This is a genomic window from Corynebacterium ciconiae DSM 44920 (assembly GCF_030440575.1).
GTDB classification, from domain to species: Bacteria; Actinomycetota; Actinomycetes; order Mycobacteriales; family Mycobacteriaceae; genus Corynebacterium; species Corynebacterium ciconiae.
Window position 1 is genome coordinate 805,422 of record NZ_CP047189.1, and the last position, 57,671, is coordinate 863,092.

Genomic DNA, 57,671 nt, shown 5'->3' on the forward strand with positions numbered 1-57,671 from the left:
CTTCACCGGTGCGTTCCGTCGTCCGCGTGAAGCTAACTGGATCATCGGCTCCGTGCTGATGCTCCTTTCCATCGCCGAGGGCTTCTTCGGTTACTCCCTTCCGGATGACCTCCTCTCTGGTGTGGGTCTGCGCATTATGTCCGCCATCGTGGTGGGGCTGCCGATCATCGGTACCTGGATGCACTGGCTGATCTTCGGCGGGGATTTCCCCTCCGACATCATGCTGGACCGCTTCTACATCGCCCACGTGCTGATCCTGCCAGGCATCATCTTGGCCCTGATCGGTGCACACCTCGCGATCGTGTGGTTCCAGAAGCACACTCAGTTCCCCGGTGCTGGCCGCACCGAGAACAACGTGGTGGGCGTCCGCATCCTCCCGGTGTTCGCTCTGAAGGCGTCCGCCTTCGGCATCATCACCGCTGGTGTGCTCGCGCTGATGGCCGGTATTACCACCATCAACGCAATCTGGAACATTGGTCCTTATAACCCGGCTCAGGTCTCCGCTGGTTCCCAGCCGGATATCTACATGCTGTGGACTGACGGTGCGGCTCGTGTCATGCCGGCGTGGGAGCTCTACATTGGCAACCACACCATCCCGGCAGTGTTCTGGGTGGCCGTGATGCTGGGCATCCTCGTGGTACTTCTCTTCGCCTACCCGTGGATCGAGAAGAAGATCACCGGCGACGATGAGCACCACAATCTGCTGCAGCGCCCCCGCGACGTGCCGGTGCGCACCGGTATCGGTGTGATGGCACTGGTCTTCTACGGACTGCTCACTGTCTCCGGTGGTAACGACCTCTTCGCTTATCACTTCGATATCTCTCTGAATGCGATGACGTGGGTGGGTCGTATTGGCCTGATCCTGCTTCCGCCGATCTCCTACTTCATTACCTATCGCATCTGCGTTGGCCTCCAGCGTGCTGACCGCGAGGTGCTGGAGCACGGTATCGAAACCGGTGTGATCGTGCGCCTGCCGCACGGCGAATACGTAGAGGTTCACCAGCCCATCGGCCCGGTGGACGAGCACGGACACCAGATCCCGCTCGAATACGCCGGTGCCAAGGTGCCGACCCAGCCGAACCACCTCGGCTTCGGCGGCCACCCCGGCCGCGGCCTGTGGAAGGCCGACAGCGAAGACGTGGCCCGTCGCGCTGCCGACATCGAGCATGCCAACGAAGAGGAAGAGCGCGTCATGCTCGAAAACCTCAACGAGGCCAACCGCCGCGCCGACAAGGATGCCGGCCGCGAGTAACCTCGCACCCGAAGTACACATTCAGTACTGAGACTGCTGCGTCATAGAGTCAAGGGCCCTCACCGTGACGGTGAGGGCCCTTCTCCTATATCAAGCACCGGCGTATCACGCACCGCATAGTGTCTAAGCCTATATTCGGGGCGCAACGATGAACCAACCTGAGCACAGCGGTGGAGGTCTGGCACTCTGCGCGCAACCACCCACAGGCCCAATGTACGCACGCACCACGGGAACTGAGAGGCGCCCGCGCAGGCTAGTAAGAGGCCGCTCAGGGGCCGTGGCGGCGATTAGACTGCGTTCGCGCGCACCTCTGCGGCAGCCACTGGGCTACGAGTGGACGGGCTAAACAATGATCCAATGCGGTGCGCCTGGTGTGCCTGCGTGGTCGAAGGGGGAGCGTCTCGATGGCTGGCTGGGGGAGAAGCCGCCGGGTGGATAACAATCGTCCACGTACTTCAGGCACGATCGTGCGGTTACCTACTCAGGGAGGCGTTGTCTGGTGCGTGCTATGAGTTCTCTCAGATAACATTTCGGCCACGGTTAGGCCCCTCAGAAACGAGGTGTGTGGAAGGTCACAAAATCCCGTTCTGGCCCGGTGTTGGAAGTTGGGTATCGCCCACTGTCAGTGCTGGATGTAGTAAAAATATGTACAAAAGCGCAGGTTATATGCATGTAAATTGATGGGCGGCGCCCACGGCTTGTGTAGGGCTCCAGTGTCACTACTTGGTCACCGGATGGTCACAACTCGATAACAGTGGCGCGATTTTGCTGAAAGCTGGACAAGTATCGTTGCCGTTTCGTAACCTAAACGAGACTTCGCGGGACGAAGCAGAGAGTAAGAAAAACGATCTGGTCGCCACCGACGAATATCTACCGAAAAGAATAAGCCAGACCTAATCCGGCACACGCTCTGATCAATCCGCTCAGTGGGGTGCCGCCGGAGCCGGGGAACCACCTAACAATCTGGGGTGAAATTCTCGCAAGAGCGCTCGAGTGTCGAGTGCGGCGCGAGGATGGGAGGCCTTCCGGATGCCTAGCCCGTCAGCTAACCCGGCCGGTTCAAACAAGGAAGACGTGGAAAAGTTTCAAATGGGTAATCACAATCGTCGTAGCGCAAGCCGTATCGTTCGTAACGCAGCAGCCGCCACCGCTGTTGCCGCCGGTGCCTCCGCCGCACTGGCCACCCCGGCCCAGGCCCTCGACATCAACGTGCCGGTTGTCGGCAACGTGTCCATCCCCGAGGTTCCGGCAGTGCCCGGGGTTCCCTCCGAGATCAACAACATTGTTGACCCCGGCCAGCTGTCCGCTCAGCTTCCGGTTGAGGTTCCCGGCCAGGCTCAGCTGAGCCAGACCATCGCTCCGGCTTCCTCCAACTCCGTTGGTCAGCAGATCGTGAGCGTCGCTCGCTCCAAGACCGGTGCTCCCTACGCTTGGGGCGCTTCCGGCCCGAACGCCTTCGACTGCTCCGGTTTCACCTCTTGGGTCTACTCCCAGGTGGGCAAGTCCATCCCGCGTACCTCCCAGCAGCAGGCCGCTGCCGGCACCAAGGTTCCGCTGTCCCAGATCCAGCCCGGTGACATCGTGGCTTACTACGGTGGCGCATCCCACGTGGGCATCTATGTGGGCAACGGCACCATCATCGACGCCCTCAACTCCGGCACCCCGGTGGGCGAGCGTCCGCTCGACTTCATGCCGATCCACTCCGTGGTTCGTTTCTAAGAAGCGCCCGACTGTTTCGGCCGAAAGCTAGCACCGCAGACCAGTACGTGGTCTGCGGTGTTGTCGTTGCTGGGGGCTTGCTCTAGCCGCGAGGGTGTGGGTATCCGAGGTGGCGTCGATAAGTGCACTACCCCCGATTCTCACGGGGTGGGGTGGCGGCTCGCGCTGGCACAGCTAATAACTTTCACCACTGTTATTCACTCTAAGCCTCACTAACCACAGTCGAGTTGGCATCAGCAAATTTTGCGCTAAACTAACCCGTTAACTGGGCGTTTGTTGGCCGCTTAGCGCGCCAATGATAACGCTACACGGCGGCCACTCCGCCGCCCTCGCTTTCACCGACCTTGCCGTAGCATCAGCGCCGGCACATTCGATCACGCATTTGGAGAAGATGTGAAGCTCACCAAGCTCGGGCTCATTACCTGCGCCCTAGCCCTTACCACTAGCGGCATCGCTGCTCCTCTGGCCAGCGCTGACCCCGCCGAGATGGATAGCCTGATTAAGGAGATGGACTCCGTCTCCCACGAGGCTACTGCCAAGAGCGAAGAGGTCAAGCAGCTTTCTATCGACATCGATAAGAGCAACGAAGAGGCCGCTCGTCTCACCGATGAGTTCAAGCGCGCCTCAGCTGCTGCGCAGGCCGCTGCAGATAATGCCGAGAGCATTCGCGCGGACGTCAATCAGGTAGCCAAGGCGCGTTATCGTGGTGCGAGCCTCGATCCGCTCTCCGGTATTTCTTCGGCGCACAACCCGCAGGATGCGATCGATCGCACCGCCTATATGAGCGCCCTGAGTCAGCGTAACCAGCGCATCATCGATGAGCTGCAAGAGTCTTTGCGTCAAGCCGCGCAAGAACACGAGCGCGCCGCCGCGGCGAAAGCCGTCGCCGATTTCCGTCTCGGCGATCTCAAGGCGCAGCGAGCCAAGCTCGAGCGTGAGCAGGATGAGCTGAACAAGCGTACCGCTGATCTCGAAGCCCGTATTGACGCCCTAGAGCCCACCCTGCGTGAGGCGTGGCAGAACAAAAACGGCCCCATCGAAGGATTCAATCTCGACGGCATCACTAGCTCCAATCCGGGCGGGATGAATGCTGTGAACGCCGCGATGAGCAAGCTCGGCGCGCCCTACGGGTGGGGTGCTACCGGCCCCGATGCCTTCGACTGCTCTGGGCTCATGGTGTGGTCCTACGCGCAGCAGGGCAAGTCCATCCCGCGTACCTCGCAGGCTCAGATGGCCGGCGGCACCCCCGTGTCGCGCGATCAGCTGCAGCCGGGAGACATCGTAGGTTACTACCCGGGTGCAACCCACGTGGGCATGTACATCGGTGACGGCAAGCTGGTTCACGCCTCCGATTACGGCATTCCGGTACAGGTTGTGTCTGTGGATTCGATGCCCTTCTACGGCGCTCGCCGTTACTAGTCCTAGCAGCTAGACTGCCACCACCGCCGCGTTCGCCAGATACCAACGCGGCGGTGGTGTCGTATCTGCAGCCGCGAGAAACGGTGGCATCTGTGTGTTCTGATCTAGGTCTGGTGGGGTAGCGATCGGTAGAATGTGGTGACTATGGGCCGCACGCTGCTTGTTACTAATGATTTTCCGCCTACGGTCGGGGGGATTCAGTCCTATCTTCGTGATTTCGTGTCCTATCTTGACCCCTCGGAGATTGTGGTGTTGGCCTCCACCCAGGACGCTGAGGCTGCTGCGGAGTGGGATTCTCAGGTGGAGTACACGGTGGTGCGCTGGCCGCGCAAGGTCATGCTGCCCACCCCTCAGTTGCGGGCAGAGATGGTCCGGCTGATTGCCCGCTACGATATCGAGACCGTGTGGTTCGGGGCAGCCGCGCCCTTGGCGGTGCTTGGCTCCGCGGCGCGGGCGGCTGGGGCGCGTCAGGTAGTGGCCACCACGCATGGTCATGAGGTGGGGTGGTCGATGATTCCGGGCGCCCGGCAGGTGTTGCGCCGCATTGGCCAGTCTGCGGATGTGGTCACCTACATTTCCGAGTACACCTTGGGCAGGATTCGTCCCGCCTTGGGAAGTCACCCGCGTTATGAGGCCCTACCCTCGGGGGTGGATCCAACGCTGTTTCGTCCTCTCAGCAATGAATGCCGGTCCGCGGTGCGCGCCCGTTTTGGTTTCGGCGAGGAGCCGTTGATCATCTGCATTTCCCGCTTGGTTCCGCGCAAAGGCCAAGATCAATTGATTCGCGCCATGCCAAGAATCCTTGCCCGCCACCCCGAGGCACGGTTGGTGCTAGTGGGCACCGGCTCGTATGAGAAGAAGCTGCGCGCGCTTATCGACGCTCACCTGCACACCAACGATCGCATTCACCTCATGGGGCAACTGGACTTTTCGGACATGCGTCAGCTTCTCGCTGCCAGCGATGTCTTTGCCATGCCGGCTCGCACCCGCGGCAAGGGACTCGACGTTGAGGGGCTTGGCATTGTCTATCTGGAAGCCCAGGCATGCGGGGTGCCGGTGGTGGCGGGGGCATCGGGTGGTGCCCCTGAGACCGTGACGGAGGAGACTGGGATCGTGGTTGATGGTCGGGACGGCGACAGTCTGGTGCGGGCGCTGACGCGGCTGCTTGATGATGCCGCTCTGCGCAGCACAATGGGGGCGCGCGGCCGGAGTCACGTGGTGCAGAACTGGACGTGGTCGATCATGGCGGCGCGGTTACAGCGTATTCTGTCCTCGTCCGGCGATTAGATTGGCGCAGTCTAGCGCATATATACTGGGTGAGTTTTAACGTCTAGAGACGGGACCTGTAGAGCCTCTATTATGTCTGCCACCCACTCCATCGGTTTCGATATCGGCGGTACCAACCTTCGCGGCGCGGTCGTGACGCCCGAGGGGCGCATCATCGATTCGACGCAGGTTCCCACCCCGTCCACCCCACGTGGACTCGACGAGGCGATTGCGTATGTGGTCAGCTCTTTGCGCTCTCGACACGAGGTTGGCGCGGTGGGACTTGCTGTCGCGGGCTTTATCGATCCCGAGTGCGAGACGGTGCGCTTTGCCCCGCATCTGCCGTGGCGCGATAAGAACGTGCGGACAGACATCGAAGGGCTCATCGACCTGCCGGTGGTGCTGGAGCATGACGCCAATGCAGCCGCGTGGGGTGAGTATCGTTTCGGGGCCGCTCGTGACGCCCAGACGTGGGTGCTCTTCGCTATCGGTACGGGCATTGGGGCCACGCTCATGCACGACGGCGAGATTTACCGGGGTGCTTTCGGCACGGCTCCTGAGTTTGGCCACATCACTGTGGTGCCAGATGGGCGCCGCTGCCCCTGCGGTAAACGGGGCTGCTTGGAGCGGTATTGCTCCGGTACGGCATTGCCGGATTTCGCCAAAGAGATCATCGGCTCTGGGGAATTTGAGGATTCAAGCTTTGTGCGCCGATTCCGCTCGCAGGCGGATGAGCTGACCGGCCGGCGCATCATGCAAGCCGCCTGCAATGGGGATCCGGCTGCGCTGAAGGTAGTGGAACACTTCAGCCACTGGCTGGGGGAGGGACTGGCCATGGTGGCCGATATCTTAGACCCCGAGCTCATCGTGGTCGGCGGTGGCGTGGCCAAGGATTCGCCTCTCTACCTAGAGGCCGCGAAGCAGCGCTTCGCGCAGCGTATCGTTGGTGCGGGTCATCGCCCGCTCGCCGACATCAAGACGGTGGAGCTGGGTTCGGATGCAGGAATGATCGGTGCCGCTGATCGGGCCCGTACCCGCTTTCTCACCCCGGTGGAGTGATACTTTGCCCACCCGCTGTTGTGTAGAGGCTGAAACCTCGGGACGCGGTGGCTTGTATCTACTAACCTATAGTTAACGGTCCTCGTGGAGGACAGATCACGCATTCACCGGCGCCGAGCCCTGACGTGCCTACGAGCGAGGCACACCACCTGCGGCGCCCCATCTGCTAGGGAAGTCGCACATGAATAACAAGTGGTACTGGGTGTTTAAGCACATTCTCATTGGACCCTTCCTGCGGGTGTATAACCGCCCGGAGATCGAGGGCAAGGAGAATATTCCCGCTAGCGGTTCTGCGATTGTTGCTTCCAGCCACCAGTCCGTGATGGACTCCTTCTTCTTCCCGCTGCTGTGCGATCGCCAGCTGACCTTCCTCGCCAAGAACGAGTACTTCACTGGCACCGGCATCGTGGGCAAGATTCAACGGTGGTTCTTCACCTCGCTGCGGCAGGTGCCCATCGACCGCACTTCTGAGGATGCTGCGGCCAATGCCACCGCTGCGGCCCGGAAGGTGTTCGACCGCGGCGATCTGCTCGGCATTTATCCGGAGGGCACCCGTTCGCCAGATGGCCGGATCTATCGGGGAAAAACGGGCATGGCCCGCACTGCCCTCGAATGCCAGCAGCCCATCGTGCCGGTGGTGATGATCAACTCGCGCAAAGCCAATCCCATTGGTTCGTGGATTGTGCGTCCCGCAAAGGTGTGGATGAAGGTTGCCCCGCCCATTGACCCGATTGCTTTCGTTCGTGAGCGCGGGCTCGAGCCCGATAGCCACGAGGCTGCCCGGGCGCTGACGGATCACATCACGGCACTGTTCTCGGAGATGTCTGGATATCCCTACGTGGATCTCTATGCGGCGGACGTAAAAAATGCGCTCGCAGCGGGCGAGGGGTATCCCGAGGGGGCGGAGCTTCCCCTGAACTGGGAAGGCTAAAGCCTATTCGCTTAGGCTATCCTGAGGCAAGGTTTTTTAACTTTTTTCAGCGGCGTCGATAGGGTTATGAAGGTCCTTTAAGGTCCCCCTTCGGTGCCGCTTATGCGTGCGCAGCCGAGGTGGTGCCGGCAGCTGAGCGTCGATAAGCGCGCTCGATGACCATCTTGGCGCGAAGGAGAAAGTGAAAGGGCGCATGACGCACAACAAGCCTGCAGCGCGGTATAACGCCGCCGATGTGGAACACAGCGTGGAAGCGGATGGCGCCGGCCACGGGAAGGTTCACGTGCAGGAACATAAGGTCGTGACCGAGCGCCTCAAGTGGCCCGATGCAGCGAAGGGGCTGTCCATCGTGGGGGTGGCGCTGCTGCACGTCTGCCTCGAGGTGCCGCACGGCATGGACACGTGGCTGGCCGGGCTCAACCATCTGCTCGACCCGCTTCGTATGCCCCTGTTCTTTTTGGTGTCGGGTTACTTCTCCGTGAAGGTACTGCGCTTTTCCCTACGCGAGGTGCTGAGCAAGCGCATCTGGTTTTTCTTCCTGCCCTATCTGGTGTGGATGCCCATCTACCTGTTCATCAAGGAATTCGAGATGGTGCGCTTTGCTGATTTCACCCACCGCGGCGCGGGCTGGGTGGCCATGAGCGTGCTCAGCGGCGAAGGCATGTACTGGTTCCTCTACTGCCTGGCAGTGTTTTGCCTCTTTGCGTGGGCTACCCGCTCGCTGAGCAATCCAGTGGCGGTGGCGCTGTCCTTGACCCCGCTGCTGCTGCAGCTCACCCCCGTCAGCGCATCCATCGTGCTGCACTTCGGGCAGTATCTCCCCATTTACATGATCGGGCTGCGCTACCGCTCAGCGATCACGTGGCTTGCCCGCAGCTGCACCCGATCGGGCTTCATTGTCACCTATGTGCTCAGCGGGCTCGCCGCCTATACCGCGCACCACTGGTGGCAGGAGTCGCTGCGCGGAACCGCCCTCGCGGGCCTGCCCGGCCGCGGCGAAGGCAGGTGGGGATGGAGTTCCGATTTCTTCGACCTCATCGAGGGGCTTGTGTGGCGGCTATGGCTGCTGCCCACGGCCGTGCTGCTGGCAGTGGCACTTGCGAGCGTGCCCTTGGTCTTCTCCGCCTTGGCTTTCGTGGGGCGCCACACCTTGGTGGTCTATATTGGCCACCCTATCGCGCTATCCGTGCTCTTCGGCATGCTGCTGCGCTACCGCGAGGGGGTGCTCATCGAGCCGGGCAATGGGGTGTGGGCGAGCCCCTCGCTGTGGGTGATCGGTGTGTTTATCGTGGTGATGATCGCCTGCTACGGCTTTTACCTGCTGTCGCGGGTTCCGGTGATCGGCTGGACTCTGGCGCCGCCGGCCATCGATCACCTGTTGCCTGGCGCTGCTCAGAGAAGCGCTGCAACCTCGCACCAGCACAACACCAGCTCTGCCACGCCCACTTCAAGCGCGCCGAAGCGCCCTTAGTCGAGTGAGTATTATTGCCCGCCGCTGGGAGAGTTGTACCCCCGCTCAGCACGGGGTGGGGCTGTGTGCTTAGACTGAAATAACATTTCGAGTACGTCCGTCCCCTGGTGCGCTGTGCGCGGTGGCTCTCCCGCCGCACCGGCCACAGGTGGCCACGCTCGCGCCGGGGCAACACACGTTTCCGGGGCGTAGAAAGCAAGCAGACAACACCGTGCGATTCTTCTACGACACCGAGTTTATTGAGGATGGGACCACCATCGAGCTGGTATCTATCGGGATAGTGGCCGAGGATGGCCGCGAATACTACGCGGTGTCGAGCGAATTTGATCCGCGCTCGGCCAATGAGTGGGTGCGTGCGCATGTACTCGACAAGCTGCCGGAGCGAGGCAGCAGGGAGTGGAAAACCCGCGCCACCATCCGCCAGGAGGTCTTCGACTTCCTCACCCATGACGGCACTCGTCCCGAGCTCTGGGCGTGGGTGGGCGCTTACGATCACATTGTGCTCGCTCAGTTGTGGGGCGATATGCGCGGACTGCCGCCGCAGCTGCCGCGCTTTACGCGCGAGCTCAAGCAGTATTGGGAGATGGCCGGCAAGCCTCAGCTTCCCGCAGTACCCAGCGCAGTGCACGATGCGCTTGTCGACGCCCGCCATAACCGGGCCAAGTTTCTCATCTGTGCCAACGCTTTGCCGCTGGGCCTTGATGGGGCGGCCCAGTCGCTCCCGCGCCGCAAGTAGAATCCGCCGTCATAGCCCCGGGGTGGGCAGGGGGAGGGGAGAATAGTTCGGTGTGCTAAGAATAAACGTGTGAGTTGGAGTGTAGATATATCAGAATCCGAGCTGCCCGATCTTCCCCCGTTGCCTGCGGGAATTCGGGAGCGTTTCGACGATGTCGTGGCGCGCCCGGCCAAGCAGCAACCCTCGTGGGATGAGAAGGAAGCCCTCGCGGTACGCAAGATCCTGGAGTCGGTGCCGCCTGTGGTGTTGCCGCCGGAAATACACGTGCTGAAGAATCAGCTGCGTGAGGTGGCGCTCGGGAACGCATTCCTGCTGCAAGGTGGCGATTGCGCCGAGACTTTTGAGGCCAATACCGAGCCGCACATCAAGGCCAATGTGAAAACTCTGCTGCAGATGGCAGTGGTGCTCACCTATGGTGCCTCCACTCCGGTGGTGAAGATGGCTCGTATCGCAGGCCAGTACGCCAAGCCCCGTTCCCAAGACTTGGACGCTAACGGTCTGCCCAATTACCGCGGGGACATTGTCAACGCCGTGGAGGCCACCCCTGAGGCGCGCCGACATGACCCGGCCCGCATGATTCGCGCCTATGCGAACTCCTCGGCTGCGATGAACCTGGTGCGTGCGCTGACCACCTCTGGCACGGCGGATCTCTACCGCCTGACCGAGTGGAACCGTGAGTTCGTGGCCCAGTCTCCGGCCGGTGCCCGCTATGAGGCTCTCGCCCGCGAGATCGAGCGCGGTCTGAGCTTCATGCAGGCCTGTGGGGTCTCGGATGAGTCGCTGCGCCACGCCAACATCTTCTGCTCGCACGAAGCCCTCCTGGTGGATTACGAGCGCGCCATGCTGCGCCTCGGCCAGGATGAGAACGGCGAGACCGGATTGTACGATCTCTCCGCCCATCAGCTGTGGATCGGCGAACGCACCCGCGGTATCGACGACTTCCACGTGAACTTCGCCGCGTTGATCTCCAACCCAGTGGGTATCAAGCTGGGCCCAGGCACCAGCCCCGAGGAGGCAGTGGCCTACGCCGAGAAGTTGGACCCGAACAAGGAACCGGGCCGGCTGACGATGGTGGCCCGCATGGGACACGACAAGGTACGTACCGTACTGCCCGGGATCGTGCGGGCCGTGGAGGCCGCCGGCCACAAGGTGGTGTGGCAGACCGACCCCATGCACGGCAACACCCACACCTCCTCCAATGGCTACAAGACCCGCCACTTCGACAAGGTGCTGGACGAGGTCCAGGGCTTCTTCGAGGTGCACCGGGCCCTCGGCACCCACGCCGGCGGCATCCACGTGGAGCTCACCGGCGAGAACGTCACAGAGTGCCTGGGCGGTGCCGAAGACATCACCGATATTGATCTGCCGGGCCGCTACGAGTCCGCCTGCGACCCGCGCCTCAACACCCAGCAGTCCTTGGAGCTGTCCTTCCTCGTCGCCGAGATGCTGCGTAACCAGTAGCCTTCTCGCGATAGACTGCACCACACAACGGCCCGCCATCCCCAGCGCAATAATGGGGGAGGCGGGCCGTTGCTGTGCGTGCAGCCGGCGGTGGCGCGCACCGAACCTAGGGGTGCTAGGCGTGGACTGTGCTAGAAGCCGGAGAGCTCGATGGTGATGTCGCCGCGGGACGAGTCTCTCGTCAGGCCGGGCAGCGGGTTTTGCGCCAGTACGCGGTCCTTTTTGTCCAAGCCGGAGGCGTCGACAGCGAACCCAGCCTCGGTGAGCTGCTTCACCGCATCAGAGACGCGCTTGCCAAGGACACTGGGCACCTTCACCTTGTTGGCTACCTCGAGACTCACGCTGGCATTGTTCGGATCCACGCCGGAGCCTTCGGACGGGCTCACGCCCGCCACCTCGTCCACCACCGAGCCGGTGTGGGACACATAGCTGGCGTCGGCCACACTGATCCCCGCCTCAGCGAGTTTCTCCTTCGCCTTGTCGAGGCTCAGCCCAGTGACCTTAGGGACCTCGATGGCATTGGAGACAACGAGGATCACCGAATCGCCGCGGCTGAGCGCAGTGCCGGAGTCCGGGATGGTAGATACCGCATCGCCGGGATCCACCCCCTCGTCATATTCGCTGCGCACCTCGGAGACGGTGAGACCAGCGCGTTCAAGGGCGCTGCGGGCAGAATCCTCGCTGTCGCCCCGCACATCGGGCACCTCTACGGGCGCGGGGCCCTTAGACAAGATCACCGACACCGTCGAACCCACCTTTACCTCGGTACCAGGGGAGGGGGAGGCGTCTAGCACCTTGCCGGCTGGGACAGTGTCATCGTAGGCGGCCTCGCCGAGAGACCATTCGAGGGTGCGATCGTGAACAGCCGCCTCGTACTTTATTGGGTCGTGGTCCTGCGGGATGCTGGGAACGGTGGGCTTGCCACGGGAGAGGAGCACCACCACGTCATGGCCGCGGGGTACTCTCTCGCCAAAAGGGGGCTGGGTATTTACCGCCTGTCCGGCCTCGATGTCGTCGTCATAAACCTCTTCGGTGCGCACGGAAAAGCCCGCGGTCTCCACTGCTGCCACAGCCTGCTGCTGGTCCATGCCGAGTACTTCCGGAATATCGCCATAGCGGCCGGAGCCGAACCACCAGCCGCCCACGGCCACGGCTGCGGTGGCCAGCGCGATGACAACCAGCCAGACCCAGAACCCGATGCCGCGGCGATTGCCCGCCGGCCGGGGCGTAGAGGAGGTCCGTGCAGGGCTGGGCGCGGGCGCTTGGTGTGTCTCCGAGCCGTCGTAGGCGGTGGGCTGAGCCGCGCCCTGAGGGCCGCCAGCCGCGCCTAGCCCTCCGAGGGGATCGGCGGTGCCCACGAAGGGGCCGCCGGAGCTATCGGGAGGCACCGCGCCGAAGGTGCGGGTTTCCTGAGTGGTCGGCTGAGGCGCTGCCGCGCCGGGGGAATCAGGGAAAAGGCCCTCGCGCGGCTCGCCGCCTCGGTTGGCGGCATCCGCCGGTTCATTGGGGCCGGGGCGCATCGCAGGGCTGACCACGGTGGTGGCCCGGTGGGCCGCGCCGTGGCGGGGCACAGGCACGGAGAAGTCCGGTAGGTGCAGGCTGCGGGCGGCTTCATCGACGGCGTCGAGAAACTCTTGGGCGTCGGCGTAGCGGTCTGCGGGATTGCGGGCGCAGGCGCGGGCCACCATGTCATCAAACTCCGGCGGCACGCCGTCGATGCGCGTCGATGGCGGCGGCACATCGGACTGTAGCCGCGCATAGGCGTGGGCCATGGGGTTGTCCCCGGTGAAGGGGGTGTCGCCGGTGAGTAGCTCGAAGAGCACAATGCCGGCGGAGTACACATCAGAGGCGGGGCCCACCGAGGAGCCGTCGACCTGCTCGGGGGAGAGATAGGAGACAGTGCCGATGATCTGATCGGAGGTGTGGTGGGAGTTCGCGGCAGCGCGCACAAGGCCGAAATCGGCGAGTTTGACCTGATGGTTGCCGTTGATGAGCACGTTGTCTGGCTTGACGTCGCGGTGCACCATGCCTTCACGGTGAGCCACGGCCAGCGCGGTGAGCACACTACGCATCACGGCGGTGGCCGCGTGCGGTGGCATCGGGCCGCGCTCTGAAAGCAGCTCGCGCAGGGTTCCGCCGGTGATGAGCTCCATGATGAGGAATACGTGGTCGCCGGAGGAGTTGGTGTCATAGACGTTCACCAAGCTCGGGTGCGAAAGCTGCGCCATCGAGCGCGCTTCGCGGCGGAAACGCTCCCTCGCCACGGGATCATCCATGAGTCGATCGTCGAGGACTTTCGCTGCCACGGGGCGCCCAAGGCGCAGGTCAAGGCAACGGTACACAGAGGACATTCCGCCCCGAGCGATGAGAGTTTCCACCCGGTAGCGCTGATCGAGAAGTGTGCCGACCGCCAGTTGAGTCATGCTGAATAGTATGCCTGCATTAACCACGTTAAGCTAACCGTTACCGTCAACTCTGTAATAGATTGGGTGCCGTGAGTTCCATTCCAGTGTCCAAGGATGTTTTAAGCCCCGACGAGCCCTTGTTGGCTATTCCCGATGTAGCCGAGCGCATGGGTGTAGTGGTGACGAAGGTGCACCACCTCATCCGTGATCATCAGCTGCTTGTGGTGCAGCGCGATGAGGTGAAGTATGTGCCGGAGCGCTTCCTCAACGAGGACGGTTCGCTCAACCGTTTCGTCCCTGGGGTGATTGCATTGCTCTCCGACGGCCACTACACCGACGCAGAGATCCTCGAGTACCTCTTTACTGCGGATGATTCTCTGCCCGGCCGGCCTGTGGACGCCCTGCACGGACACCTCGCCCGCGAGGTTATGCGCCGCGCCCAGGCCATGGCGCTTTAGCCGCAGCGCGCTTGTCGACGCCGCGTCGCCGTCACACACCCTCAACCCGAGAAGTTCACCCTAGGCCCCAGTTCCAGCTGTCTGGCGCTGGGGCTGTTCTCGTTCTGCCTCGGAGAAGATGTAGCCGGTGGCGAAGTAGGCGGCGATCGTGGCTGGGACCATCCACACAGGGTTGTAGAGCTGGTGGTTGCCGCTGCCGGTAAAGGCCAGCCCGATGATGATGGACAGCAGGGTGGTGGCCTTGATGACCTTCATCGAGGGACGGAAGGTGCCGATAACGTTGAGCAAACTGGTGTAATACCAGGGCAGGGTCACAGCATTGAACACCACGGCGCAGCCATAGGCCACGGTGATGCCGATAAGGTTGCGTCGATCGTCTTGGCGATAGAACCACCAGGCCGCCGCGATGCCGATGAGCATGATGACACCGCAGATAGGACGGGTGATCGCCAGCGCGGTGTTATAAGAGAAGTCATCGGTGATGAACAGGATCACGGGGGTGATGAGATCCGCGATCAGCGAGGGCAGTGCTAGCGGGTTAATCACCTTGGAATTGCCCGAGATCTGCGAGACCCAGCCCCAGTTCGACCCAGACGCAGCGGTGATCGCGACCATGACGATCGCGAACTCCACCACCATCCACGCACCTGTTATGACAAACGCCGCTACGGAGCGGAGCGTGGCGGCGAGGGATGTGCGCCGTTCGAGGAGGGCGGCAAGGTGGCGGGAGCCCATCCACACGAGGAAGGGAAGCGCCAAGGCGGCGGTGGCCTTGAGAGAAACCGCAATCGAGATCAACGCAACGGCAGAGACAAAGCGGCGACGCAGTGCGCACAGCAGGCCGACGCTCACCAGCCCCACCATCAGGGACTCGTTGTGCATCCCGCCCACCAAGTGCAGCACCATCACGGGGTTGGCAACACCGAGCCACAGGGCAAGGGCCGGGGAGCCGCCCAGGTTGTGCGCGATCTTCGGAGTGGACCATGCGATGGCGATGAAGCCGATAATGGAGACCACTTTGTACAGCAGCACCCCCAGCGTGACATTATCGCCCACGACGCTCGTGATGCCCTCGCCGATCCACAGGTGCAGCGGCCCGTAGGGGGTGGTGGTATTGCGCCAGTCGTGGCTTACTTCCAGCAGGAAGGGGCCGGGATTAACCGCGGCACCTTGGGTATAGGGATCGAAGCCATCGCGAAGCATGGCACCTTGCATGAGATAGCTGTAGACATCGCGAGAAAGAATCGGCGCGGCCAGCAGTAGTGGTGCGACCCAGGTGATGAGACAGGTGCGAATGTCGGCGGCTTTGCGCGAGTCATCGAGCCGAGGATTCCACATCACCTGCCTGCCCAGCAGGATCCAAGCGGCCACAATGCCCATGATGCCCAGCCACACAATGGTGTTGGACACCCCGGCGCCGTGGCCGTAGCTCATAAAGTCCAGCCCGAGTGCCTCGAGCACTCCACCGCGGTTGCGAATGGCGCCGCCGCCATAGGATCCCACGATAATCAGCACAGCGGCGACGAGGCCGACCCAGCGTGCATGCGCCCACCTCATGGTCACTACATCCTCCGCGCGGTCGCGCGCTCCGCAAGCTCGCCGAGAATGCCCTCGACGCTCGGCACAGCGCTGATTGCGCTGAGTGCCTGATTCTTCAACTCCGTGATGTGTGCTTCTACCTCATCCACGGCCCCCGATTCGGCGATGATATCCGCCAACTCGCGAATCTCGGCGGGGCTATCTACGTGGCCGAGGCCTTCGCGCAAGCGTGCTGCGCGCTCAGGGGCGCGGGCATCAAGAATCTTGAGGGTGCGTGCCACCAGCACCGTGCGCTTTCCTTCTCGGAGGTCATCGCCTGCTGGCTTGCCCGTGATGGCTGGATCGCCGAAGACTCCCAACACGTCATCGCGCAGCTGGAAAGCAATGCCCACGTCGTGGCCGTATGCCCGGTAGGCGGCGATGGTGCGCTCATCGGCACCGGCAATAGCCGCCCCCAAGTGCAGAGGACGTTCGATGGTGTAGGCGGCCGTCTTATAGCGATTAACGCGCATGGGGGCCTCGACCCCCTCGACGCCCTTGGACTCAATGGTGATATCGAGGATCTGTCCGCCGATCACCTCGTGGCGCATCGCCCGCCACGGCTCGCGGATCCGGCGCAGCGCCGCGTCCGACAATCCCGAGTCCATCACCATGTCATCGGCGTAGACCAATGCCATATCGCCCACCAAGATGGCCACCGACTCGCCGAAATGACGGGCATCGCCAGAGAAACCATGCTCGCGGTGATAGGCCTCCACCCGTCGGTGCACGGTGGGGAATCCGCGCCGGGTATCCGAGGAATCAATGATGTCATCGTGGATCAAAGCGCAGGCTTGAATGAACTCCAAGGCCGACAGGGCAGTGGTGACAGCCTCGATGTTCTCGCTGCACTCGGGGGTGTGGGCCCCCATGAAGCCGGTCCAGCCAAACAACGGGCGCATGCGCTTACCGCCGCCGAGAACGAAATCCTCCAACACTGCGGTGCCGAGGTGGACGTGTTCGTCCATTGCGAGGGAGTCATGATTACGCTGCGCGCAATAGCTCACTAGATGTTCACGCACGACCGGCGGTACGGCCTGAATGGGGTCAGTGAACAGCTCCATGTGTGTCGACATCACGGTCTCTCCAGATCGATAGGGTGCGGGGGCCGGCACGGCCCCAACCGGCGGCAAGGAGGGCCTAGGTTGTATCTATGTTGACTCTAGCGTGTACCCCAGACACGCGGTGCGTGCGCCCCAGCGCGGCAGTCCGCCCGGTGGAATCCATGCGCGTCCGGTAACAGTGATTTCGCCCAAAAATGAACCGCTCTGTTCACTTTTGGGGGCAATTCACGCACAAAGCGGTTTGTCTGTGCTTTAATGCACCACCATGTCCACTACACAGCCGCAGCACCGTTCGGTTATCGACGCCATCACCGCCCCGCGCGATTCCCGCGTGGCCTTCTCGGTGGAATTTATGCCCCCGCGCGACGACGCAGCCGAGCAGCGCATGTGGGATGCGGCGAGCACCTTCCACGACCTTGGGGCGGCGTTTGCCTCGGTCACCTATGGGGCGGGCGGAACCACCCGCGAGCGCACCGGCCGCATCGCGCGCCGGCTGTCTCAACACCCCCTGACTACCTTGGTACATCTCACACTGGTGGAACACTCTGCCGCACAGCTGGAATCCATCCTGAAGGACTATGCCTCCCTGGGCTTGACGAACCTTCTGGCCCTACGCGGCGATCCACCGGGGGACCCGCTCGGGGAGTGGGTTCCCACCGAAGGTGGGCTCAACTACGCCATCGATCTCATCCGGCTCACGAAATCAATCGAGGAATGCCGCGACTTCACCATCGGTGTCGCGAGCTTCCCCGAAGGGCATTACCGCGCCGAGAACCTTGAGGCCGACACCCACTGGACTTTGGAAAAGCTTCGCGCCGGGGCTGAATTCTCCATCACGCAGATGTTCTTTGACGTCGAGCATTTTCTGCGGCTCCGTGATCGACTTGCCGCCGCGGATCCGGTGCATGGGGTGAAGCCGGTCATTCCTGGGCTGATGCCGATTACGAGCCTGCGTTCCGCGCGTCGCCAGGTCGAGCTTTCTGGCTCCTCTTTGCCCTCCTCACTTGAGCGGCGCCTGCGTTCGGCGAAGACCGATGAGCACGTTCGGGCCGTGGGTATCGAGGTAACGTCTGAAATGGCCGAGAGGCTTATCGACGAAGGTGTGGAGGATCTGCACTTCATGACGATGAACTTTGCCCGTGCCACCCAAGAGGTTTTGCACAACTTGGGCATGGCGCCCAAATGGCAGGCTGCCGCCTAGCCTGCGGCGCCGGTGTCGCGAGGCAGGTAGAGCACCGCAAAGGGGCGAGAGTCGCCGAGGAAGCGGAAATCGCGCAGGAGGTCCTCAAAGCCGAGGGAACGGTAGAGGCTAAAGGCGCGGTTATTTTCCCCGGCGGTTTCTGGGGTCGAGAGGAGAATGTGCGTGGGGGCGGCGTCGATAAGCGCTGTGATGAGGCGACGGCCGATGCCGCGGCCCTGATAGGCGGGGTCGACGTGGATCTCGGAGAGTTCGAAATAGTCGGCGAGAATATCGAGCTGGGGGCTCTGTGGCCCATAGCTCTGGCGAACACCGTGATAAACCTGATTAAACCACCACTGGGTGGTGTTGCTGCGGAATCCATAGGCCACTCCCACAACGGCACGGTCGCGCACTGCGGCGAAGGCATGAAAATCGCGATTGCGGGAGTTGTGCCTCCACGCGGAAATCCGGGAGTCGGACATGGCGGGGTCGTAGCCCATCGCGCGGATATAGATGTCCACCAAATGCGGCGCGAGCATACAAAATTCGACTGTGTTGAGCTCGCGTATTTCCTCCACGGTCATACCTACTAATCCAACCATTTTTCGCAGACGTGCGTAGGTGGAATCAGTCGAACAGTAAACTCGCACACGTGTTCGAACATATCGGATGGGGTGTCCCCTGGGCGGCCTAGTGTCACAGATGAACGTACACAGCAGACGCACATATTTAAGGAGCTAGCTATGGCCACCCCGATCGTATCTTCCACCGTTTCTCCTCTTCGTCCCCGCCCTCCGCACAAGGTTCGCCTTTTTCAGAGCGGGGTGGATAATTATGAAGCCGCTCAGCAGGCGCTGCAGGATGGCAAGCTGCTCGACGCACTCGAGTACGGCTACCGGGCGGCATTGCGCCTGGCGGGCGCGAGGGTAGCCGATAGTCCTGTGGGGAAGAGGCGGCGTCTGCCACGCTCGGCGTGGGATCAATTACGGCTAGTGGACAAGAGGGGAGCGGAGTATGCGGACCTCTTTGAAGGCTTCTCCCGGGTGCGACAGCGTGCACTTAATGGTCTTGATCGGCACATTTCTCCAGCCCGTGTTGGTACCCTGATGCGGCTGGTAGAGTCCTTTCTAGACGAAGTCGATGAGCAGCTACATCCCACCTCTACGGCAGCCTAGGCAGCTCGATCGCCTCCACCGCCCCGCGGCGCTTGTCGCACAGGGGTGGTAGTGGCTCAGTGGGGGTGGAGATATCGCGGCGAGAGTGTGGGCGGAACAATTCTCGTCGGTGGCTCGTTGTAGTAGTTTGAAGACCCCATCACCGCAGGCGCTCTGCCGATAGAGCCCAGCCACACACCCGCCCGGGAGGAACAGTGTCGCTTTCAGAGCAGGAGCAAAAGCTTCTCCGTGAGATTGAGCAGTCACTACTTGCAGATGATCCCAAGTTTGGCTCCTCGATTGAGGAGGAGTCCGGTTTCGGTGGTGGTTCGGGGGCTCTGAGCCTACGCGGAATCGCCGTTGGTGTGATCGGCCTTCTTGTCCTAGTTGGTGGTATTGCCCTGAGTCAGACCAACCTGTGGTTCATTGCACTCAGTGTCGTGGGCTTTCTCATTATGTTCGGTGCCGGGCTGTGGATGCTGCGCGGCGGCGATGATCCTACCGCTGCTCCCGCAGGGCCCAAGCTGCGCACCGTCGGCAGCTCCCGCCCCTCGGCGGCCCCAAGTCGGGATAGCAGCTCGATGGAAGATCGATTCCGACGTCGTTTCGGTGATCGCTAAACCGTAGCCCTTTCCGCTTAAGGAGCTCACACAGCTTCTACTTCAAATACTGCGCGCGCCCTCTGAGGGTGCGCGCTTTTTTCTGCGCCTTGAACCGAGCCTCGCCTGGGTTGCGGCCGTGGGGGAGGGATTGGGGCGCGCGGGGTTGTCTTTGGTCTGTCCGCAATTCCCCACTTTCTCCCACCGCGATCCCCCACTACGCCCCACCTGTGAGGGTGGGGGAGTGTGGGGCGAGGAGATATCGCAGTTGAAAAGCGGAAAGGTAGCTGTGGTGAGTGTGGGGATGGTGGGAAAAGGGCGCACTCTAGTCGTCTCCAGTGCGCCAGTGTGGCGAAAAAATCCAGCTTCTCTTGGCCCGTCTCCCACTGTCTCCCACCGAAAAATATGCCTGTGAACTGTGCATTTAGGAAAGCGAAAAAGAATTACGCGCCGCTAACTGTCAAAAGTGGGGGAAAGTGGGGTATTGTGGGGCCTAGGTCAGCCGGCCGGCCCTGATGTGGCTGCTCGGCGGGCAGGAAATTGGATATCGAAGGCATACGAGATGCGCACCTGAGTGCCGCGTTGACTACGCATCCCGCATCACTGGGTTTCGAGGTGACTGACACGCTAAAAGGAGGCCAATTAACCCATGTTTCTTGGCACCTACACCCCGAAGCTCGATGACAAGGGGCGCTTGACGCTGCCGGCAAAGTTCCGCGAGGAGCTAGCGGGCGGCCTCATGGTCACGAAAGGCCAGGACCACAGCTTGGCGGTGTATCCCCGAGAGGAGTTCGCTGCCCGAGCACGGAAGGCGGCGGCGGTGTCTCGCACCAATCCCAAGGCGAGGGCGTTTATTCGCAACCTCGCTGCGAGTGCGGACGAGCAACGCCCCGATGGCCACGGCAGGATCACCCTGTCTGCAGCGCATCGCGAGTACGCGGCCTTGAAAAAGGAGTGCGTGGTGATCGGCTCGGTCGACTTCCTAGAGATCTGGGACGCCGAGGCGTGGGCTGCGTACCAAGCCGAAACGGAGGATTCTTTCGCTGAGGCGGAGGATGACGTCTTGGACGGCTTCATTTAGCACAGGCTCGCTGCCGATACGCCCATGCGCGGTGTGTGTAGACCTCCGGCTGAGGTTGAAGTTCTGGTGTACTTCCCCGATACCAGAATGTTCCCTCGGACGGAGCTCTATATGCACCGCCGACGTATCCGGTGAGAGCACACATCTATTTACCTGCACGACTCACAGCGAGAGGGGGTGCGATCGCACACCATGACGGCACAGCACACACAACAGGAACGTGACGTGGATACACACAGCGCCCAGGCCCAGGATCTAGCGGCCAATCATGGTCATGTCCCTGTGCTGCGCGATCGTGTCACCGAGCTGCTGGCCCCGGCGATCGAGGCAATCGAACATCCTGTGATCGTGGATGCCACTCTCGGCGCCGGTGGTCACACCGAACACTTTCTTTCGAGTTTCCCTCATTGTTTCGTTATCGGCGTGGATCGCGACGCGCGCTCTCTAGCGGAGGCGACCGAGCGCTTGGAGCGCTTCGGCGCGCGTTTCTGCCCGATTCACGCGCGTTTTGATGATCTCGGCGCTGAGATCGATAACTCCACGGCCCCGGCCGCTATCCGTGCTCAGCAGCACGGAATAGCCGGTGCCTTGGCTGATCTCGGGGTCTCGTCCATGCAGCTTGATCAGATTGATCGGGGCTTCGCCTACAAGGTGGACGCCCCGCTGGACATGCGCATGGATAATACCCAGCGGCTCACAGCAGCAGATGTGCTCAATACCTACACCCACGGCGATCTCGCGCGCATTCTCAAAACCTATGGTGATGAGCGTTTCGCGGGCAAGATTGCCAGCGCCATCGTGCGAGAGCGTGAGAAAGAGCCCTTCGACTCCTCCGCCCGCCTCGTGGAATTGCTATACGACGTCATCCCCGCGGCCACCCGTCGCACCGGAGGGCATCCAGCCAAGCGCACCTTCCAGGCCCTGCGCGTGGAAGTCAATGCCGAGCTGGAGGCGCTGAGCAACCTCATCCCGGTGTTGGCCGGGAGACTAGCCCCGCGGGGACGGATGGTGTTCATGAGCTATCAGTCCCTGGAAGACAAGATCGTCAAACAGGCGCTTGCAGAGCTCACTACCTCTACAACGCCACCGGGGTTGCCCATGGATCTCCCGGGAACCGCGCCCTCGTTCCGTTTACTCACCCGAGGAGCGGAGAAGGCGTCCCAAGAAGAGATCGAGGTCAATCCTCGCGCAGCATCGGTGCGGGTGCGTGCCGCGGAAAAAGTATCGGAAGAAAGGCTCTAACACATGACCCTCACTGCAGGAACTCCTGTGCGGCGTCCCCGCCGTGCGGCGCAGGACGGCTCGAGCCAGCGAGGCCACGATGCTTATCGGCCGTCTCCGCGGTTTTCCGATTCTTCTCACCGTTCGCGCGACTACAGCACGAGCACCTTGTCGAGCGTAGATACCCTCGAACGGGAGCCGCGCTCTGCTGAGCGGAACTCGCTGAGCACTCGCTATGGTCACCGAGCTACCACGCTGCGCCCCCAGGCCCCGGCCGCCCCGAAACCGCGGCGGAAGTTTCAGCGCAAGCTGGGCAGTCAACAGGTTGTCTCGGTGCGTGGTCGTCGGGTGGAATCCCCGCGGCCTGACCAAGCCGTGGTGCGCACGCTCGTGTTCTTCCTCGTGCTCAGTGTGCTGGGCGTGGTGGGAACGATGTCATTGTCTGGGCTCAACACAGAGCAAACCTTCACCATTCAGCGGCTGTCGCAGCAGGATGCCCAGCTGGGTAATCAGCTCGAGACCCTGCGCCGCGATGTGGAGCAGTCCCGCGCTGTTGCCGACGCTGCCGCAGTGGCTGCCGACCACAAAATGGTCATTCCTGGGCAGCCGGGTGCTCTGGCTGTGCACCCCGATGGGGCGGTGGAGGAAAAGCTCGCGCCGAACCCGAGCGAAAACTTGCCGATCATCGACGTTAACGGTGGACAGGCCCGCCCCAACCGGGCTAGCAGCGATCCGCACCGCACGGACGAAATGCGTGACCGTCTGGAAACTGTGGCTCCCCGCCATAACTCGGTTAACGACGGGGTTGCAGAGACCCGAGAGACGCCGAACAGCGAGCAATCGGGTGCGCCGCTCCCGTACGCGGGGCGCTAGGCGGTTTAGACTGAAGCCGACCTCTACAGACAGGGTACTAGCTTTCGTTTTGAGGCTATAAGCCCTGTCTTATTTGTTCCAGGGCCAGTGAGAATTCAAGGGTAGTGTAAGGAGACTCGGTTCGTGAGTGAATCATCCAGGCCGCGCCGCGGGCAGCCCCGCCGCCCGGTTCGCCGCGAACGCGGTGAGGCGGGGGAGTTCTCTGCGCGCCAGCCCCGTCGACGCTCCTCGGTGGGCGATACTCCGCGCGCGCCGCGCGAGAACCGCGCGCCGCAGCCCTCCACTTCCTCGTCGCGGCTGTGGACGTGGCTCAGCACGAGCGCGCCGGTGAACCTGAAGAAGCGTTTCGGTTGGGCGCAAGTGATCGCGATCGTCATCGCGGTGGCGCTCATCGGCCGCCTCGCCCTCGTGCAAATCGTGTGGGGGCCGGAATTCTCTGCCAAGGCAGAAGCCCAGCGCAGCCGCCTCTATGTTGATCCAGCACGTCGCGGCTCCATTGATGATCGTCATGGCCACAGCCTTGCCTCGACCATGCAGGCGCGCTCGCTCACGGTGTCTCCGAAGCAGTTCCGCGAGGAGGAACACGATCGCCAAGACTACAAGCTCTACGAGGCTGGTGGCTATAACGATATGAGCGAGGAGGAGCGCTCGAAGATCATCGAGGATAACGTCGACAAGCAATTGGACACCATTGCGAAGGAGATTCCTGCCACCATCAAGGAGGCCGGTGCCAGCGCTGATGACGTAAAGCCTGAGGACATTCGCAAGAAGCTTGACTCCGACTCCACCTATGAGATCCTCGTGCGGAATGTGGATCCAGATGTCGCTGCCGAAATCGTGGACACCTTCCCAGGTATTGCTGCGGACTATCAGGAGATCCGTAATTATCCCAATGGTGCCGTTGCGCAGAACGTGGTGGGCAAAACGAGCATGGATGGCGAAGGCCAATTTGGGTTCGAGCTCTATGCAGATGACAACTTGGCCGGTACTGACGGCTCCTCGAAGGAGGATGTTTCCACCAACGGCCAGGCCATCCCGGGAACCTTGCGCGATGTAGTGCCGGTGCACGACGGCTCCAGCTACGAGCTGACCTTGGATCTGGATCTGCAAACCTATGTCCAGCAGCAGGTGCAGCAAGCCAAGGACATCTCGGGGGCCAATAGCGCCCAGGCAGTGGTGCTGGATGCCCGCACCGCTGAGATTCTTGCCATGGCCAACTCCGACACCATCGACCCCAATGGTGATATCACCAAGCAGCTGGAGGAGGGGAGAAGCTTCACCAACCCCACTATCTCCAACCCCTTCGAGCCGGGCTCGGTGGCAAAGATCATCACCGCCTCGGCGGCGATCGATAATGAGCTCACCACCCCGGACGAGGTGCTCAGCGTGCCCGGATCCATCGATATGGCCGGGGTGACTGTGCGGGATGCGTGGGAGCACGGCACCGTGGGATTCACCACTACCGGTGTGTTTGCAAAATCCTCCAACGTGGGCACCCTGATGCTTGCCCAGCGAGTGGGGGAGGACCGCTTTAATGATTACCTCCATCGCTTCGGTCTTGGTGAGGCTACTGGTGTGGAACTGCCCGGCGAAACTGCCGGCCTGCTGCCCGCCCGTGAAGATTGGGGCGGCGGTACCTTCGCTAACCTCCCCATTGGTCAGGGTATGGCGATGTCGCTGCTGCAAATGGCGGGGATCTATCAAACCATCGCCAACGACGGTGAGCGCATCCCGCCGCGCATCGTCAAAGCCAAAACGGATGCCGAAGGCAACGAGGTGCCCATGGACGCCCCTGAGAGCGTGCAGGTGATGAAGCCCGAGGCGGCCAAGGTGGTACGCGACATGTTCCAAGGCGTGGTACAGGGTGCCGATGGCGGCCAGTCCGGTACCGCCCCCGACGGGGCAGTCGAGGGCTATCAGATCTCCGGCAAGACCGGTACGGCACAGCAGATCGACGAGAACACTGGCGCCTACTCCAATTCGGACTATTGGATCACCTTCGCCGGAATTGCCCCTGCCGATAACCCCCGCTATGTCATCGGCATCATGCTCGACGATCCCGAGCGGGGAGTGCACGGTGGAGGTGGCGGCTCCGCGGCCCCGTTGTTTAAAGACATCGCACAGTGGCTGCTGGCGCGGGATAATGTTCCGCTCAGCCCGCCGCGCGAGGGCAACCTCGTGCTCCAGGCCTACTAAGGCGGGGCGTGCCCGCCACGTACTGCGCAGCGTTGGCGGGTGCGGCATTGGCCCATGGTTGCGCTTAAAGTAGAGCGCAATCGTGTGTGCACGATGGTGCCGACCGAGAAGCTCGGCACCGCATAACTACATAGTGAGAATGATGATGAGACCTATATATAAGGAGGAACCGCGCGTGGCACTGAACTTTTCTGAGGTCGTTACCCTCAGCGGCGGCAGCGTGATCAATGAGCCCAGCGAGGCTGTAAGCCTGAGCGAGATTGGACTGGACTCCACCCAGTTGCCCGAGGGTGCTGTGTTCGCGGCGCTGCCCGGCACAAAGGTGCACGGCGCTACCTACGCCCAGGGCTGCGAGGCTGCGGTGATCCTCACCGATCACGCCGGTGCGGATATCCTCCGCGAGGCAGAAGAGTCACGCCCGATCATCGTGGTTGATGATGTTCGAGAGATCCTCGGTCCGGTCTCGGCTGCGATCTACAACAACCCCTCCGACAAGCTCACCATCATTGGCGTGACCGGAACCTCCGGTAAAACCACCACCAGCTACATGCTGGAAAAGGGAATGATGAAGGCTGGCCACCGGGTGGGTCTCATCGGCACCACTGGCACTCGGATCAACGGCAGCCCAGTGGCCACCAAACTCACCACCCCCGAGGCGCCGACCCTGCAGCGGCTGTTTGCCACCATGGTGGACGAAGGTGTTAGCCACGTGATCATGGAAGTCTCCAGCCACGCCCTCGTGCTGGGGCGCGTCGCCGGCACCCACTTCGCGGTGGCGGGATTCTCCAATCTCTCCCAGGATCACCTTGATTTTCACCCCACCATGGAGGACTACTTCGAGGCGAAGGCACTGTTCTTCGATCCCTCCAGCGAACAGCACGCTGCCCGCGCGGTGGTCTGCATCGATGACGACTGGGGTGTGAAGATGGCAGAGGTCGCCGGTGACTCCGTGCTGCGGGTAGCCACCCACGGCCGGAGCGCCGAGGTCACCACCTCCGACATCGAGGTGTCTGCCACCGGCGCCCAGCGCTTCACCCTCACCGTCGAGGGCACCGAGCACTCTGTACAGCTCCCGCTGCCGGGCCGATTCAACGTGGCGAATGCCGCCCTGGCCATCGCCTGCGCCCATGCGGCAGGTGCCGATGTGGACAAGGTGGCAGAAGGTATTGCCGAAGTGGCAGTGCCGGGTCGTATGGAATCCATCGATGAGGGCCAGGACTTTATGGCCGTGGTGGACTATGCGCACAAGCCGGGCGCTATCGCCGAGGTGCTCGATACCGTGCGGGCACAGATTTCCGGCCGTATCGCTGCAGTGATCGGCGCCGGCGGTGACCGTGACGCCACCAAGCGACCGATCATGGGTGCTGAGGCTGTTAAGCGCGCCGATTTTGTGGTGATTACTGATGACAATCCGCGTTCCGAGGAGCCGGCCGCCATTCGCGCCGAGGTGGTACGAGGCGCTACCGAGCAGCAGGCCTCCACCTCCGGGGTGGAGGTTAGCGAGGTCGGGGATCGCCGCGAGGCCATCATCACCGCCATCAACTGGGCACAGCCGGGTGACGCCGTGGTGGTCTGCGGCAAGGGCCACGAGACCGGCCAGCTGATCAAGGGCGTTAACCACCACTTCGATGACCGCGAAGAGGTCCGTGCCGCGCTTCAGCGCCGCGCCTCCGAGAGCAAGTAAGGCCAGCTAATGAAGAAGTACACGCTCGCGCAGATCGCCGAGACCACCGGCGGGACGCTGTCTGCCAGCGCCGATCCGGAGATTAACGTGACCGGACCGGTGGAGTTCGACTCCCGCAATGTCGCCGAGGGATCGCTGTTTGTCGCCCTGCCGGGGGCGAATGTGGATGGCCATGATTTCGTGCCTACCGCGCTCGAATCCGGTGCAGCCGCGGCGTTGGTAGCCCAAGAGGTTGAGGGACCCGCGATCGTGTTGCCGGTGACTGAACTCGACCGAAGCATGGAAAACGCCTATGCCTTCGCTGTCGATACCACCGGCCGCACCCAGGCAGTGGTAGCGGGATTGGCGGCGCTGGCACGCCGTAACACCGCTGAGCTGCAGCAGGACCACGGGCTGAAGGTAGTGGGCATTACCGGCTCGGCCGGCAAGACCTCCACCAAGGACTTTGTGGCCACGGTGCTGCGTTCGGTGGCAGAGACCGTGGCCCCACCCGGTTCTTTCAATAACGAGATCGGTTTGCCCTACACCGCCTTGAAATGCGATGAGCGGACCACCTATCTCATCAGCGAGATGTCGGCCCGCGGTATCGGCCATATCCGGCATCTCACCGAGATCACTCGTCCCGATATCGGGGTGGTGCTCAATGTCGGCAGCGCCCACTTGGGTGAGTTCGGCTCTCGGGACAATATCGCCCAGGCCAAGGGCGAGCTGATCGAGGCAGTGCCGGCCAGTGGGGTCGCCGTGCTCAATGCAGACGACGGGCTGGTGGCGCAGATGGCGGAGAAAACCGACGCAACCGTGTTGCTCACTTCGGCGGCCCTTGACGGTCGTGCCCCGCACGCGGATGCCAGCATCACCGCCACCGACGTGAGTGTGGATAAGCTGGCACGACCCCACTTTGTGCTCACCACTCCGAGCGGTAGCGCCGAGGTGCAGCTGCAGGTCAGCGGCGAGCACCAGGTGTACAACGCGCTTGCCGCCGCCGCGGTAGGCCACGCTGTGGGCCTCGAATGCGCGCAGATTGCTGCGGCTTTAGGGGCGCATACTGCAGCCTCGGCCAACCGCATGGCCATCATCACCCGCAGCGATGGAGTGGTGATCATCAACGACTCCTACAATGCCAACCCAGACTCCATGCGCGCCGGTATTAAGGCCTTGGCCTCTACGGCGGCTGCAGCCGGTACGGGCAGCTGGGCGATCTTGGGCCAAATGGCTGAGTTGGGCGATGATGCCATCACCGCCCACGAGGAGTTGGGGCAGGTGCTGCTTGATAGTGGTATCGACCACCTCATTACTGTCGGCACCGATGTCAATACCCACGCCCTAGCTGGGGTGGCCGAGGATTTAGGTATTGACACCCACATCGCCGAAGGTGTGGACGGGGCGTTGAACATCATTGCCGCTGGCGTCCAGCCGGGCGAGGTGGTGTTGGTCAAGGCATCCAATGCCGACAGGCTGTGGTATGTCGCCGAGCAATTGGCGCAGCTGAGCAAGAGCCGCTAAAAGCGCACACACGATACGAAGGTATAGAAAGAAACGCACGGGTAGATTACGTCATGACGCAGATCATCATCAGCGGGGTAGTGAGCTTCCTCATTGCCATTTTCCTCACCCCGGTGCTCATTCGTCGCTTCTCGGCCGAGGGGCTGGGCCAAGAGATCCGCGAGGATGGGCCGGCCTCGCACCTCCGTAAGCGCGGCACCCCCACCATGGGCGGTATCGCTATTCTCGCCGGCATTCTCGGCGGCTATGTGGTGGCCACGATCGTGGGCGTGCTCACTGGTTCCACCGCCTTTACCGCCTCCGGGATTCTCGTCTTGCTGCTCACCCTCGCCCTCGGCGGGCTGGGCTTCGCCGATGATTACATCAAGCTGGCGAAGGGGCGCAATCTGGGCCTGAACAAGAAGGGCAAGCTCTTCGGCCAGCTGGCCGCGGCCGTGCTCTTCGGTTTCTTCGCGCTGCGCTTCGAAAACGATTCCGGTATCAGCCCGGCCTCCACGCACCTGTCCTTCATTAGGGATATCGACACCGTGGATCTGGCTTTTGGCGGCGGGATCCTGGGAACCGTGGTGTTTCTCGTCTTCATCTACTTTTTGGTCTCCGCCTGGTCGAATGCGGTGAACCTCACCGATGGTCTGGATGGTTTGGCGGCCGGATCCACCGCCATGGTGATGGTGGCCTACACCACCATGACCTTCTGGCAGTTCCGAAACTCCTGTGATGTGGCCGTGCAGCCCGGTTGCTACTCGGTGCGCGACCCGCTGGATTTGGCGATGCTCGCCGCCGCCGGTGCCGGCGCCTGCGCTGGGTTCTTGTGGTGGAACGCCGCGCCCGCCAAGATCTTCATGGGCGACACCGGTTCTTTGGCCCTCGGTGGCCTTGTGGCCGGGTTGTCTGTGACCTCCCGAACCGAGCTGTTGATGATCATCGTGGGTGCACTATTTGTGATTGAGGTCGCCTCGGTGGCCATCCAGATCATCGTGTTCAAAACCCGCGGCACGCGCGTGTTCCGCATGGCCCCCTTCCACCACCACTTCGAATCTGGTGGATGGGCCGAAACCACCGTCACCATCCGTTTCTGGCTGCTCGCAGCCATGGCCTGCACCGCAGGCATGGCGTTGTTCTACAGCGAGTGGCTCACTAGCGCAGGGGTATAGCCTTTCATCATGTCTGCAGATCAACACTCCCGCCCGTCCCACGATGTCCCCACCGCCCTGCCGGACTGTCTCTCCGGCCCCATTCTGATTACCGGAGCCGGCGTCTCGGGAGTGGGCTGCGCGAAGCTCGTGCGCATGCTGGGCGTGGAGATGGCGATCGCCGACGATAACCCTGCCTCCGCTGAGGTCATCGCCGAGCTCGGCGCCGAGGCGCTCACCACAGCGCACGCGCGCGAGCGCATCACAGAGTTTTCCTGTGTGATTACCTCCCCCGGTTGGCGTCCCGACTCTCCCGTGCTTGTCGACGCCACCTCCGCGAACATCCCCGTCCTCGGCGACGTTGAAGTGGCCTACCTCGTGGACCGCGCCGAGCTGCTCGGCCCGCGTCGCACATGGCTGGCCATCACCGGCACTAATGGCAAAACCACCACCACCGCCATGCTGGCGGAGATGATGCAGCGGCATAATCCCGCCTCGGCGGCGGTGGGCAATATCGGTACCGCCATCCCAGACGCGTTGCTGGCAACCCCGCGGGTGGAGGTGCTGGTGGCAGAGCTTTCTAGCTTCCAGCTGCACTGGACCCACGAGTTCACCCCAGACTGCGGCTGCGTACTTAACCTTGCTGAAGACCACATTGATTGGCACGGCAGCTTTGCGCACTACGGTGCGGATAAGGCGCGCATTCTCCGCGGCGCGATCAACGTGCTCGGGGTGGATGATGAACACGTGCGTGCCATGGAGCCTCAAGCGGCGGGGCGCACTGTGGGCTTCACCTTGGCCGAACCTGAGCCGGGCCAGGTAGGGGTAGCTGAGGGCTGGATCGTTGATCGCGCCTTCGTGCCTGAGTCGGAGAGCTCGGGGCCGGGCATTCGTATCCGTCCTATCGAGGGCATCTCCCCAGCGGGGCGCGCCGGCCAGCTCGATGCGCTGGCTGCTACGGCGATGGCCCGCTCACAGTCGGTGGCGCCGGCCGATATCGCGGCTGCGCTCGACAGCTTCGGGGTGGCCGCCCACCGTGGCCAGGTGGTGCACCAAGTTCACGAGGCGGCAGGCACAATCACTGTGATCGATAATTCCAAAGCAACCAATCCGCATGCCGCCGACGCTGCTTTGAAGGGATTCTCCTCCATTCTGTGGGTGGCCGGTGGCCAGCTCAAGGGCGCGGATGTCTCTGAGGTGATTCGCACCCACGGAGAGCGCATGGTGGCCGCAGCGCTCCTCGGCGTAGACGCCCCGCTCATTGCGGAGCATCTCGGCTCCCTCTACCCGCAGCTACCGGTGTTCGTCTCCACCAGCACTGATAAGTACGAAGCGATGGCCGAGATCGCGGCCTTCGCCCGCGAACACGCCGTAGCTGGTGTTGACGTAATCTTGGCCCCCGCTGCGGCATCATTGGACATGTATAGCGGCATGGGTGAGCGCGGCGATATCTTCGCCGAGGCCATGCGCGCCGCATTCGGCACAAGCGGAGGTGGCGATGTCTAAGGTGAGCACCACAGAAGAGGGCGGCCGCCGGCAGTATTTTCACGTGGCCCTTCGGCCCCTGCTGGATTACTACGCCATCGCCTCGATCGTGGTCATCCTCGCATTCTTCGGCATCCTCATGGTGGCCAGTTCCTCGATGACATGGTCGGTGCTCGAGGGGGCGTCGGTCTTCGGCACCGCCATGCGCCAGGCTGTCATGGTCGGCGTGGGCTTTGTGGCCATGTGGCTGTGCCTGAGGATGCGGCCGGTATCGATCCGCTGCCTCGCACCGTGGCTTTTGGGCGCCTCAATTGTGTTGCTGATTCTCGTATTGGTTCCCGGCATTGGTACCGGTATGGAAGAGGTGGGATCTCAGTCGTGGATCGTTGCTGGCCCCATCCGCCTGCAGCCCTCCGAGCTAGCCAAGGTGGCTATCGCGGTGTGGGGTTCTTCGTGGTTGGCGGATTTAGCCCCTGAGCACAAGAAGCGCCGCTTCACCGTGTTCTGTGGCGTGGCTGCCGTGATGCTGCTGTTGATCCTGGCAGAAAAGGACGTGGGCATGGCCTTGGCCTTCCTCGTGGTAGTGGGAGTGACACTCGTCTTCGCGGGATTGGACATGCGCTTCATTGTGTTCACTGCCATCGGCACCTTGTTCGCGCTGGGCATCGCAGTGAAAAACTCCTCGGGTTTTCGTTCCGATCGCATTTCTGTGTACAAAGATGCCTTCTTTGGCCACTTCGAAGACACTCGCGGCGCTGCCTTTCAGTCCTATCAGGGCTACCTTTCGCTGTCGGATGGATCCTTCTTCGGCGTCGGCCCAGGACAATCCCGCGCCAAGTGGTTCTACCTGCCAGAGGCGAAAAACGACTTCATCTTCGCCATCATTGGCGAGGAGACGGGCTTGGTAGGCGCCACCATGGTCATCGTGCTCTACGCTGCGCTGTGCGTACTCGGCTTCCGCACCGCGCTGCGCAGCAATGATCGTTTCCTGTCGTTGTTGGCGGCGACCCTCACCGGCTCCATTGTGATTCAGGCGTTCATCAATATCGGTTACGTGATCGGGTTGTGGCCGGTCACGGGTATCCAGCTGCCTTTGATCTCTGCGGGTGGCACCTCGGCGATCATCACCCTGGCGTCGATGGGGCTGTTGCTCAATTGCGCCCGCCACGAGCCAGAGGCGATTTCCGCACTGCAGTCTCATGGTCGCCCCTGGTTTGATCGACTCTTCATGCTGCCGGAACCCACAGTGACAGGGGTGTCCGTGCGCCAAGGACGTGGCGAGGAAACTCGCCGCGGGGTCGAGCGCGAGCAGCGCGGTGCACAGCCGAATAAGCGTCGTAAAGAAGCGTTGAGCCGACACACCGAACGCGATCGCGTGCGCCGCTACGGTGAACCAGTAACCCATGTGCGCAGTCGCCGCACCTCTCAGAACCGGCAACGGTAGAAAGGCCTCATGAGCGAGACAACCCTATCGGTAGTGGTAGCGGGCGGTGGAACCGCCGGCCACATCGAACCAGCCCTAGCTGTCGCCGATGCACTGCGGGCGCGCGACGAGCACGTGCGCATCACCGCCCTCGGCACCACCCGCGGATTGGAGGTGGATCTGGTTCCTGAACGCGGCTACGAGCTGCGCACCATTCCACCGGTGCCGGTGCCCCGCAAGCCAGGGCCGGCACTCGCCACGCTGCCGGTGAAGGTACTCAATTCCGTGCGCGCGACCATCGCGGTGCTTAAAGACGTAGAGGCCGATGTACTCATCGGATTCGGCGGCTATGTTTCCGCCCCTGCGTACTTGGCGGCACGCCGGCTCGGCATTCCTTTCTTCGTTCACGAGGCCAATGCGCGCGCCGGAATGGCCAACAAGTTGGGCGTACGCCTCGGCGGCACGGGTCTGAACGCGGTGGCCGACTCGGGCATCGCAGGTGATGTGGTCGGCGTGCCCATTCGCAGTGTGCACTCCCAAAACCGCAGCGAGCACGCCCAGCAGGAGGCCCGAGCCGAATTCGGACTTGATCCCCACAGCCCGACGCTACTGGTCACTGGCGGCTCCCAAGGGGCACGCTCGCTGAACCGTGCCGTGGCCGAGGGGCTCGAACAGCTGCGCGCCGGGGGAGTGCAGGTGCTGCACGCCTATGGCAAGAAGAACGAGGCGCCCGAAGCGGGCGAGGGATATGTGCCGCTGCCATATATCAGCGAAATGAACAAAGCCTATGCCGCGGCGGACATTATCTGTTGCCGTGCTGGTGCAATGACGGTGGCCGAGGTGAGCGCCTCGGGCACGCCCGCGATCTACGTGCCGCTGCCGCACGGCAACGGCGAACAAGGGTTAAATGCCCAGCCGGTGATCAGCGCTGGTGGCGCGACCCTCATCGCGGATGCCGAGCTCACCGGCCACAGCCTCGCCACCCAAGTGCTGGCGATTCTCGGGGATGAGCAGCTCTACGAGGCCATGGTGCACGCCACCGATCAGGCAGGTTTAGGCAGCGCCGCTGAAGACATCGCCGAGCGTATTGTTCGTAGCGCACGCGGCTAACATCAACCTTGAAGGCGCGCCGCGCCGCCGAAACGGCAGGTGCAGTGGGGCGAGGTGGCGTCGTTGAGAAGCACACACACAGACACAAAAATGAGGAGAACAGTGGTGAGCGAGCAGACGGTGGACGCGGATCTGACCCGAGTGCACATGATCGGCATTGGCGGTGCGGGCATGTCCGGCATCGCCCGGATCTTGTTGGCGCGAGGATCCGAGGTGAGTGGCTCCGATGCCAAGGATTCGCGCGTGGTGCTGGCGCTGCGCTCCATGGGGGCCGACATTGCCATTGGCCATGACGGCGCCAACATTGACCGGGAAGGCCACCCTCCGACCGCTGTGGTCACTTCCTTCGCAGCGATCCCGCAGGATAACCCTGAACTGGTGCGCGCCCGTGAGCTTAATATCCCGATTTTGCGCCGCTCCGAGATGCTCGCGTTGCTTATGGACGGCCACGACCAGGTGCTGTTTGCGGGCACGCACGGCAAAACCTCCTCCACATCGATGGCGGTGGTGGCCATGCAGCAAGCGGGGATGGACCCGAGTTTTGCCATCGGCGGCCAGCTGAACAAGGCCGGCACCAACGCCCACCATGGCACTGGCACCTGCTTTGTGGCCGAGGCCGACGAATCCGATGCCTCGCTGTTGCAATACCGCCCCAAGGTGGCCGTGGTAACCAATATCGAGCCGGATCACTTGGACTATTTCAAAACTCACGACGCCTACTTCACCGTCTTCGATGATTTCGCGGCGCGGCTTGTCGACGCCGGCACGCTGGTGGTGTGCCTCAACGATGAACACGCCGCGGCGTTGGGGGAGCGGTGCGTAGCCAAGGGCACCACGGTCGTTGGCTATGGCACCCGCGAGGCCTGTTCCATGCACCCCGATGTGCCAGCTGGGGCGATTATTGAAGAGCGCACCACCACCGTTTATGGCACCAGTGCCCGGATTCGCGTGGGCGAGAACGTAGTGGATGTCACCATTCATGTCCCTGGCGAACACATGGTGCTCAACGCTGCGGCGGCGCTTGTGGCAGGTGTGGTTGCCGGCGGCGATGTGCTCGCCCTGGCCGATGGCCTGAGCGAGTTCACCGGCGTGCGGCGTCGCTTCGAATACCACGGCACCGTCTCCGAGGGGCCTGCGCTGGGTGTGAGCGTTTTCGATGACTACGCACACCACCCCACCGAGGTGTCGGCCGTGGTCGGTGCCGCCCAAGACAAGGTGGCAGCGATTGGCCGCGGCAAAGTGGTGGTGGTGTTCCAGCCGCACCTATATTCCCGCACGATCGAATTCGCCGAAGAGTTCGCCCAAGCATTGTCCAAGGCAGATGCCGTAGTGGTGCTGGATATCTTTGGCGCGCGTGAAGAGCCCGTGGAAGGGGTGGACGGGCGCATCATCGCCGACAAGGTGAGCGCTCCCTGCCGCTATGTGGACAGCTTTGCGGAGGTGCCTGGTGTTGTCTCTGAGCTGGTGGACCCGCACGACATCGTGCTCACCATGGGTGCTGGGTCGGTGACCATGCTCGCCGACGAGATCCTCGAGGGGCTCGACGCCTCCAGCGATGCACCAAAGGCGGCGGATTAAGTGAGTCGCAGGAGGATTCTCCGCACCGTTGGCGCGGTCATCGCCCTAGCTGTGGCGGCGATTCTGCTCTGCCTGTTTGTCCCCATCATCACTGTCAACTCAGTTACCGTCGAGGGCAATCGGGAAACCTCGAGCGATGAGATCGTTGATGCCGCCGGCATTGCCGAAGGGGAGAACTCGCTGCGAGTCGATACCGCCCAGGCGGCCTCTCGTGTGGCGGAGCTGCCCTGGGTGAAATCGGCTACGGTCGGGCACTCCTCACCGCGGGGGATTGAGGTGAAGGTGGTCGAGCACGAGCCTTTCCTCTATTCTGAGCAACCCGACGGCGCACACCTTGCTGACCGCGACGGCGCTCCCTTTGTGATCTCCGATGATCCCCGCGGGGCGGTGAAAATCGTGGGCATGAGTGATGACAATCCCAAGATCTACGCCGCCGTGGTGGATGCCGTGAACGCGTGGGAAGACATAGCCGGCGATCGCCGCGATCAGCTTCGCTATGTGGAAGCCCGCAGTCCTTTCGAGCTGACCCTGCACTTCGAGAGCCCCGAGATGGGCAAGAAGGCTGTGTACTGGGGCTCGGCCGAGGATGCGGCAAATAAGGCCCGCGCCACACGCGCGGTGCTGACCCGCGAGGAGGAATCGTGGAACGTCACCAACCCCAACATGGTCACCACACGTTAAGCGAAAGCGCACGTCAGAAGTCTAAAGTTGAGCTTTAGGGTTAAAGACACGCCGCGTGAATGTCACGCGTATTTGCGTGGCGGTCGACCATGATGGACTTACATTGTTTTGACAGTCTGTGGACTTTGAGAAAAACGCACCTACAACGTGCACCACACGAGAAAAATCCGAAAGGCGAGCCTTATAACCATGACCTCACCGAACAACTACCTCGCCGTCATCAAGGTCGTCGGTGTCGGCGGCGGCGGCGTTAACGCCGTCAACCGCATGATCGAAGAGGGCCTGGCGGGCGTTGAATTTATTGCCGTAAACACCGACTCCCAGGCTTTGCTCTTCTCGGATGCGGACGTCAAGCTCGACATCGGCCGCGAAGCCACCCGCGGCCTCGGTGCCGGCGCTAACCCTGAGGTGGGGCGCACCTCTGCCGAGGACCACAAGTCCGAGATCGAAGAGTCTCTCAAGGGCGCCGACATGGTGTTCGTGACGGCTGGTGAGGGCGGCGGTACCGGTACTGGCGCCGCCCCGGTGGTGGCCAATATCGCCAAGAAGATGGGCGCGCTCACAGTGGGTGTGGTTACCCGCCCGTTTAAGTTCGAAGGTCGCCGCCGCATGCGCCAGGCCCTCGAAGGTATCGAGGCCCTGCGTGACTCGTGTGACACTCTCATAGTGATCCCGAACGATCGCTTGCTGCAGCTGGGCGACGCCAACCTCTCGATGATGGAAGCCTTCCGTTCCGCGGATGAAGTGCTCTACAACGGTGTCCAGGGCATTACCCAGCTGATCACCACCCCGGGCATTATCAACGTGGACTTCGCTGACGTCCGTGCCGTGATGTCCGATGCCGGATCCGCGCTCATGGGTATCGGCTCCTCGCGGGGCGATAACCGAGCCGTGGCCGCCGCGGAACAGGCCATCAACTCCCCGCTGCTGGAGTCCACGATGGAAGGCGCCAAGGGCGTGCTGCTGTCCTTCGCGGGCGGTTCCGATCTTGGCCTGCAGGAGGTCTACCAGGCTGCAGAGATGGTGGAGAGCCAATCCGATCCGGATGTGAACCTCATCTTCGGCACGATCATCGACGACACCCTCGGCGACGAGGTGCGCGTGACCGTGATTGCCACCGGCTTTGACGACGCCGCCTCCGTGGCCGATAACGACAACGTACGCAAGCCCGCCGAGCGCCCAGCAGCCGCCAGCCCCACCCCGGCACCCCGTCAGGGCGAGGGAATGTTCGGAGCTAGCGAACGTGCAGAGGGCTCCGAGTGTGCCGCCGGTGCGGAGCGCGCTGAGGAACCGGCCCGTGAGCGCCGCGCCTATGATGACCGCGCTCACCAGGCGCGCCACCGACTGGGCAACGACCGCTCGCCGGGGCTATTTACTCACAACGACTACGAGGAGCGCTCCGAACCGCGCCGCTCGGAGCCGCCGGTAGATGACCTCGACATTCCCGATTTCATGCGTTAAGGACTGAAGCAGTTACGTGAATATCGATACCCGCCCCGTCCGCAAGGTTGTGACCAGCCGAGCCGGCGGGGCTTCGGCCTTCCCATACGACAGTTTTAACCTCGGCGATCACGTTGGCGATGATCCGGCGGCTGTGGCCGCAAATCGGCAGCGACTCGCCAGCATTATTGGGCTTAGCCCCAGCAACATAGTGTGGATGGAACAAATCCATTCGCCGACCGTCACCGTAGTGAATGAAGCCCCATCAGCACCCGTGCCGGCCACCGATGCGCTAGTGACCACCACTCGCGGCTTGGCGCTCGCAGTACTGGTGGCCGATTGTGTTCCGGTGCTGCTGTCCGACACGACCGCTGGAGTGGTGGCTGCTGTCCACGCAGGCAGGATGGGTGCTCGCAATGGCATCCTTCGCCGCACCGTAGAGACGATGATGGAACTAGGGGCCACGCCCGCATCCATCCACGCACTGCTCGGCCCCGCGGCCTCAGGTCGACGATATGAGGTGCCGCCGGAGATGGCTGCGGATGTGGAAACGCATCTGCCGGGCAGTCGCTGCCGCACCGAAGCGGGAACCACCGGACTCGACATCCGAGCTGGGCTGGTAAAGCAACTACACTCGCTGGGAGTGCGCGCTATCGACGTAGATCCCCGCTGCACCATCGAGGACGACTCGCTGTTTTCCTACCGTCGTGCCCAAGGCCCCACTGGCCGCCAAGCGGGGCTCGTGTGGCTGCCGCGCAAGCAGACGCAGGATGGCTAATGTGCGCCACTGGGGCGGTGCGAGCGAGATCTAAGAAAGAAAGGAATCGGTGATCATCATGACCGCACGACGCGAGGAGCTTGCCGAGCGCCTCGACCGGGTGCAGGCAGCAATCGCTGAGGCCGCTGCTAAAGCTGGACGCGAAGCATCGGAGATCCAGCTGTTGCCGGTGACGAAGTTTCACCCAGCCTCCGATGTGGCCCTGCTTCACGAGCTAGGGGTGACGGCTGTGGGGGAGAACCGCGACCAAGAGGGCAAGGACAAAAAAGAGGCAGTGCCTGAGATGTCCTTTCACATGATTGGTCAGATTCAGTCGAAGAAGACTAACTCGATCGCCCGTTGGGCTGAGTGGGTCCATTCGGTCGATTCGGTTGCGATCGCCGAGGGGTTGAACCGCGGGATGGACTTGGCCACCGAGCGGGGCAGCGCGCCGAAGACGAGGTGCTGACCTGTCTCGTGCAGCTCTCTGCGGACGGTGATGCCGCCCGCGGTGGTGCTACTGAGCAGGAGCTGGCAGAGATCGTCGACAAGCTTGAATCCTTGCCACGAACCCGCTGCGGTGGGTTTATGTGTGTGCCGCCGTTGGACGCCGACCCGCGTGCGGTATTTGAGCGCGGTGCCGTCGTGGTGCAGCGATGGTCTGAGCAACTCGGCCGGGCATTGGACTACTCCGCGGGGATGAGTGCGGATATGGTGCAGGCAATCGAGGCGGGATCCACATTTGTGCGTGTCGGAACGGATATCCTCGGCCCAAGGCCAGTAGTCTAACGATAGAAATTACGCGGTTGTGAGCCTCGCTCAAACTTGGTTACACCCCAATTGACCAGCACAATCCCTCCACATAGACGAAGAAGAGGAACACTACACGATGTCGAGCTTGAACAAGTTCAAAGAGTACTTCGGACTGGGCCCCTACACCGAAGACATGGACGATGCCTACTACGGCGACGAGGCCGGCTACCAGGAGCGTGGCTATGAGGAGCGCTCCTATGGTGAGGACCGCTACGCCGAACGCTACGGTCGTCGCTACGAGGAGCCGAGCCGCGAAGCCGAGAGCTACTACGAGCGAGATCGTGACCGCTCCTACGCCTGCGCAATTGTGCCTGTGGACATCTCCAGCTACACCGAGGCTGCTCGCATCGGCGAGCCGTTCCGTGATGGTGACGCGGTGGTCTTTGATATCAGCCGCATGAATAGCGATGATGCCCACCGAGTAGTGGATTTTGCCGCCGGTTTGGGTTTTGCGCTGCGCGGCACCATGAAGAAGGTGGCCCCGCGCGTGTTCGCTCTCATTCCTGATGGGGCGCACGTCTCCACCGCTCAGCTCGAGCGCACTGCCCGCGTGTAACTCAGCGGCTTAAAGAACGTGTGATCAACGCCCGCCGACGCTCCTCTTTTCGTCGGTGGGCGTTGTGCATGTAATCCCCGTGACATGGTGTGAATTGGTGGCATTGAGGCGCCTATCGGGCCCGCGTAGCCTATGACTTTCAACACAATAAGCGGCGGGGAATCGTGCCACGCGGGGTTAGATATATCTCCGCCGCGGACTAGAAATAGGTTAGGCTGTGAACCCGTGACTACAGCTTTGCTAATCCTGCTTTGGGCGATCCGCATCTACCGATACGTGCTCATCGCCCGCATCTTGATTGAAATGGTGGTGTCGTTCTCGCGGAACTTCGCCCCGCCACGATGGTTCTACTACATCGCGGAGCCGATCTTCATGGTCACGGACCCGCCAGTGAAGGCGCTGCGAAAGATGATCCCCCCAATCCGAATGGGGGGAGTGGCGCTGGATGTGTCCGTGCTGGTGCTGTTCTTCGGCCTGATTCTGCTCGAGTACATCCTTGTCGGCGTGTTCAACGCGGTTATCGTCTAAACGTGGACGTCCACACATCCCACCCCGTACGCTTGGGATATCCGGTCTCACGGCAGTGAGACTGGGCCTAGGCTGCGGGGTGGTGGTGTCTCCGCCAGATGCCCAATCGGATGCTGAGGTGTGGCATGTGGGGGTAGCCCGCAGACGGGGGTCCTCGCGGACTCGGCACCAAATTGCGTAGACATCCGAAATCAAACCCGTATATTGTGTTAAGGTGCAGTGCACCTTGAGGGAATCTGCGTAAGATAGCGTAATAAGAGAAACATAGAGATAGATTCGACGGAGGCAGATCCGCCGTCGGTCTCGAAAAATTTTCAAAGCTGCGAAAGAGTGTCTGAGCATCTTGTGCGACGCCAGAGTGGCTGAGAGAATTTTTTAAGATAGAGAAACTAACGCGAAGGGAATCGTCAATGCCGCTGACTCCAGCCGACGTGCACAATGTTGCCTTTAGCAAGCCGCCGATCGGCAAGCGAGGCTACGCTGAGGATGAGGTTGACCAGTTCCTCGATCTCGTCGAAGACACTCTTGGTCAACTCCAGGACGACAACGATGCGCTGCGTGCGCAGGTAGAGGAGCTCCAGTCCGAGCTCGACTCCACCGATAACGTCCGCGGCGGCGCAGCTGCTGCCAGCCCGGCGGTCAACGAGGCCGAGCTCCGCAAGCGCATCGAGAAGGAGCTCTCCACCAAGTACGAGTCCCAGCTCGCAGAGGCCAAGAAGCAGGCAGAGTCCGCCCGCAAGGAGGCCGAGGAAGCCCGCAAGGCAGAGGCTCAGGCTCGCCAGAACGCTGGCGCTCAGCAGCAGCCGCAGCAGGCCGCCGCTTCCGCTGCAGCCGACGATCAGACCGCATCCCCCGAAACCCACATGCAGGCCGCTCGCGTCCTGGGTCTGGCTCAGGAGATGGCCGATCGCCTCACCAACGACGCCCGCAACGAGTCCCAGTCCATGCTGGACGAGGCCCGCGCGACCGCCGAGAAGACCATCAACGAGGCCAACGAGACCTCCCGTCGCACCCTGGGCACTGCGAAGGACCAGGCCGCCAAGACCATCGCGGAAGCCAACGAGAAGTCCGAGCGCATGCTTTCCGACGCCAAGCAGCGTTCCGAGACCATGATCCACGACGCCACCGCGCAGTCCGACGCCAAGGTCAAGCAGGCCGAGCAAAAGGCATCCTCCTTGCAGTCGGAGGCTGATCGCAAGTACAGCGAGACGATGGCCACCATGAAGCAGCAGCAGAGCGTCTACGAAAACCGTATCGACGAGCTGCGTGTCTTCGAGCGCGAGTACCGCACCCGCCTCAAGAACCTGCTGGAGACCAAGCTGCAGGAGCTGGACACCAACAGCACCTCCGCTCCGAACCCGCACAACGGTTCCAACAACTAAGCGGTAGTACAGCCCTTCGAGGCCCCACACACTTCGGTGTGTGGGGCCTTTGGCGTGGGCAGTGCGGAGGATGAATCTCCCGGATGAGTCTCTGCGGGCGGCAGCTGGAAAGAGACGGCATATAGCCAAGGGTGGCCCTGCTGTCGGAAAACATGAAAAACGGGCCGCTAGGTCAACGCGAAACCACGTGCCGCCACTGCAGTCGGGAAAGAACAAAGACAGTAGGACTCAGGTGGGTGTTGGGGTTTGGCTAGGGTGCGTCGCGCAGCACACAATACCCACTCACCCTCTACAATCCTGCCTATGATGCTTCTCGCGATCGTGCTCGCTCTCGCAAGTTTCTTCTTGCTTGTTCTCACCGTGCAGACCGAGGAGATCATCTTCGCCTACCTGCTTATCGCAACGTCCATTGCAGGAATTGTGGTGTGGGGAATCGATACGTGGCGACACACTCGGCACCCGCAAGGAAAGAAGTAGCAGTCATCGAACGGCAGGTAGTGCTTACGCAGGGGGAGTAGTGCTGGAAGCGAAAATTTCGATATAATCTCCTGCGAGCATCACGTGAGACGTCAAACCTCCACGCGACGCACACGATAGCGTTGATCCGGCAATCACCGGGGAGCTGCTGGAAGAACCCCGCCTAGGCGGAAAGTAGAACCAGCCGACGAGGGTCGATAATCCTTACACAAGACAAACGAAGAGGCGCGCATCCTGCTCACAGAGTGCGCGCAAATAGGGTGGTACCGCGGGTGCCCCGGAGCAGACATGCTTTGGCAATCTCGTCCCTAGGCGAATAACACCGCACGATCGAGTGCCCAGAATTGTCTTTGTAAGGAGCCCACATATGAGCACAGCCGATAGCTCTTCAAAGAGCAACGTAGGCGGAGTGTATCCCCGCGTAGACATGTCCGGAGGCACCAGCCGGTTCCCCGACATGGAGAAGAACGTTCTTAACTACTGGAAGGACGATCGAACCTTCCAAGCCTCCGTAGAACAGCGCGAGGGCGCCGAAGAATTCGTATTCTACGACGGTCCGCCCTTTGCCAACGGCCTGCCGCACTACGGTCACCTTTTGACCGGTTACGTCAAAGACATCGTGCCGCGCTTCCAAACGATGAAGGGTAAGAAAGTTGACCGCGTCTTCGGCTGGGACTGCCACGGCCTGCCCGCCGAGATCGAAGCCGAAAAGCAGCTCGGTATCACCGACAAGGGTGAAATCGAAGACATGGGGCTGGCGAAGTTCAACGAGTACTGCGGTAGCTCTGTGCTTGAGTACACCGAGGAGTGGAAAGAATACGTGACCCGGCAGGCCCGCTGGGTGGACTTCGACAACGGCTACAAGACGATGGATCTCGACTACATGGAATCCATCATGTGGGCGTTTAAGACTCTCTACGACAAGGGCCTGATCTACCAAGGGTTCCGGGTGCTGCCTTACTCCTGGGCTGAGCACACACCGCTGTCTAACCAGGAAACCCGCCTCGACGACAGCTACAAGATGCGTCAAGACCCCACGCTGACGGTGACGTTCCCCATCACCGCCGCTGAGGGCGACGCAAACTCCGATCTGGTGGGCACACAGGCGCTTGCCTGGACCACCACGCCGTGGACCCTGCCATCCAACCTTGCGCTCGCAGTACACCCCGAGGTCACGTATGTGCGCGTCCGCGTCGGTGAAGATGGCATGGAAGAATTCCGTGGAGCAGAGTTCCTGCTCGCCGAAAACCTCCTAGGCCAGTACACCAAGGAGCTCGGAGAAAACCATGAGGTCGTGTCCACCCATTCCGGTAGCGAGTTGGTTGGCCTTCGCTATGAGCCCATCTTCCCGCACTTCAAGGACCACCCCAACGCCTTTCGCATCCTTGGCGCCGATTATGTGACGACCGAAGACGGTACCGGCATCGTGCACCAGGCACCCGCCTTCGGTGAAGACGATATGAACACCTGCTCGGCCAACGGAATCGACGTGGTCATTCCCGTAGATATGGACGGTAAGTTCACCCACGCCGTGCCCGAGTACGAAGGCCAGCTCGTCTTCGACGCTAACAAAAACATCATCAAGGATCTCAAAGCCATCAAGCGGGTGGTACGCCACCAAACCATCGAGCACTCCTACCCGCACTCGTGGCGCTCAGGGGAGCCCCTTATCTACATGGCGCTGCCTTCCTGGTTCATTGAGGTCACCAAAATCCGCGACCGGATGGTGGAACTCAACCACGACCAAATCCGCTGGGTCCCTGAACACATCCGTGACGGTCAGTTCGGTAAATGGCTGGAGGGTGCGCGTGATTGGAACATTTCCCGCAACCGCTACTGGGGATCGCCCATCCCGGTGTGGGTGTCCGACAACGAGGATTATCCGCGTGTAGATGTCTATGGTTCCCTCGATGAACTCGAGCGGGACTTCGGGGTGCGTCCTACCTCGCTGCACCGTCCTTACATCGACGAGCTCACCCGCCCCAACCCTGATGACCCGACCGGTAAGTCCACCATGCGGCGTGTTCCAGAAGTTCTCGACTGCTGGTTCGAGTCCGGCTCTATGCCGTTCGCGCAAAAGCACTACCCGTTTGAGAACAAAGAGTGGTTCGACACTCACAACCCGGCTGACTTCATTGTGGAGTACTCCGGTCAGTCTCGTGGATGGTTCTACACCATGCACGTTATCGCTACGGCGTTGTGGGACAAGGCTGGCTACTCTAACGTTGTCGCCCACGGCATTGTGCTGGGCAACGACGGGCTGAAGATGTCGAAATCCAAGGGCAACTACCCGAACGTGAACGAGGTCTTCGACCGTGATGGTTCCGATGCCATGCGTTGGTTCCTCATGTCTTCGCCTATCCTGCGCGGCGGCAATCTCATTGTCACTGAGCAGGGAATCCGCGAAGGTGTGCGCCAGGCTCTTCTGCCGATGTGGAATGCCTACAGCTTCCTCCAGCTTTACAGCTCTACCCCAGCGCGCTTCGATACCACCTCCACGAATGTTCTGGACCGCTACATCTTGGCGAAAACGGGTGACCTCGTTGAGACGGTGGACAAGGCTCTCACAGATCTCGATATCGCTACTGCCTGCGACGAGGTTCGGTGGTTCTGCGATGCGTTGACTAACTGGTATGTGCGCCGTTCGCGTGACCGGTTCTGGGCCGGCGACCAGGAATACCCCGAGGCGTTCAACACTCTCTACACCGTGCTCGAAACCCTCACCCGAGTGGCTGCACCGCTTTTGCCTATGGCTACTGAGGTGATCTACCGGGGACTGACTGGTGAGCGCTCGGTGCACCTGACGGACTTCCCTGAAGCGCAGCAGTTCCCGCGTGATGAGAAGCTTGTCCAGGCTATGGATGAGGTTCGTATGGTGGTTTCTGCTACCTCCTCTGTGCGCAAGTCGCACAAACTACGCAATCGTCTGCCGTTGCCGAAGCTCACCGTTGCGGTACCGCATGCAGAGCGTTTGGAGCCCTTCGTTGACATCATTCGTGATGAGGTCAATGTGAAGGAGGTCGAGCTTACTGATGATGTGGACGCTGTGGGGCGCTTTGAGGTCGTGGTGAATGCCCGTGTCGCAGGTCCGCGTCTGGGTAAGGACGTGCAGAAGGCCATCAAGGCAGTCAAGGCTGGCAACTACTCTCGTTCTGGCGATGTTGTGGTGGCTGATGGCGTCGAGCTGCAGCCTGGGGAGTTTACGGAGAAGCTAGTCGCAGACAACCCTGAGTCCACCAACCAGATTGCTGGCATGGAGGGCCTCGTGGTGCTCGACATGACCCTCACCGAGGAACTTGAGGCCGAGGGCTGGGCTAACGATGTTATTCGTGGCATCCAGGATGCCCGCAAGGCCGCCGAGTTTGAGGTGTCTGACCGAATCACCGCCGTGTTGTCGGTGCCAACTGAGAAGTTGGACTGGGCGAACCGGCACAAGGACACCATCGCTGGTGAGGTGCTGTGCACCGACCTGACGATCACCGACGACGCTGTGGAGGACGGTCATCCTGTGCTCGACGGTGTGCGTGTTACGGTGACGAAGAACTAGCCGCGCTCCTTCTTTTGCTAGCCCCGCTTCGGCGGGGCTAGCACTGTCTTCGGCGACGAGATTAGCTGGCGTAGCGTAGCTCTGTCGTTTCGGATTCGGCGTGCTCGTGCTCAGGCCATTGCTGTTTGCGGATACGAGCCCCAGCTGATCGCTGAGCGTCGGGGGAGTCGTTGAAGTTAATCGTGGGGGTTGGGTTAGTAGTTGTAGCAGGGTAGGTGACACCTACTCGCCCAGTCTGAGGATCGCGTACGGCGTGGGTTTTGTGGGGGTTTCTCCGAGAATCGTCATTGTCACTGTGGTGCTCTGGGCATAGCAGCGTGAGGTTTTGTAGCTCGGTTTTCCCTCCTTGCTTCCAAGCCAGTAGGTGGTGAACCTGGCATCGGCTAGCTGGTTCGGTGCAATCAGGGTGCGAACACACCAATTCAGAGGCAAGCAGTGCGATGCGGTCACGGAAGTTCGCGAGGCGTTCCACCCGGTGGACACTCTGTGTTTGGCCCGTCTCGGGGTCGTGAATGCATACGAAACCGTATTTGTGTTCGGCAATTTTAAGAACATCCGCGGGGCGAAGCGTTACACCGGTATCGGTGGGGAATTCGATGTTGGCGGCGCGGTAATCCTCTATTTCGAAATCTTTAGGCGAGATGGAGATAGCGAAGACCCCCGTGGTGTGGTGGGATCCAATCGCCGAGTCGAAGGCATCAGCCATGAATTGGTTAAGGCTGCGGGTGTCGTCCTTATCGCGGGTTGTGCGTAGGTGTTTATCCATGTGGGTTAGCAGTTTGGCGGTGGTACGCGGCGGTAGGTAGCCGTGAATGCGTTGCCCACCATGCTTGTCAGGCTTGGATAGGGTGATATAACGGTTGCGTTCGGCGTGCTCTTTATCTGGAGCGAGGGTGTCGTTGAGTGAATTCACCCGCTCACGGAGGAAAGAACGCGTGGCGTTAAGGCTATGGCTAGCGGCATAGTCGATAGCTTCCGCCCGTAGAGTTTCTGCCTGGAGGGAGTTGCGTGCCATAAGGTTGAGCAGCTGCTTATCGATGAGAGTGCGTTTTTCTGCGCTGATGTGGTGCGTCAGTAGCTTCCTGCGCGAGATCGTGCGCAGGTCAGTGGCCAGGCTGATATCTGCCTTCACCTCGGCCTCAAGGGCAGGATCGGTTTCTGCCGCTTCGGCTCGGGCATCTTCTACTGGGCTGTATAGCCGTTTCGCTTCGCCAAGCGCCGCAGTGATACGTGGGCCCGACCAGCCCAGGTGCTCTCGCAGAACTCGGCGTGGTTTGTTCGTCCCGGCTGCTTGAGTGAGGTTTTCTTTCCCAGCCAGGTGGCAGATAAGGATGTCTAGATGGGCCTGGACGGCCTTGTGCTTCTCTAGCTCGATGAGTGCAGGAAGACTCTCCGCCAAGCTCAGCGAGCCGCCTTGATCGAAATCGAAGAGCCCGGCGAGCTCATCGTAGGCGTCGCCGATGGTGCGAATTAGCTGCTTACAGCGTTGTACAGTCACGATTTTGTTCTCCTCACAGTGCATAAGTCAGGTGCAGGTGTAGGAGGAGGCTAATGCTCTGGCGAGTGAAATATCGTGCGTGCGACAACACGCCTGTGGAATACTCGGCGTGGTTAGGCGGTTATGCACAGCTGAGGTAGGTGCTCTCGCCTTTGGGGTGTTTAAGACATAGGGTTTGAGGGTTGGGCCTTGTAGCCCGCGACGGTTTTTGCATAAGGGCGTCGTCGATAAGCGCACTAGGAAGATCTGGAAAACTCGTAGACATGAGACGTTGGGTGCTGCACATCGACATGGATGCGTTTTATGCATCCTGCGAACAGCTGACGCGGCCGACATTGCGAGGTCGTCCAGTTCTTGTCGGTGGCGTGCACGGGCGCGGTGTGGTGGCGGGGGCATCCTACGAGGCGCGCGCGTTTGGCGCGCACTCGGCAATGCCCATGTTTCAAGCCAAAGCGATGGTGGGATTCGGCGCGGTCGTTGTTCAGCCACGCCGGGCTGTGTACAGGGCTGCGTCGGCTCGGGTCTTTGAGATCGTGGCGCGTCGTGCGGGAACCATTGAGCAGCTGTCGATCGACGAGGCGTTTCTTGAGCCACACGAGGTGCAAGGTGAACAACCTGAAGTTGTGAAGCACTGGGCTGAGCAGCTGCGCGCCGAAATTCGGGCAGAAACCGGCTTGCCGGCATCGATTGGGGCGGGCAGTGGTAAACAGTTCGCGAAAATTGGGTCAGGAGAAGCGAAGCCTGACGGGGTATTCGTGGTGGCCCAGGAGGACGAATCTGCCATGTTTCACCCGCTCGACGTGGGAAAGCTGTGGGGAATCGGTCCTGTGTCCGCCGCGAAGCTACGTGCGCTGGGAGTGGAAACTATTGGTGATTTCGCTGCACTCACCGAAGAAGAAGTGGTAATTAGCCTTGGTAGGAAAGTCGGCCTAGAGCTGTGGAATCTTGCCCGGGGCCATGACCTGCGCCCAGTGAAACCGCGCGCCATCGCGAAGCAAATCTCGCAAGAACACACCTATCCCCAAGACCTTCTTACAGTCACCGCGGTGGATGCGGCAGTTGAGCGTGCTGCTACTGGGGCACATAGAAGACTTCTTCACGATGGCCGTGGGGCGCGCACCGTGACGGTAAAACTTCGAATGGCCGATTTCCACATCGAATCTCGTTCGCACACGCTGAACTACGCGACAGATGATTTCGATACCTTGCACGCGGTGGCGAAAAAGATGGTGAGATACCCAGATGAACTTGGGCCGATCAGGCTAGTAGGGGTGTCCTTTTCTGGGCTGGAGGCTGCTCGGCAGAATGTGATGTTCCCAGAACTCGATCAGCAGATCGTTCCAGCGGTGAAGTTTGACGATACTGAGGTAGGGGTGCGGGATCTTTCCACCGAGACGGCTCAATCCAGCGACATTTCATCGGAATCCGAGCCCACCAGCCCAGCTTGGATTACAACTCAGGATGTCGAACACCCAGAGTATGGCCACGGCTGGGTGCAAGGTTCTGGCCACGGGGTGGTGTCAGTGCGTTTCGAAACGCGCACTACGAAGCGGGGCGTGACGCGAAGTTTCGCGATAGATGATCCAGATTTGCAGCCCGCCGACCCCCTTATGTCCCTCGATTGGGCGGATTGGTTGGCGGACTACAAGGAGGAGATGGATTAGCTAGAACAACGTAGCCGGGTGGGCACCGGTGGCGATGGCGACGGCCAGCAGCATCCGCGCCTGGGGCGCCCGAAAGTAGTGCGAGCCGATTGCTCCTTTTTGGAGAAGAGTTGCGCCGCCACCCGCTCCGCCGTAGGAGCCGTGAACATCGCCGCGCGGAACGCGGGTTGTGATCACCACGGGCGTGCCAGTGTCTAGGGCTTCACCTACGGCAATTGCAAGTTCGCGGCCCACGTTGCCGGCCCCCATGGCTTCGATGACGAGGCCGTCGGCGCCGTGTTCAAGGGCAGCGTCGACAAGCGTGCGCGGCGCGCCGGGGTAGGCGGCGATGATATCGACGGTGACGTCCGCTAGGGCAGTGGGGGCGAGTGGCTCGGCGCGGGTGGGTTCTTCGGGGCCGTTGGTGGCGAAGGCAAGGTTATCGCTGGTGTGCCACTTGGTGGCGCCGCGGGCAGGGATCACAGCGTGTCCAAACACAATAAGCACACCGATTCCGCGGGCACTGGCGTCCATCGCGATCACGATCGATTCGAAGAGGTTGCTGATGCCATCGGATTCGGGGTGATCGAAGCTACGTTGAGCGCCGGTAAAGATCACGGGCCGTGGATCGTCGTGGAAAGTGTCTACGGCAATGGCGGTTTCTTCCATCGAATCGGTGCCGTGGGTGACCACCACTCCGGTGACTTCGGGGTCATCGAGCGCATCGTGAATGGCTGCGATGATAGCGTCCGTATCGGCGAGGGTCATGGCGGCCGAGTCGAGGCGGTTGAGCTCTCGGACTTCCAGTGCGAGTTGAGCGTTGTCGAAGCGTTGGGCTACCGGCTCTAACAGCTCGGGTCCGCTCACTGTGGGCAAAAGTACGCCGTCGCGATCCGTCGTGCACGCGATGGTGCCGCCGGTGGTAATCACAACAATTTTGGCGCCCGGAGAGGCGTCGTGCTCCGCAGTGGTCTCGGTCTCGATAGTCATGCATCTAGCGTGCCACACCCTGCCCGATCTGCGGGCAGAAACCCAATGAAACCTGGGGCCGTGGTGTTGCTCTGCGCAGCACCGACGCTACGGTCCAATCGGCTAAGCCGCCCACGCAGCGATTATCGACGCCGCCTCGGATGTGGTCATTCGCGCTGGCCCGTGTAGAATCCAAGTACCAGTTTTTCCGCCCGAGACCTGCATGAAGCGGCTCTAAGCTGCCACTGAGAAGGGGCTGAGATGATTACACCACTGTGTGATCTGTGGCATTCATGGCCGCCGCACTCGACGCCCTAGGCCGCGCAGATGTGACCGCACTGCGTGGCATGAATCCGGACGGACAACCATATAACTGACCCACACAGTCAAGGACTGAGGAGAGTAGTGAAACTTTACAAGGCACGTGCACTCGCACTGGTCACCGCCGCATCGCTGGCGCTGGCAGGGTGTGGCTCTGACGACGGAGATTCCAAGGAGTCTGATACCAGCTCCAGCACCAGCTCCTCGGCCGCCGCTGTCGAACTTCCCACCCTGGAAGAACTCAACGGCGTTCTGGCCCGGGCTACCGACCCGAACCTGCCGATCGAGGAGCGCGTGCTCACCGTGCAAAACGGCGACCAAGCTCCCGAACTATTCGACGTGATGACTCGATCGAAGGAAGAGTCCGGCGCGAATTTCCAGGTAGTGGACCCGATCCTGCCGGGCTGGACCCCGGATAGCGTGATGGCCACCATCCACTTCACCCTTCCGGATCGTGAGCCGCAGATCGCCGAAGGCGTGGAGTTCGTGAACGAAGACGGCCACTGGAAGGTGTCCCAGGATTGGGCCTGCACCGTGGTCAACAGCACCGTTGCGCCTGAAGAGGTACCGGCGTTCTGCCAGGACCTGCCGGCTCCGGCACCGGTGCCCGAGGAGAACGCCCCCGAAGGTGAAGCTCCTGCCCCTGAAGGCGCTCCCGCCCCCGAGGGAGAGGCCCCGCCGGCTCCTGAGGGCGAAGCACCGCCCGCGCCCGAAGGTGCTCCCGCTCCCTAAAACTCAAGGCTCAGCGCACGCCGCAGCCTGAACAACTAAGGCCCGCCCTTCCCAACGCTGGGAAGGCGGGCCTTTGTGGTTGTTCTACTCGGGGCGGGTGGCAGGAATGTCTATCACGCGATGCTGCCAGCGGCGTTTAATCCACCGGTCGTGCGTGGCCAACAGCAACACACCCTCGTAGCCTTCCAAAGCTTCCTCTAATTCTTCGGCCAAGGTGAGAGAAATGTGGTTGGTGGGCTCGTCTAAGAGCAAAATATCGGGAGGATCCGCAAGCACAATCGCCAAAGCCACTCGACGCCGCTGCCCGAGAGACAATTTTTCAATCGGCCGACGGGCAGCTTCTTCACTGAGCAAGCCCAGTTCGGTCAAGGTTGCGGCGCCGCTGGGCGCATGGTCGGAGTAGATATCATTGGCACTGCGGAAGGGGTCGTCCCAATCAGTATCTTGGCGCATCCAACCAACCCGAAGGTCATCGCCGATGATCACAGAGGGGTTCTCATCATCGGTTGTGTTTGCAATGGCCTCCAGTAAGGAGGATTTTCCCGCACCATTGGGGCCGGTAACGAGAACGTGCTCGCCGTGCCGGATTTTCACCGAAAGGGCGCGCTCCATGCGGCCAGGAATGCTGAAGTTGCGCAACACGAGCGCATAGTCCGAGCCCGTGGTGGTTAGGAAATGCTCCGGCAGCCCCGCAAACTCGAGACGCTTGGGTGGTGCGGGTATCTCTCGGCGTTCTAGGGCATCCAAGCGGTTACGCGCTGTGCGGATTCGCTGCCCGTGCACTTTGGCGGCTTTGTCTGAATAGAACTTCGCTGAGGAGCGGGTCTCGGTTTTGGAGTGCTGTGTGGAAAACAGGTCGGTTTCTTTCACCTGCACTCCGGCTTCGAGGCGGGCGCGTTCTGCTTCCTGAATGTTGTAGTCGTGCTCCCACCGTGCGCGAAGTTCTTTGCGGTAGGAGAGGTATTCGGAGAAACTTCCGCCAAAAACCACCCCTTGCGCGAGATCTTCGCCTCCGCCACCCTCCGGCCCGAGGGAATGGTCCAAGTCAACAATATGGGTGGCCACCTTGTCTAAGAACCAGCGGTCGTGGCTGGCGACAAGCACCGGCCCAGCGAAGGAGCTGAGCTCATCGATGAGAAAGTCACAGGCGAGGTCATCGAGGTGGTTGGTGGGTTCGTCGAGGATGAGCGCATCCACTGGGCGAAGCAGCAGCGCGGCCAGGGCCAAGCGGCGCCGTTGCCCGCCGGAGACGGAATCAATGGGGGCGTCGAGATCCACGTGCGCCAAACCGAGGCCAGCCAGGACTTCCGCGATGCGGGCGTCGAGGGTCCACACTTGGTGGCGGTCGGCGGCTGCGAGGAGATCGTCAAAGCGTTGGACGAGCTGGGCGGAATCGGGCTGGGCGGCGAGCTCTTCGGAGACGGTGATGATGTTTTCTTCGATTGCTTTGAGCTCACCGATCGCTTCGGTGATGATAGAGCGCAGTGCCGCGCTGGGCGGCCAGGACACCTCCTGGGTGAGATACCCAGTTTTGGTGGGGGTGATGATTGCTCCGACATCGGGTTCAAGGGCGCCGCTGATCAGCTGCATCAGGGTGGATTTGCCGGCCCCATTTTCTCCGATGAGTCCCGCTACAGACCCTGCGCCGACTGCGAAAGAGACGTCGGTGAGTACTCGATGCGCCCCGTAGGAAAAGCTAACACCGTCGACAGCGATGTGTATGTGTGTGGGCATGGGCTGCTCCTCCTCGGCGGGGTGGTGGTGTCTGCCTCGAGCCTTGGGCACGCCCATCTGGGCCGCCGCGCACACAAAGGGGGCGGGCGGCGAGGGAACGTGGGTGAAACTCAGTGTTCTACTTGGAAGAATACTCCACTGCACTGGTGAGATCCTGCACCACAGCCTGCTGATTGTCATCTGCTCCGTCTTCGGCGTAGATCACTCGCGTGGTGACGCCGTTTCTGCCAGTTATGCCCGCGATCGCGGACAGGTCTACCGTGAGTTCGCCCGTGGAAGTGGACTCCGTGGATACCACCGCCAACTCTGGGTGGCCATCGCCGGCGCTTAATGCACCAAGAGTGGAGCGGCGTTGGGTATCGGCGTTGAGAGTAACGGTGGAACCGTCAATCGAGGTAAGCGTGTAAGTGATGGTTTGCAGCATCGCGTTTTCCCCCGGAACGCGGCTGTTAACACTCCACTGAGCTCCTTCGCCGACGGGTTCGTCGGGGAATACCACCGCCAAGGAAAGCCAGGTAAACACCGCGGACTCCACCAGAGAGCGTGCCTGGTCAGAGGCATCCCTGGGGGCGGCGAGGCGCACCGAATTGGTGATCCCGCGGTCATTGCGCTCGAGGGAGATACTGAAACCAGTGGCGCTGGCCAAGGTGTCATTGACCGAGATATCCGAGGAGGTGGGGCTGCCAAGGCTGAGCTCAATGCGGCCATCATCGCCGCTCAAGCTTGCATCAACGGGCATGGTCAGGCTCGTGACGTCGCCTCCAGCGGGGGCGGTGCGGTCGATGTCTGCTAAAGGAGCGAGGTGCTGCTCAAAACCGTCATAAGCCACCACGGATACTGTCTCGTCTGGGGTATCAGGAGAGGCGGTGTAGCGCAGCGTGGTGGCGGAATCTTTCGCGCCGGGATCAATGACGGTGACCTTTGGGGAATCCAGCTGCAGTTCTACCGCATTGTCGCTTTCCACGGCTGCCGAATCCGATTCGGGATTATCGGCTGAGCACCCAGTGATCCCCAGAGTTCCAATGGTGCAGAGGGTGAGGAGGGTGCGGAACAAACGGTGCGATTGATTGCTGCGGCAGGAGGGTGTCATGAAGATTCAGTGTAGTGAGGCTGGGTGGGTGGTGTGAGTGCTGGGGCTGGAGGTAGCTACGGGCGAAGGTGAGCGTCGATAAGCGTGCGGCGCCCACGAAATTTCGCGCGGCGGTTCTGTTCTCTGCGCGGAGTAAGGCAAGATTGGTGGCGTGGAAACAAAGAGTAGGAGTGCAGTGAGACTACTGGTGCCTATCATTGCGGTCGTCGCTGTGGTGGACCAGGTATTGAAAGAACTAGTGTTGCAAACCGTCAATCCCGCAAGGCCTGTAGAGGTGATCGGGGAGTGGGCGCGAATCGTGCTGGTGTTCAACTCAGGTGCGGCGTTTTCGATGGGGCAAAACCACACGTGGGTCTTCACCACGTTACAGCTGGGTTTCGTGCTTGGCGCGCTCTACTTTGGTCGTTCGATGGTGCATCGGCCTCAGATCATTGGTGTGGCGCTGATCGCTGGAGGGGCGCTGGGCAATCTCATTGACCGTCTCTTTCGCGCCCCAGGATTCTTTGTTGGCCACGTAGTGGATTACATCTCCATCGGCAATTTCGCCGTGTTCAACCTAGCTGATTCCGCGATCACCATTGGCGTGGTCGTGGTGATTGCCGCGCTCTTTTTTGAGCCCGAACCATCGAAGGAGAAGGCATGAGTTCTGAACAATTTCGCCGCATGCTGGTTCCCGACGGTTTGGCGGGAATGCGTGTAGACCAAGGCCTGTCCAAGGCGCTCGGTATTTCTCGCTCCGCCGCGGCGGAGATCATTGCGAAAGGCGATGCGCTTATCGACGGTCAGCCGGTGCGCAAATCCGATCGGCTCGCCGTCGACTCAATGCTGGATGTCACCCTTCCAGGCCCGAATCAGGACCTCATTCCGAAGGAAGAACTCGTCGAGGGAATGGAAGTGCTCTACTCCGACGAGCATGTCATCGCTATCAACAAACCTGTGGGTGTGGCCGCGCATCCCACCATCGGTTGGGAGGGCCCCACCGTGGTTGGCGGGCTCAAGGCTGCCGGTTTCAGCATCGCCACCTCGGGCCCGGCGGAACGCCAAGGTATCGTGCAGCGACTCGATGTGGGCACCTCGGGTGTGATGGTGGTGGCCGTGTCCGAGCTTGCCTATTCGGTACTGAAAAGGGCCTTTAGGGAAAGGACTGTCACCAAGACTTATCACGCGCTGGTGCAGGGCCACCCCGATCCGCTAGAAGGAACAATCGACGCCCCCATCGGCCGGCATCCGTCCGCAGGATGGCGCTTTGCCGTCACCCGTGATGGCAAACCGAGTGTGACGCACTATGAAACTATCGAGGCTTTTGCGGAGGCATCTTTGCTCGATATTCATCTAGAAACAGGGCGGACTCACCAGATTCGTGTGCACTTTTCCAGCCTGCATCACCCGTGCGTAGGCGATCCTATGTACGGCTCGGATCCGGCGCTTGCACAGCGGCTGGGTTTGAATCGCCAGTGGTTGCACGCCGTGTCTTTAACCTTCGGTCACCCGGCCACCGGTAAAAAGATGACCATCACAAGCGACTACCCCACTGACCTTGCGCACGCGCTCGAGGTTCTTCGGGACAGTTAGCCCGAAACACCGCGAGGGAAAACGCAATGTCTGATGAGAACCACTCTTCGATGCTGCGCCACGTGCTGATTGCCGTAGGCGTGGCGATCATGACTGTCGCCGTGGTGTTCGCCGCCGGCCGTGTTTACACCGGCGAGCGGCCACCTAGCACGAATGGCGATATGCTTGGCCGCGAAACAGGGGAATCGGTGGATCACTATGCGCAACGTGCCGCAGCCACAGTGTCGGGTCTCGATAGCAAAGAGCCTGCTTTTGCCTTGGTGACGTTTCACAAACCAATGTCAATCACCCAGGCTGCTCGTATCGCTGATGAATTGGACGTGCCACGGATTTCGGCGGTGGTACTTAACATGTCCTCGCCCGTGGTGGTGCCCGAGCCCTCTGCGGCCGCGGATCGACGCGAGGTTTTTGCCACCGCTTTGCGCAACGACTTGGCTGCCCAGTTTTTGCTCGACGACGCCGAAGCCGCCCCCATCGAAGGAGTGGTGATCTGGGCGCCCACCCGCACTATCAAAACACTCGGTCTAAATGACGATGTCGCCTACGTGGAGGCGCTTCCCAATGACGCCGCCTGGGGGCATTTCGGAATCATGCCGGTTTATCGCGATGACTCTGCAGCCACACTGCAGCAACTGCCGGTGGCGCCGCCTGTGCCCGCGCCCTAAGACGAGGCTTTAGCCGCGGCGGGCGCGCCGCGAGCGGGAACGGTACTGCACGCGCTGCGCGCCGATATCGACGATGAAAATAGCCACCGAGACCCAAATGATGATGAACCCGATCCAGCGCACCTGATCCAAATGCTCGTGGGTAACAAACAACGCCCACAGCATCTGGATGGTCGGGGTCATGTACTGCAGCATTCCCACCGTGGCCAAAGGGATACGCTGCGCCGCCATGCCAAACAACAGCAAGGGCAGTGCCGTGACAGCCCCGGCAGAGGCAAGCAACCCCATGTGGCCGAAACCGTGATCAAAGAAAGTTCCGCGCCCGGAGGCCTCGAGCCAGATAAGAAAGGCTGCAGCGAAAGGCAACAGCACGATGGTTTCGGCCGCTAGGGACGCATGTGCGCTCAACGGAACGCGCTTTTTGAGCAAACCGTATACCGCGAAGCTGAAGGCGAGCGTAAGTCCGATCAGTGGTGGGGTAGAGCTGAACACGAGCAGCAAAGTCACCGCGATGCTGGCAGTTATGACGGAAACTTTCTGTAGAGGCCGCAGCCTTTCTCCTAAAAACACCAATCCGAGGACCACAGCGACGAGAGGATTAATGAAGTAACCCAGTGCGGCCTCGGCGACGTGGTCGGTGGTGACTGCGATGACGTAGACGAGCCAGTTGATGGCGATCACCACGGCGGCTGCGGCCACAATCAACCAGGTGTGGCTTCCGGCTCGCCACAGCTCCTTCCACGCACCTGTGATAATGATAACGATGCCCATGACTACGGCGGTCCACACGATGCGGTGCGCCAAGATTTCGAAGGGGCTCGCAGGCTCGAGCAAGGGGAAATAAGCGGGAAAAAGACCCCACAGCAAATAAGCAAGAACGCCGTAGACCATGGCAGATACCTTAGGCGTTGGCCCGCGGTGGTGGGTTGATTGGTTGCGCTAAGCGTCGATAAGCCTCGGCCGGGGAGGTTTCAGTGCCGCCGACGAGGGGCTTCGAGGCAGCAGCGCAAAGCGGTTAGAATCGTGACACTATGGGCTCATCCTTCGTGCATCTGCATAATCACACAGAGTTTTCCATGCTGGACGGCATGGCCAAGATCGACCTGCTGGCTGAGGAAGTCAAGCGCCAGGGCATGCCGGCCGTGGGCATGACTGATCACGGCAACATGTACGGCTCTGACGCGTTTTATCGCAAGATGACCGATATGGGCATCAAGCCGATCATCGGTGTGGAGGCCTATCTGGCGCCCGAATCGCGCTTCAATAAGCAGCGCATCCGTTGGGGCGAGCCGCATCAGAAATCGGACGATGTGTCGGCCTCGGGTGCATATTTGCACCAAACGATGATCGCGGAGAACGCCACCGGGTTGAAGAACCTGTTTTACCTTTCTTCCATGGCCTCCTATGAGGGGCAATTAGGCAAGTGGCCGCGCATGGATGCGGATCTCATTGCCGAACGCGCCGAGGGCATCATCGCTACCACCGGCTGCCCCTCTGGAGACGTGCAGACCAGGCTGCGGCTCGGGCAGTTCGATCAGGCCCTCGAGGCCGCCGCAATGTGGCAAGACATCTACGGCAAAGATAATTTCTTCCTCGAGCTCATGGATCACGGGCTCGATATTGAGAAGCGGGTTCGGCGCGAGCTGTTGGAAATCGGCGAGAAACTACAACTGCCGCCGCTAGTGACCAACGACTGCCACTATGTGCTCGAATCTCAGGCGAAAGCACATGAGGCGATGCTGTGCGTGCAAACCGGTAAAACTCTGCACGATGAGGACCGCTTCAAGTTCGGCGGCACCGGCTATTACATTAAAAGCGCCGAGCAGATGCGCGACACCTGGGACAATCTGGTGCCCAAGGCTTGCGATAACACTCTGTGGATCGCAGAGCGAGTGGAAGATTACAGCGAGATCTGGGAGCCGCATCCCCATGACCGCATGCCGATCGCCGACGTGCCCGAGGGCGAAACCCCGACCTCGTGGTTGCAGCACGAAGTACTCGAGGGCCTGCGGGACCGTTTCCCCGGCGGCGAGGTGCCGCAAGAATATATCGATCGCGCCCAGTACGAGGTGGAAGTGATCGATATGAAGGGCTATCCGTCCTACTTCCTCATCGTGGCAGAGCTCATCAAGCACGCCCGCTCTGTGGGCATCCGCGTGGGGCCAGGCCGTGGTTCCGCCGCAGGATCCTTGGTGGCCTACGCTCTGACGATCACCAACATCGACCC

Annotated in this window: 46 protein-coding genes, 2 pseudogenes and 1 riboswitch (2 of these 49 cut by a window edge); of the genes and pseudogenes, 39 read left to right on the top strand and 9 right to left on the bottom strand. The window is 61.4% G+C overall.

Annotation, left to right across the window (positions count from 1 at the left end; genetic code table 11):
* The 9 genes from qcrB to CCICO_RS03580 form a co-directional block, all read left to right on the top strand.
* On the top strand, nt 1–1,252 hold the 3' portion of the coding sequence (gene qcrB / locus CCICO_RS03540) for a cytochrome bc1 complex cytochrome b subunit (protein WP_018020329.1). Its footprint begins 371 nt before the window's first position; the window shows 1,252 of its 1,623 coding nt (coding positions 372–1,623); the start codon falls outside the window, past its left edge; it ends in the stop codon at nt 1,250–1,252.
* A 903-nt stretch (nt 1,253–2,155) separates the two neighbouring features.
* Nucleotides 2,156–2,326, top strand: a riboswitch (cyclic di-AMP (ydaO/yuaA leader).
* Nucleotides 2,327–2,341: 15 nt separating this feature from the next.
* Nucleotides 2,342–2,971, top strand: a complete 630-nt coding sequence (locus CCICO_RS03545; protein ID WP_018020328.1) for a C40 family peptidase — start codon at nt 2,342–2,344, stop codon at nt 2,969–2,971.
* 393 nt (nt 2,972–3,364) lie between these two features.
* Nucleotides 3,365–4,390 (top strand): C40 family peptidase, encoded by a 1,026-nt coding sequence (locus CCICO_RS03550; RefSeq protein WP_018020327.1) that lies wholly within the window; start codon nt 3,365–3,367, stop codon nt 4,388–4,390.
* 144 nt (nt 4,391–4,534) lie between these two features.
* Nucleotides 4,535–5,677 carry a glycosyltransferase family 4 protein gene (locus CCICO_RS03555; RefSeq protein WP_018020326.1) on the top strand — a complete coding sequence of 381 codons (1,143 nt, stop codon included), beginning with the start codon at nt 4,535–4,537 and terminating at the stop codon, nt 5,675–5,677.
* Nucleotides 5,678–5,749: 72 nt separating this feature from the next.
* Complete coding sequence (locus tag CCICO_RS03560; RefSeq protein ID WP_018020325.1) at nt 5,750–6,715, top strand: ROK family glucokinase; 966 nt, start codon at nt 5,750–5,752, stop codon at nt 6,713–6,715.
* Between the two features lie 181 nt (nt 6,716–6,896).
* Entirely contained in the window at nt 6,897–7,646 is a 750-nt protein-coding gene (locus CCICO_RS03565) for a lysophospholipid acyltransferase family protein (protein ID WP_018020324.1), read from the top strand.
* Nucleotides 7,647–7,839: 193 nt separating this feature from the next.
* Entirely contained in the window at nt 7,840–9,117 is a 1,278-nt protein-coding gene (locus CCICO_RS03570; RefSeq protein ID WP_018020323.1) for an acyltransferase family protein, read from the top strand.
* Between the two features lie 211 nt (nt 9,118–9,328).
* Nucleotides 9,329–9,853, top strand: coding sequence for a polyadenylate-specific 3'-exoribonuclease AS (locus tag CCICO_RS03575; protein WP_018020322.1), 525 nt, complete (start codon nt 9,329–9,331; stop codon nt 9,851–9,853).
* A gap of 69 nt (nt 9,854–9,922) precedes the next feature.
* A complete protein-coding gene (locus CCICO_RS03580) occupies nt 9,923–11,314 on the top strand; it encodes a class II 3-deoxy-7-phosphoheptulonate synthase (RefSeq protein WP_018020321.1) in 1,392 nt (463 codons plus the stop codon).
* Between the two features lie 131 nt (nt 11,315–11,445).
* Here the strand turns inward: CCICO_RS03580 and pknB are convergent, their stop codons facing one another.
* Nucleotides 11,446–13,737: a Stk1 family PASTA domain-containing Ser/Thr kinase gene (gene pknB, locus CCICO_RS03585; protein ID WP_018020320.1), complete on the bottom strand. Its 2,292-nt coding sequence runs from the start codon at nt 13,735–13,737 to the stop codon at nt 11,446–11,448.
* Between the two features lie 71 nt (nt 13,738–13,808).
* On the opposite strand from pknB, the gene CCICO_RS03590 reads away from it, so the two are divergent.
* Nucleotides 13,809–14,177 (top strand): Rv2175c family DNA-binding protein, encoded by a 369-nt coding sequence (locus CCICO_RS03590; protein WP_018020319.1) that lies wholly within the window; start codon nt 13,809–13,811, stop codon nt 14,175–14,177.
* A gap of 60 nt (nt 14,178–14,237) precedes the next feature.
* On the opposite strand, the pseudogene CCICO_RS03595 reads toward CCICO_RS03590, so the two are convergent.
* A pseudogene (locus tag CCICO_RS03595) lies at nt 14,238–15,758 on the bottom strand (alpha-(1->6)-mannopyranosyltransferase A); the annotation flags it as partial.
* Complete coding sequence (locus CCICO_RS03600) at nt 15,740–16,819, bottom strand: polyprenyl synthetase family protein (protein WP_018020317.1); 1,080 nt, start codon at nt 16,817–16,819, stop codon at nt 15,740–15,742. The pseudogene CCICO_RS03595 and the gene CCICO_RS03600, both read right to left, overlap by 19 nt.
* A gap of 265 nt (nt 16,820–17,084) precedes the next feature.
* On the opposite strand from CCICO_RS03600, the gene metF reads away from it, so the two are divergent.
* A complete protein-coding gene (metF, locus tag CCICO_RS03605) occupies nt 17,085–18,020 on the top strand; it encodes a methylenetetrahydrofolate reductase [NAD(P)H] (RefSeq protein WP_018020316.1) in 936 nt (311 codons plus the stop codon).
* Here metF and CCICO_RS03610 read toward each other — a convergent pair.
* Nucleotides 18,017–18,538: a GNAT family N-acetyltransferase gene (locus CCICO_RS03610; protein ID WP_244264013.1), complete on the bottom strand. Its 522-nt coding sequence runs from the start codon at nt 18,536–18,538 to the stop codon at nt 18,017–18,019. The genes metF and CCICO_RS03610 overlap by 4 nt on opposite strands.
* Before the next feature lie 204 nt (nt 18,539–18,742).
* Here CCICO_RS03610 and CCICO_RS03615 point away from each other — a divergent pair, with 204 nt between their 5' ends.
* The 22 genes and pseudogenes from CCICO_RS03615 (at nt 18,743) to ileS (ending at nt 45,220) form a co-directional block, all read left to right on the top strand.
* Nucleotides 18,743–19,174, top strand: coding sequence for an SAV_6107 family HEPN domain-containing protein (locus CCICO_RS03615; RefSeq protein WP_018020314.1), 432 nt, complete (start codon nt 18,743–18,745; stop codon nt 19,172–19,174).
* 194 nt (nt 19,175–19,368) lie between these two features.
* A complete protein-coding gene (locus tag CCICO_RS03620; RefSeq protein ID WP_018020313.1) occupies nt 19,369–19,773 on the top strand; it encodes a DUF3040 domain-containing protein in 405 nt (134 codons plus the stop codon).
* A gap of 628 nt (nt 19,774–20,401) precedes the next feature.
* Nucleotides 20,402–20,833, top strand: a complete 432-nt coding sequence (mraZ, locus tag CCICO_RS03625) for a division/cell wall cluster transcriptional repressor MraZ (RefSeq protein ID WP_018020312.1) — start codon at nt 20,402–20,404, stop codon at nt 20,831–20,833.
* Nucleotides 20,834–21,025: 192 nt separating this feature from the next.
* A complete protein-coding gene (rsmH, locus tag CCICO_RS03630) occupies nt 21,026–22,075 on the top strand; it encodes a 16S rRNA (cytosine(1402)-N(4))-methyltransferase RsmH (protein ID WP_018020311.1) in 1,050 nt (349 codons plus the stop codon).
* A gap of 3 nt (nt 22,076–22,078) precedes the next feature.
* Nucleotides 22,079–22,927, top strand: coding sequence for a hypothetical protein (locus CCICO_RS03635; RefSeq protein ID WP_018020310.1), 849 nt, complete (start codon nt 22,079–22,081; stop codon nt 22,925–22,927).
* A 297-nt stretch (nt 22,928–23,224) separates the two neighbouring features.
* Nucleotides 23,225–25,123 carry a peptidoglycan D,D-transpeptidase FtsI family protein gene (locus CCICO_RS03640; protein WP_156809899.1) on the top strand — a complete coding sequence of 633 codons (1,899 nt, stop codon included), beginning with the start codon at nt 23,225–23,227 and terminating at the stop codon, nt 25,121–25,123.
* Nucleotides 25,124–25,268: 145 nt separating this feature from the next.
* A complete protein-coding gene (locus tag CCICO_RS03645; RefSeq protein ID WP_051067280.1) occupies nt 25,269–26,807 on the top strand; it encodes a UDP-N-acetylmuramoyl-L-alanyl-D-glutamate--2,6-diaminopimelate ligase in 1,539 nt (512 codons plus the stop codon).
* Between the two features lie 9 nt (nt 26,808–26,816).
* Nucleotides 26,817–28,310, top strand: coding sequence for a UDP-N-acetylmuramoyl-tripeptide--D-alanyl-D-alanine ligase (locus tag CCICO_RS03650; protein WP_018020307.1), 1,494 nt, complete (start codon nt 26,817–26,819; stop codon nt 28,308–28,310).
* Between the two features lie 53 nt (nt 28,311–28,363).
* Nucleotides 28,364–29,464 carry a phospho-N-acetylmuramoyl-pentapeptide-transferase gene (gene mraY / locus CCICO_RS03655; RefSeq protein WP_018020306.1) on the top strand — a complete coding sequence of 367 codons (1,101 nt, stop codon included), beginning with the start codon at nt 28,364–28,366 and terminating at the stop codon, nt 29,462–29,464.
* A gap of 9 nt (nt 29,465–29,473) precedes the next feature.
* The gene (murD, locus tag CCICO_RS03660; protein ID WP_018020305.1) at nt 29,474–30,949 is read left to right on the top strand and encodes a UDP-N-acetylmuramoyl-L-alanine--D-glutamate ligase; all 1,476 of its coding nucleotides are present in this window, start codon (nt 29,474–29,476) and stop codon (nt 30,947–30,949) included.
* Nucleotides 30,942–32,372: an FtsW/RodA/SpoVE family cell cycle protein gene (locus CCICO_RS03665; protein WP_018020304.1), complete on the top strand. Its 1,431-nt coding sequence runs from the start codon at nt 30,942–30,944 to the stop codon at nt 32,370–32,372. Before murD ends, CCICO_RS03665 begins: the two co-directional genes overlap by 8 nt.
* Before the next feature lie 9 nt (nt 32,373–32,381).
* Complete coding sequence (gene murG / locus CCICO_RS03670; RefSeq protein ID WP_018020303.1) at nt 32,382–33,461, top strand: undecaprenyldiphospho-muramoylpentapeptide beta-N-acetylglucosaminyltransferase; 1,080 nt, start codon at nt 32,382–32,384, stop codon at nt 33,459–33,461.
* Between the two features lie 90 nt (nt 33,462–33,551).
* The gene (murC, locus tag CCICO_RS03675; protein ID WP_040357892.1) at nt 33,552–35,039 is read left to right on the top strand and encodes a UDP-N-acetylmuramate--L-alanine ligase; all 1,488 of its coding nucleotides are present in this window, start codon (nt 33,552–33,554) and stop codon (nt 35,037–35,039) included.
* On the top strand, nt 35,040–35,720 hold the full coding sequence (locus CCICO_RS03680) for a cell division protein FtsQ/DivIB (RefSeq protein WP_083878343.1): 681 nt from the start codon (nt 35,040–35,042) through the stop codon (nt 35,718–35,720).
* A 189-nt stretch (nt 35,721–35,909) separates the two neighbouring features.
* Nucleotides 35,910–37,181, top strand: a complete 1,272-nt coding sequence (gene ftsZ, locus CCICO_RS03685) for a cell division protein FtsZ (protein ID WP_018020300.1) — start codon at nt 35,910–35,912, stop codon at nt 37,179–37,181.
* Between the two features lie 16 nt (nt 37,182–37,197).
* Nucleotides 37,198–37,938 carry a peptidoglycan editing factor PgeF gene (gene pgeF, locus CCICO_RS03690; protein ID WP_018020299.1) on the top strand — a complete coding sequence of 247 codons (741 nt, stop codon included), beginning with the start codon at nt 37,198–37,200 and terminating at the stop codon, nt 37,936–37,938.
* Between the two features lie 58 nt (nt 37,939–37,996).
* Nucleotides 37,997–38,706: pseudogene (locus tag CCICO_RS03695) on the top strand (YggS family pyridoxal phosphate-dependent enzyme).
* A gap of 100 nt (nt 38,707–38,806) precedes the next feature.
* Nucleotides 38,807–39,286, top strand: coding sequence for a cell division protein SepF (locus CCICO_RS03700; RefSeq protein ID WP_018020298.1), 480 nt, complete (start codon nt 38,807–38,809; stop codon nt 39,284–39,286).
* A gap of 225 nt (nt 39,287–39,511) precedes the next feature.
* Nucleotides 39,512–39,814: a YggT family protein gene (locus CCICO_RS03705; RefSeq protein WP_018020297.1), complete on the top strand. Its 303-nt coding sequence runs from the start codon at nt 39,512–39,514 to the stop codon at nt 39,812–39,814.
* Nucleotides 39,815–40,224: 410 nt separating this feature from the next.
* On the top strand, nt 40,225–41,196 hold the full coding sequence (locus CCICO_RS03710; RefSeq protein ID WP_018020296.1) for a DivIVA domain-containing protein: 972 nt from the start codon (nt 40,225–40,227) through the stop codon (nt 41,194–41,196).
* Nucleotides 41,197–41,499: 303 nt separating this feature from the next.
* Nucleotides 41,500–41,673 (top strand): hypothetical protein, encoded by a 174-nt coding sequence (locus CCICO_RS03715; RefSeq protein ID WP_018020295.1) that lies wholly within the window; start codon nt 41,500–41,502, stop codon nt 41,671–41,673.
* 367 nt (nt 41,674–42,040) lie between these two features.
* Nucleotides 42,041–45,220 (top strand): isoleucine--tRNA ligase, encoded by a 3,180-nt coding sequence (ileS, locus tag CCICO_RS03720; RefSeq protein WP_018020294.1) that lies wholly within the window; start codon nt 42,041–42,043, stop codon nt 45,218–45,220.
* A gap of 61 nt (nt 45,221–45,281) precedes the next feature.
* Here ileS and CCICO_RS03725 read toward each other — a convergent pair whose 3' ends face one another.
* Nucleotides 45,282–46,718 carry an HNH endonuclease signature motif containing protein gene (locus CCICO_RS03725; protein ID WP_018020293.1) on the bottom strand — a complete coding sequence of 479 codons (1,437 nt, stop codon included), beginning with the start codon at nt 46,716–46,718 and terminating at the stop codon, nt 45,282–45,284.
* 263 nt (nt 46,719–46,981) lie between these two features.
* Between CCICO_RS03725 and CCICO_RS03730 the strand changes: the two genes are divergently transcribed.
* Nucleotides 46,982–48,382, top strand: coding sequence for a DNA polymerase IV (locus tag CCICO_RS03730; RefSeq protein WP_018020292.1), 1,401 nt, complete (start codon nt 46,982–46,984; stop codon nt 48,380–48,382).
* Here the strand turns inward: CCICO_RS03730 and CCICO_RS03735 are convergent, their stop codons facing one another.
* The gene (locus CCICO_RS03735) at nt 48,383–49,351 is read right to left on the bottom strand and encodes an asparaginase (RefSeq protein WP_018020291.1); all 969 of its coding nucleotides are present in this window, start codon (nt 49,349–49,351) and stop codon (nt 48,383–48,385) included. It lies immediately after the preceding gene.
* Nucleotides 49,352–49,735: 384 nt separating this feature from the next.
* On the opposite strand from CCICO_RS03735, the gene CCICO_RS03740 reads away from it, so the two are divergent.
* Nucleotides 49,736–50,383: a WKL family lipoprotein gene (locus CCICO_RS03740; RefSeq protein ID WP_018020290.1), complete on the top strand. Its 648-nt coding sequence runs from the start codon at nt 49,736–49,738 to the stop codon at nt 50,381–50,383.
* A gap of 84 nt (nt 50,384–50,467) precedes the next feature.
* Here CCICO_RS03740 and CCICO_RS03745 read toward each other — a convergent pair whose 3' ends face one another.
* The gene (locus CCICO_RS03745) at nt 50,468–52,117 is read right to left on the bottom strand and encodes an ABC-F family ATP-binding cassette domain-containing protein (RefSeq protein ID WP_018020289.1); all 1,650 of its coding nucleotides are present in this window, start codon (nt 52,115–52,117) and stop codon (nt 50,468–50,470) included.
* A 118-nt stretch (nt 52,118–52,235) separates the two neighbouring features.
* Complete coding sequence (locus CCICO_RS03750; protein ID WP_018020288.1) at nt 52,236–53,207, bottom strand: DUF6263 family protein; 972 nt, start codon at nt 53,205–53,207, stop codon at nt 52,236–52,238.
* Nucleotides 53,208–53,382: 175 nt separating this feature from the next.
* Between CCICO_RS03750 and lspA the strand changes: the two genes are divergently transcribed.
* From lspA to CCICO_RS03765, 3 genes are read left to right on the top strand one after another with little or no spacing between them, the layout of a single operon-like run.
* Entirely contained in the window at nt 53,383–53,850 is a 468-nt protein-coding gene (gene lspA, locus CCICO_RS03755; protein WP_244264011.1) for a signal peptidase II, read from the top strand.
* Nucleotides 53,847–54,779, top strand: coding sequence for an RluA family pseudouridine synthase (locus CCICO_RS03760; RefSeq protein WP_018020286.1), 933 nt, complete (start codon nt 53,847–53,849; stop codon nt 54,777–54,779). The genes lspA and CCICO_RS03760 overlap by 4 nt, the downstream gene beginning before the upstream one ends.
* 26 nt (nt 54,780–54,805) lie before the next feature.
* On the top strand, nt 54,806–55,444 hold the full coding sequence (locus CCICO_RS03765; RefSeq protein ID WP_018020285.1) for a hypothetical protein: 639 nt from the start codon (nt 54,806–54,808) through the stop codon (nt 55,442–55,444).
* A 9-nt stretch (nt 55,445–55,453) separates the two neighbouring features.
* Here CCICO_RS03765 and rarD read toward each other — a convergent pair whose 3' ends face one another.
* The gene (gene rarD / locus CCICO_RS03770) at nt 55,454–56,335 is read right to left on the bottom strand and encodes an EamA family transporter RarD (RefSeq protein WP_018020284.1); all 882 of its coding nucleotides are present in this window, start codon (nt 56,333–56,335) and stop codon (nt 55,454–55,456) included.
* A gap of 140 nt (nt 56,336–56,475) precedes the next feature.
* On the opposite strand from rarD, the gene dnaE reads away from it, so the two are divergent.
* On the top strand, nt 56,476–57,671 hold the beginning of the coding sequence (dnaE, locus tag CCICO_RS03775; protein WP_018020283.1) for a DNA polymerase III subunit alpha. Its footprint extends 2,353 nt past the window's final position; only the first 1,196 of its 3,549 coding nucleotides appear in the window; it begins with the start codon at nt 56,476–56,478; its stop codon lies beyond the right edge, outside the window.

Bases quoted from the DNA above. Each gene is read 5' to 3' on its own strand.
- CCICO_RS03710 (WP_018020296.1), top strand. From the start codon at position 40,225: ATGCCGCTGACTCCAGCCGACGTGCACAATGTTGCCTTTAGCAAGCCG.
- CCICO_RS03600 (WP_018020317.1), bottom strand. From the start codon at position 16,819: ATGGAGCTGTTCACTGACCCCATTCAGGCCGTACCGCCGGTCGTGCGT.
- CCICO_RS03745 (WP_018020289.1), bottom strand. From the start codon at position 52,117: ATGCCCACACACATACACATCGCTGTCGACGGTGTTAGCTTTTCCTAC.
- CCICO_RS03560 (WP_018020325.1), top strand. From the start codon at position 5,750: ATGTCTGCCACCCACTCCATCGGTTTCGATATCGGCGGTACCAACCTT.
- CCICO_RS03545 (WP_018020328.1), top strand. From the start codon at position 2,342: ATGGGTAATCACAATCGTCGTAGCGCAAGCCGTATCGTTCGTAACGCA.
- CCICO_RS03610 (WP_244264013.1), bottom strand. From the start codon at position 18,538: ATGCTCGCGCCGCATTTGGTGGACATCTATATCCGCGCGATGGGCTAC.
- CCICO_RS03570 (WP_018020323.1), top strand. From the start codon at position 7,840: ATGACGCACAACAAGCCTGCAGCGCGGTATAACGCCGCCGATGTGGAA.
- murG (WP_018020303.1), top strand. From the start codon at position 32,382: ATGAGCGAGACAACCCTATCGGTAGTGGTAGCGGGCGGTGGAACCGCC.
- CCICO_RS03635 (WP_018020310.1), top strand. From the start codon at position 22,079: ATGACCCTCACTGCAGGAACTCCTGTGCGGCGTCCCCGCCGTGCGGCG.
- CCICO_RS03565 (WP_018020324.1), top strand. From the start codon at position 6,897: ATGAATAACAAGTGGTACTGGGTGTTTAAGCACATTCTCATTGGACCC.
- mraY (WP_018020306.1), top strand. From the start codon at position 28,364: ATGACGCAGATCATCATCAGCGGGGTAGTGAGCTTCCTCATTGCCATT.
- CCICO_RS03730 (WP_018020292.1), top strand. From the start codon at position 46,982: ATGAGACGTTGGGTGCTGCACATCGACATGGATGCGTTTTATGCATCC.
- CCICO_RS03750 (WP_018020288.1), bottom strand. From the start codon at position 53,207: ATGACACCCTCCTGCCGCAGCAATCAATCGCACCGTTTGTTCCGCACC.
- murC (WP_040357892.1), top strand. From the start codon at position 33,552: ATGAGGAGAACAGTGGTGAGCGAGCAGACGGTGGACGCGGATCTGACC.
- ileS (WP_018020294.1), top strand. From the start codon at position 42,041: ATGAGCACAGCCGATAGCTCTTCAAAGAGCAACGTAGGCGGAGTGTAT.
- CCICO_RS03760 (WP_018020286.1), top strand. From the start codon at position 53,847: ATGAGTTCTGAACAATTTCGCCGCATGCTGGTTCCCGACGGTTTGGCG.
- rsmH (WP_018020311.1), top strand. From the start codon at position 21,026: ATGACGGCACAGCACACACAACAGGAACGTGACGTGGATACACACAGC.
- CCICO_RS03665 (WP_018020304.1), top strand. From the start codon at position 30,942: ATGTCTAAGGTGAGCACCACAGAAGAGGGCGGCCGCCGGCAGTATTTT.
- metF (WP_018020316.1), top strand. From the start codon at position 17,085: ATGTCCACTACACAGCCGCAGCACCGTTCGGTTATCGACGCCATCACC.
- CCICO_RS03650 (WP_018020307.1), top strand. From the start codon at position 26,817: ATGAAGAAGTACACGCTCGCGCAGATCGCCGAGACCACCGGCGGGACG.
- CCICO_RS03700 (WP_018020298.1), top strand. From the start codon at position 38,807: ATGTCGAGCTTGAACAAGTTCAAAGAGTACTTCGGACTGGGCCCCTAC.
- rarD (WP_018020284.1), bottom strand. From the start codon at position 56,335: ATGGTCTACGGCGTTCTTGCTTATTTGCTGTGGGGTCTTTTTCCCGCT.
- mraZ (WP_018020312.1), top strand. From the start codon at position 20,402: ATGTTTCTTGGCACCTACACCCCGAAGCTCGATGACAAGGGGCGCTTG.
- CCICO_RS03735 (WP_018020291.1), bottom strand. From the start codon at position 49,351: ATGACTATCGAGACCGAGACCACTGCGGAGCACGACGCCTCTCCGGGC.
- murD (WP_018020305.1), top strand. From the start codon at position 29,474: ATGTCTGCAGATCAACACTCCCGCCCGTCCCACGATGTCCCCACCGCC.
- ftsZ (WP_018020300.1), top strand. From the start codon at position 35,910: ATGACCTCACCGAACAACTACCTCGCCGTCATCAAGGTCGTCGGTGTC.
- CCICO_RS03765 (WP_018020285.1), top strand. From the start codon at position 54,806: ATGTCTGATGAGAACCACTCTTCGATGCTGCGCCACGTGCTGATTGCC.
- CCICO_RS03555 (WP_018020326.1), top strand. From the start codon at position 4,535: ATGGGCCGCACGCTGCTTGTTACTAATGATTTTCCGCCTACGGTCGGG.
- CCICO_RS03615 (WP_018020314.1), top strand. From the start codon at position 18,743: ATGGCCACCCCGATCGTATCTTCCACCGTTTCTCCTCTTCGTCCCCGC.
- CCICO_RS03645 (WP_051067280.1), top strand. From the start codon at position 25,269: ATGAGACCTATATATAAGGAGGAACCGCGCGTGGCACTGAACTTTTCT.
- CCICO_RS03715 (WP_018020295.1), top strand. From the start codon at position 41,500: ATGATGCTTCTCGCGATCGTGCTCGCTCTCGCAAGTTTCTTCTTGCTT.
- pknB (WP_018020320.1), bottom strand. From the start codon at position 13,737: ATGACTCAACTGGCGGTCGGCACACTTCTCGATCAGCGCTACCGGGTG.